The organism is Pseudomonas sp. P105, assembly GCF_032614175.1.
GTDB classification, from domain to species: Bacteria; Pseudomonadota; Gammaproteobacteria; order Pseudomonadales; family Pseudomonadaceae; genus Aquipseudomonas; species Aquipseudomonas rhizophila.
Genome location: NZ_CP126693.1, coordinates 942,543 through 1,000,213 on the forward strand (window position 1 = coordinate 942,543; position 57,671 = coordinate 1,000,213).

47 protein-coding genes, 2 tRNA genes, 3 rRNA genes and 2 pseudogenes (2 of these 54 cut by a window edge) are annotated in these 57,671 nt (G+C 57.8%); 35 read left to right on the forward strand and 19 right to left on the reverse strand.

Going from position 1 to position 57,671, the window contains the following annotated elements; genetic code table 11:
* Together QOM08_RS04090 and sfsA are read left to right on the forward strand one after the other, a co-directional pair.
* Positions 1–1,163: the 3' portion of a pyridoxal phosphate-dependent aminotransferase gene (locus QOM08_RS04090; protein WP_139051179.1), read on the forward strand. It extends 10 nt beyond the left edge of the window; only the last 1,163 of its 1,173 coding nucleotides appear in the window; the start codon falls outside the window, past its left edge; its stop codon occupies positions 1,161–1,163.
* The gene (gene sfsA / locus QOM08_RS04095; RefSeq protein ID WP_316912593.1) at positions 1,163–1,903 is read left to right on the forward strand and encodes a DNA/RNA nuclease SfsA; all 741 of its coding nucleotides are present in this window, start codon (positions 1,163–1,165) and stop codon (positions 1,901–1,903) included. Before QOM08_RS04090 ends, sfsA begins: the two co-directional genes overlap by 1 nt.
* On the opposite strand, the gene QOM08_RS04100 is transcribed toward sfsA, so the two are convergent.
* Positions 1,853–2,176: a Rieske (2Fe-2S) protein gene (locus QOM08_RS04100; RefSeq protein ID WP_107322944.1), complete on the reverse strand. Its 324-nt coding sequence runs from the start codon at positions 2,174–2,176 to the stop codon at positions 1,853–1,855. The genes sfsA and QOM08_RS04100 overlap by 51 nt on opposite strands.
* Positions 2,177–2,355: 179 nt before the next feature.
* Here QOM08_RS04100 and QOM08_RS04105 point away from each other — a divergent pair, with 179 nt between their 5' ends.
* From QOM08_RS04105 to QOM08_RS04120, 4 genes are read left to right on the forward strand one after another with little or no spacing between them, the layout of a single operon-like run.
* Positions 2,356–3,234 (forward strand): hemin ABC transporter substrate-binding protein, encoded by an 879-nt coding sequence (locus tag QOM08_RS04105; RefSeq protein WP_316912594.1) that lies wholly within the window; start codon positions 2,356–2,358, stop codon positions 3,232–3,234.
* Between the two features lie 50 nt (positions 3,235–3,284).
* Entirely contained in the window at positions 3,285–4,268 is a 984-nt protein-coding gene (locus tag QOM08_RS04110; protein ID WP_171061425.1) for a FecCD family ABC transporter permease, read from the forward strand.
* Positions 4,268–5,035 carry a heme ABC transporter ATP-binding protein gene (locus tag QOM08_RS04115; protein ID WP_139051177.1) on the forward strand — a complete coding sequence of 256 codons (768 nt, stop codon included), beginning with the start codon at positions 4,268–4,270 and terminating at the stop codon, positions 5,033–5,035. Before QOM08_RS04110 ends, QOM08_RS04115 begins: the two co-directional genes overlap by 1 nt.
* Positions 5,036–5,056: 21 nt before the next feature.
* Positions 5,057–5,944: a ChaN family lipoprotein gene (locus QOM08_RS04120; RefSeq protein WP_316912595.1), complete on the forward strand. Its 888-nt coding sequence runs from the start codon at positions 5,057–5,059 to the stop codon at positions 5,942–5,944.
* Between the two features lie 182 nt (positions 5,945–6,126).
* Here the strand turns inward: QOM08_RS04120 and QOM08_RS04125 are convergent, their stop codons facing one another.
* From QOM08_RS04125 to QOM08_RS04135, 3 genes are all read right to left on the reverse strand, one after another.
* Positions 6,127–6,399, reverse strand: coding sequence for a TfoX/Sxy family protein (locus QOM08_RS04125; RefSeq protein WP_047229837.1), 273 nt, complete (start codon positions 6,397–6,399; stop codon positions 6,127–6,129).
* A gap of 209 nt (positions 6,400–6,608) precedes the next feature.
* Entirely contained in the window at positions 6,609–6,950 is a 342-nt protein-coding gene (locus QOM08_RS04130) for a pentapeptide repeat-containing protein (RefSeq protein WP_139051175.1), read from the reverse strand.
* Between the two features lie 91 nt (positions 6,951–7,041).
* Entirely contained in the window at positions 7,042–8,598 is a 1,557-nt protein-coding gene (locus QOM08_RS04135; RefSeq protein ID WP_139051174.1) for an AAA family ATPase, read from the reverse strand.
* A gap of 127 nt (positions 8,599–8,725) precedes the next feature.
* On the opposite strand from QOM08_RS04135, the gene mrcB reads away from it, so the two are divergent.
* Genes mrcB through QOM08_RS04150 form a run of 3 tightly spaced genes read left to right on the forward strand, consistent with a single transcriptional unit; the run spans position 8,726 to position 12,109 of the window.
* Positions 8,726–11,044 carry a penicillin-binding protein 1B gene (gene mrcB, locus QOM08_RS04140; protein WP_047229834.1) on the forward strand — a complete coding sequence of 773 codons (2,319 nt, stop codon included), beginning with the start codon at positions 8,726–8,728 and terminating at the stop codon, positions 11,042–11,044.
* A gap of 16 nt (positions 11,045–11,060) precedes the next feature.
* Positions 11,061–11,780 (forward strand): tetratricopeptide repeat protein, encoded by a 720-nt coding sequence (locus QOM08_RS04145; protein WP_047229833.1) that lies wholly within the window; start codon positions 11,061–11,063, stop codon positions 11,778–11,780.
* Positions 11,780–12,109, forward strand: coding sequence for a YqcC family protein (locus QOM08_RS04150; protein ID WP_047229832.1), 330 nt, complete (start codon positions 11,780–11,782; stop codon positions 12,107–12,109). Before QOM08_RS04145 ends, QOM08_RS04150 begins: the two co-directional genes overlap by 1 nt.
* A 7-nt stretch (positions 12,110–12,116) precedes the next feature.
* Here QOM08_RS04150 and QOM08_RS04155 read toward each other — a convergent pair whose 3' ends face one another.
* Positions 12,117–12,539, reverse strand: coding sequence for a DUF4124 domain-containing protein (locus QOM08_RS04155; RefSeq protein ID WP_047229831.1), 423 nt, complete (start codon positions 12,537–12,539; stop codon positions 12,117–12,119).
* A gap of 400 nt (positions 12,540–12,939) precedes the next feature.
* Here QOM08_RS04155 and QOM08_RS04160 point away from each other — a divergent pair, with 400 nt between their 5' ends.
* From QOM08_RS04160 to QOM08_RS04225, 14 genes are all read left to right on the forward strand, one after another.
* A complete protein-coding gene (locus QOM08_RS04160; RefSeq protein WP_047229879.1) occupies positions 12,940–14,664 on the forward strand; it encodes an acetolactate synthase 3 large subunit in 1,725 nt (574 codons plus the stop codon).
* A gap of 2 nt (positions 14,665–14,666) precedes the next feature.
* Positions 14,667–15,158 carry an acetolactate synthase small subunit gene (gene ilvN / locus QOM08_RS04165; protein ID WP_003205610.1) on the forward strand — a complete coding sequence of 164 codons (492 nt, stop codon included), beginning with the start codon at positions 14,667–14,669 and terminating at the stop codon, positions 15,156–15,158.
* 45 nt (positions 15,159–15,203) lie between these two features.
* On the forward strand, positions 15,204–16,220 hold the full coding sequence (ilvC, locus tag QOM08_RS04170; RefSeq protein ID WP_003228216.1) for a ketol-acid reductoisomerase: 1,017 nt from the start codon (positions 15,204–15,206) through the stop codon (positions 16,218–16,220).
* A gap of 143 nt (positions 16,221–16,363) precedes the next feature.
* Positions 16,364–17,221, forward strand: coding sequence for a CDP-diacylglycerol--serine O-phosphatidyltransferase (gene pssA / locus QOM08_RS04175; RefSeq protein WP_076386334.1), 858 nt, complete (start codon positions 16,364–16,366; stop codon positions 17,219–17,221).
* Between the two features lie 63 nt (positions 17,222–17,284).
* On the forward strand, positions 17,285–18,298 hold the full coding sequence (gene msrP / locus QOM08_RS04180) for a protein-methionine-sulfoxide reductase catalytic subunit MsrP (protein ID WP_316912596.1): 1,014 nt from the start codon (positions 17,285–17,287) through the stop codon (positions 18,296–18,298).
* Positions 18,298–18,918, forward strand: coding sequence for a protein-methionine-sulfoxide reductase heme-binding subunit MsrQ (msrQ, locus tag QOM08_RS04185; protein WP_047229828.1), 621 nt, complete (start codon positions 18,298–18,300; stop codon positions 18,916–18,918). The genes msrP and msrQ overlap by 1 nt, the downstream gene beginning before the upstream one ends.
* 541 nt (positions 18,919–19,459) lie before the next feature.
* Positions 19,460–20,996 (forward strand): 16S ribosomal RNA (locus QOM08_RS04190).
* Between the two features lie 123 nt (positions 20,997–21,119).
* Positions 21,120–21,196 (forward strand) — tRNA-Ile (locus QOM08_RS04195).
* A 27-nt stretch (positions 21,197–21,223) separates the two neighbouring features.
* A tRNA-Ala gene (locus QOM08_RS04200) sits at positions 21,224–21,299 on the forward strand.
* Positions 21,300–21,538: 239 nt separating this feature from the next.
* A 23S ribosomal RNA gene (locus QOM08_RS04205) occupies positions 21,539–24,430 on the forward strand.
* A gap of 150 nt (positions 24,431–24,580) precedes the next feature.
* Positions 24,581–24,696, forward strand: a 5S ribosomal RNA gene (rrf, locus tag QOM08_RS04210).
* The 16S, 23S and 5S rRNA genes sit together here with 2 tRNA genes alongside, the layout of an rRNA operon.
* Before the next feature lie 149 nt (positions 24,697–24,845).
* Positions 24,846–25,505 (forward strand): paraquat-inducible protein A, encoded by a 660-nt coding sequence (locus QOM08_RS04215; protein ID WP_047229370.1) that lies wholly within the window; start codon positions 24,846–24,848, stop codon positions 25,503–25,505.
* A complete protein-coding gene (locus QOM08_RS04220; protein ID WP_047229371.1) occupies positions 25,492–26,115 on the forward strand; it encodes a paraquat-inducible protein A in 624 nt (207 codons plus the stop codon). The genes QOM08_RS04215 and QOM08_RS04220 overlap by 14 nt, the downstream gene beginning before the upstream one ends.
* Entirely contained in the window at positions 26,108–28,411 is a 2,304-nt protein-coding gene (locus tag QOM08_RS04225; protein ID WP_139051170.1) for a PqiB family protein, read from the forward strand. Before QOM08_RS04220 ends, QOM08_RS04225 begins: the two co-directional genes overlap by 8 nt.
* Positions 28,412–28,586: 175 nt before the next feature.
* On the opposite strand, the gene mksF is transcribed toward QOM08_RS04225, so the two are convergent.
* From mksF to mksB, 3 genes are read right to left on the reverse strand one after another with little or no spacing between them, the layout of a single operon-like run.
* Positions 28,587–31,427: an Mks condensin complex protein MksF gene (gene mksF, locus QOM08_RS04230; protein ID WP_047229372.1), complete on the reverse strand. Its 2,841-nt coding sequence runs from the start codon at positions 31,425–31,427 to the stop codon at positions 28,587–28,589.
* Positions 31,424–32,125: an Mks condensin complex protein MksE gene (gene mksE, locus QOM08_RS04235; protein ID WP_047229373.1), complete on the reverse strand. Its 702-nt coding sequence runs from the start codon at positions 32,123–32,125 to the stop codon at positions 31,424–31,426. The genes mksF and mksE overlap by 4 nt, the downstream gene beginning before the upstream one ends.
* Positions 32,115–33,395: an Mks condensin complex protein MksB gene (mksB, locus tag QOM08_RS04240; RefSeq protein WP_047229374.1), complete on the reverse strand. Its 1,281-nt coding sequence runs from the start codon at positions 33,393–33,395 to the stop codon at positions 32,115–32,117. Before mksB ends, mksE begins: the two co-directional genes overlap by 11 nt.
* A 180-nt stretch (positions 33,396–33,575) precedes the next feature.
* Between mksB and QOM08_RS04245 the strand changes: the two genes are divergently transcribed.
* Positions 33,576–34,361 (forward strand): energy transducer TonB, encoded by a 786-nt coding sequence (locus tag QOM08_RS04245; protein ID WP_274091312.1) that lies wholly within the window; start codon positions 33,576–33,578, stop codon positions 34,359–34,361.
* Entirely contained in the window at positions 34,354–34,806 is a 453-nt protein-coding gene (gene rimI, locus QOM08_RS04250; RefSeq protein WP_047229376.1) for a ribosomal protein S18-alanine N-acetyltransferase, read from the forward strand. The genes QOM08_RS04245 and rimI overlap by 8 nt, the downstream gene beginning before the upstream one ends.
* Before the next feature lie 280 nt (positions 34,807–35,086).
* Here the strand turns inward: rimI and QOM08_RS04255 are convergent, their stop codons facing one another.
* Positions 35,087–35,491 (reverse strand): serine kinase/phosphatase, encoded by a 405-nt coding sequence (locus QOM08_RS04255; RefSeq protein ID WP_076386330.1) that lies wholly within the window; start codon positions 35,489–35,491, stop codon positions 35,087–35,089.
* A gap of 132 nt (positions 35,492–35,623) precedes the next feature.
* Between QOM08_RS04255 and can the strand changes: the two genes are divergently transcribed.
* Positions 35,624–36,268: a carbonate dehydratase gene (gene can, locus QOM08_RS04260; RefSeq protein ID WP_047229378.1), complete on the forward strand. Its 645-nt coding sequence runs from the start codon at positions 35,624–35,626 to the stop codon at positions 36,266–36,268.
* A gap of 10 nt (positions 36,269–36,278) precedes the next feature.
* On the opposite strand, the gene QOM08_RS04265 is transcribed toward can, so the two are convergent.
* The 3 genes from QOM08_RS04265 to QOM08_RS04275 form a co-directional block, all read right to left on the reverse strand.
* The gene (locus tag QOM08_RS04265) at positions 36,279–36,806 is read right to left on the reverse strand and encodes a lysine methyltransferase (protein WP_160893574.1); all 528 of its coding nucleotides are present in this window, start codon (positions 36,804–36,806) and stop codon (positions 36,279–36,281) included.
* Between the two features lie 174 nt (positions 36,807–36,980).
* A complete protein-coding gene (locus QOM08_RS04270; protein WP_047229380.1) occupies positions 36,981–38,138 on the reverse strand; it encodes a hypothetical protein in 1,158 nt (385 codons plus the stop codon).
* Positions 38,139–38,249: 111 nt separating this feature from the next.
* Complete coding sequence (locus QOM08_RS04275; protein ID WP_076386741.1) at positions 38,250–39,668, reverse strand: short-chain fatty acid transporter; 1,419 nt, start codon at positions 39,666–39,668, stop codon at positions 38,250–38,252.
* Between the two features lie 310 nt (positions 39,669–39,978).
* Between QOM08_RS04275 and QOM08_RS29010 the strand changes: the two are divergent.
* The 4 genes and pseudogenes from QOM08_RS29010 to QOM08_RS04290 all read left to right on the forward strand — a co-directional run.
* Positions 39,979–40,665: pseudogene (locus tag QOM08_RS29010) on the forward strand (PAS domain-containing protein); the annotation flags it as partial.
* 108 nt (positions 40,666–40,773) lie between these two features.
* Positions 40,774–41,205 (forward strand): annotated as a pseudogene (locus tag QOM08_RS29015) (methyl-accepting chemotaxis protein); the annotation flags it as partial.
* A 91-nt stretch (positions 41,206–41,296) separates the two neighbouring features.
* Positions 41,297–41,851: a DUF2975 domain-containing protein gene (locus tag QOM08_RS04285; RefSeq protein WP_107322932.1), complete on the forward strand. Its 555-nt coding sequence runs from the start codon at positions 41,297–41,299 to the stop codon at positions 41,849–41,851.
* Between the two features lie 7 nt (positions 41,852–41,858).
* Positions 41,859–42,083: a helix-turn-helix domain-containing protein gene (locus QOM08_RS04290; protein ID WP_047229383.1), complete on the forward strand. Its 225-nt coding sequence runs from the start codon at positions 41,859–41,861 to the stop codon at positions 42,081–42,083.
* Between the two features lie 73 nt (positions 42,084–42,156).
* Here the strand turns inward: QOM08_RS04290 and ggt are convergent, their stop codons facing one another.
* Together ggt and QOM08_RS04300 are read right to left on the reverse strand one after the other, a co-directional pair.
* The gene (ggt, locus tag QOM08_RS04295; protein WP_316912598.1) at positions 42,157–43,998 is read right to left on the reverse strand and encodes a gamma-glutamyltransferase; all 1,842 of its coding nucleotides are present in this window, start codon (positions 43,996–43,998) and stop codon (positions 42,157–42,159) included.
* A 352-nt stretch (positions 43,999–44,350) separates the two neighbouring features.
* On the reverse strand, positions 44,351–45,238 hold the full coding sequence (locus QOM08_RS04300) for a lysozyme inhibitor LprI family protein (protein ID WP_316912599.1): 888 nt from the start codon (positions 45,236–45,238) through the stop codon (positions 44,351–44,353).
* Between the two features lie 983 nt (positions 45,239–46,221).
* Here QOM08_RS04300 and QOM08_RS04305 point away from each other — a divergent pair.
* The 5 genes from QOM08_RS04305 to QOM08_RS04325 all read left to right on the forward strand — a co-directional run bounded on the left by QOM08_RS04305 (position 46,222) and on the right by QOM08_RS04325 (position 52,928).
* The gene (locus QOM08_RS04305; RefSeq protein ID WP_316912600.1) at positions 46,222–47,562 is read left to right on the forward strand and encodes a GTPase-associated system all-helical protein GASH; all 1,341 of its coding nucleotides are present in this window, start codon (positions 46,222–46,224) and stop codon (positions 47,560–47,562) included.
* A 145-nt stretch (positions 47,563–47,707) separates the two neighbouring features.
* Positions 47,708–48,526, forward strand: coding sequence for a TRAFAC clade GTPase domain-containing protein (locus QOM08_RS04310; protein ID WP_316913214.1), 819 nt, complete (start codon positions 47,708–47,710; stop codon positions 48,524–48,526).
* Positions 48,523–49,353 (forward strand): hypothetical protein, encoded by an 831-nt coding sequence (locus tag QOM08_RS04315; RefSeq protein WP_316912601.1) that lies wholly within the window; start codon positions 48,523–48,525, stop codon positions 49,351–49,353. The genes QOM08_RS04310 and QOM08_RS04315 overlap by 4 nt, the downstream gene beginning before the upstream one ends.
* Positions 49,354–49,377: 24 nt before the next feature.
* Entirely contained in the window at positions 49,378–51,837 is a 2,460-nt protein-coding gene (locus QOM08_RS04320; RefSeq protein ID WP_316912602.1) for an effector-associated domain EAD1-containing protein, read from the forward strand.
* A 29-nt stretch (positions 51,838–51,866) separates the two neighbouring features.
* Positions 51,867–52,928, forward strand: coding sequence for a caspase family protein (locus QOM08_RS04325; protein WP_316912603.1), 1,062 nt, complete (start codon positions 51,867–51,869; stop codon positions 52,926–52,928).
* Between the two features lie 142 nt (positions 52,929–53,070).
* On the opposite strand, the gene QOM08_RS04330 is transcribed toward QOM08_RS04325, so the two are convergent.
* From QOM08_RS04330 to QOM08_RS04350, 5 genes are all read right to left on the reverse strand, one after another.
* Entirely contained in the window at positions 53,071–53,259 is a 189-nt protein-coding gene (locus QOM08_RS04330) for a hypothetical protein (protein WP_316912604.1), read from the reverse strand.
* A 66-nt stretch (positions 53,260–53,325) separates the two neighbouring features.
* Positions 53,326–54,306 carry a chromosome segregation protein SMC gene (locus QOM08_RS04335; protein ID WP_316912605.1) on the reverse strand — a complete coding sequence of 327 codons (981 nt, stop codon included), beginning with the start codon at positions 54,304–54,306 and terminating at the stop codon, positions 53,326–53,328.
* Positions 54,307–54,398: 92 nt separating this feature from the next.
* Positions 54,399–57,293, reverse strand: a complete 2,895-nt coding sequence (locus QOM08_RS04340; protein WP_316912606.1) for a DUF927 domain-containing protein — start codon at positions 57,291–57,293, stop codon at positions 54,399–54,401.
* Entirely contained in the window at positions 57,290–57,559 is a 270-nt protein-coding gene (locus QOM08_RS04345; RefSeq protein ID WP_042956433.1) for a DUF3077 domain-containing protein, read from the reverse strand. The genes QOM08_RS04340 and QOM08_RS04345 overlap by 4 nt, the downstream gene beginning before the upstream one ends.
* Positions 57,556–57,671 carry the 3' end of a hypothetical protein gene (locus tag QOM08_RS04350; RefSeq protein ID WP_046063904.1) on the reverse strand. It continues 175 nt past the right edge of the window, so 116 of the gene's 291 nt are visible here — the last part of the coding sequence; the start codon falls outside the window, past its right edge — the gene reads right to left on this strand; it ends in the stop codon at positions 57,556–57,558. Before QOM08_RS04350 ends, QOM08_RS04345 begins: the two co-directional genes overlap by 4 nt.

The window sequence follows — 57,671 nt, forward strand, 5'->3', positions numbered from 1 at the left end:
CCTACAGTGCGCGTAGCCGCGCCATCGAACCTTTCCATGTGATGGCGCTCCTGGCCCGTGCCAATGAGCTGCAGGCCGCCGGGCACGATGTCATCCACCTGGAGATCGGCGAGCCGGACTTCACCACGGCTGAGCCGATCATCCAGGCCGGCCAGGCCGCGCTGGCGGCGGGAAAGACCCGTTACACGGCGGCCCGTGGCATCCCCGAGCTGCGCGAAGCCATCGCCGGTTTCTACGGGCAGCGCTACGGTGTGGACATAGACCCACGGCGCATCCTGGTCACGCCGGGCGGATCCGGCGCGTTGCTGCTGACCAGCGCGTTGCTGGTGGACCCGGGCAAGCACTGGCTGTTGGCGGACCCCGGTTACCCCTGCAATCGCCACTTTCTGCGGCTGGTGGAAGGTACGGCTCAATTGGTGCCGGTAGGCCCGGACGTGCGCTACCAGCTGACCCCGGACCTGGTGAACCGCTATTGGGACTCGAACAGCGTGGGTGCGCTGGTCGCGTCGCCGGCCAACCCGACCGGGACGATTCTCAGCCGGGACGAACTGGCCGGCCTGTCCAAGGCAATCAAGGGCCACAACGGTCACTTGGTGGTGGATGAGATCTATCACGGCCTGACTTATGGCACCGATGCCGCGAGCGTGCTGGAAGTCGACGACGAAGCTTTCGTCCTTAATAGCTTTTCCAAGTATTTCGGCATGACCGGCTGGCGGCTGGGCTGGCTGGTGGCCCCTTCGGCGGCTGTTGGTGAGCTGGAGAAGCTGGCGCAGAACCTTTACATCAGTGCGCCGAGCATGGCCCAGTACGCGGCGTTGGCCTGTTTCGAACCGGCGACAATCGAGATATTCGAGCAGCGCCGGGCCGAGTTCGCGCTGCGGCGCGACTTTCTGCTACCGGCCTTGCGTGATCTGGGGTTCGGCATCGCAGTGGAGCCGGAAGGGGCGTTTTACCTGTATGCCGACATTAGTGCATTCGGCGGCGATGCTTTTGCGTTCTGCCAGCACTTTCTGGAGACCGAGCATGTGGCGTTCACGCCGGGGCTGGATTTCGGTCGCCATCAGGCTGGGCACCATGTGCGTTTCGCCTACACCCAGAGCTTGCCGCGGCTCCAGGAAGCGGTGGAGCGAATCGAGCGTGGACTGCGGAGTTGGCAAGGCTGATGCTTTTTTCACCTGCGCTGGAAGAAGGCCGGCTGATTCGACGTTATAAGCGTTTTCTTGCCGATATCGAGACCGTTCATGGCGAACTGCTGACGATTCATTGCCCCAACACCGGTTCGATGCTCAATTGCATGGCCGAAGGTGCGCGAGTCTGGTTCAGTCGTTCCAGCGATCCCAAGCGCAAATTGCCCGGCACCTGGGAAATAGGCGAGACCCCCCAGGGGCGGTTGGCCTGCATCAACACCGCGCGAGCCAACCCGCTAATCGAAGAGGCCCTGCGTGCCGAGGTCATCAGCGAGCTGAACGGTTTTACCGGGCTCAAGCGTGAAGTGGCTTACGGTCAGGAAAACAGTCGTATCGATTTTCGACTGGACTATGACGAGGGCTCTGCCTGGGTCGAAGTCAAAAGTGTCACGTTGGGTTTTGACGGCACGACCGTGGCGGCGTTTCCCGATGCGGTGACCCAGCGGGGAGCCAGGCATCTGCGCGAACTCGCTCACCTGGCCCGGGACGGCGTGCGGGCGGTGCAGTTGTATTGTGTCAACCTGAGCGGGATCGACGCCGTGCGCCCGGCACAGGAAATCGACCCGCTGTACGCGGCGGCGTTGCGCGACGCTGTGGCCGCGGGCGTGGAAGTGCTGGCCTACGGGGTGACGCTGACGCCCGAGCAAATGTGGGTGGACCGCTCGTTACCGGTGTTGCTCGACCCAGATGCCTTGTTCGTCCTCCCGGCTCTCTAACGCAGCCAGGGACTGCCCGGCGCAGGGGCCGGCGACGCATTCACCGCTTTCAATCAGAAACAGTGCGCCGTGGGTGGCGCACTGGATCAGGCTGGCGCTGGGGTCGAGAAACTCATTGGGCCGCCATTCCAGCGGTACGCCGCGGTGCGGGCAGCGGTTGAGATAGACATACACCTGGCCGGCGCGACGCACCGCCAGCAACTTGCGCCCATCGAGGTCGAAACCGCGACTGCTGTTGTCAGGCAATTCGGCGCCGGTACAAAGAAACTTCATGTGGGTCTCTATGGTTATCAGTGAGCGAGTTTATGTGGGAGCGAGCCTCCCAAAGGTTCATGCTTGACGTCCAAATGAAAACAATTATCAAATGGCGCCTCCTTCGCAGGGGGCTGAGGATACTTTGCCTGAGGGGGTCATGCCCGGCCCTGTGAACATTTCTTCGAGGAATCTGCCCGATGCGCCTGAATATCCGTGTTGTCACGCTCTGTGTCGTCATGTTGGCCAGCCAGGGCTTGGTGGCGGCTGAACTGCCGCAGCGCTGGGTCAGTGCCGGCGGGGCGGTGTCCGAATGGGTCAGCGCGCTGGGCGGTGAGTCGAAACTGGTGGGCGTGGACACCACCAGCCAGCATCCCGAAGCCTTGCGGGATTTACCCAGCATCGGTTATCAGCGACAACTCTCGGCCGAGGGGGTATTGAGCCTGCGTCCGCAGATCCTCGTAGGCACCGAAGAAATGGGGCCGCCACCGGTGCTGTCGCAGATCCGCAGCGCCGGGGTACAGGTTGAACTGTTCTCGGCCACGCCCGACCTGTCGACCCTTCAGGGCAATCTGCGGCACCTGGGTCAACTGCTGGGCGCCGAGGCCAAAGCCGCGCAGTTGTTCGACAGTTATCAACAGCAGCTCAGCCAACAGAAAGCTCGAGTGAGTAAAATCCAGCTTGAGCAACAGGCCCCCGGCGTGTTGCTGTTGGTCGCAAGCTCCGGCGGCAAGCCGATGGTCGCAGGCCTGGGCACCTCCGCCGATTGGCTGGTGCGGCAGGCCGGCGGTCACAACTTGGCGACACACCATGGTTACAAGGCATTTTCGGTGGAGAGCCTGGCCAGCCTGAATCCCGAAGTACTGGTGTTCGCCGATCGCGCGTTGAGTGGCGAAGAAGCGCGTGCGGCGTTGTTCAGGGAAAATCCGATTCTTTCCTCCACCCGTGCCGCCAGGGCCGGGCGCGTTATCGAGCTTGACCCGACACTGTTGGTCGGCGGGCTAGGCCCGCGGTTGCCGCAAAGTCTGGTGAAGCTGACGGCCGGTTTTTACCCGACCGAACCGGCCAAGGCACCATGACCCCTCTGGTCAAACCGCGCACCTTGTTCATTGGCCTGGCCCTGTTGTGTCTGCTGGCGATCTGGCTGTCCCTGGCCCTGGGGCCGGTGAGTTTGCCGCTGTTCGATACCTTGCGCGCGGCGTTGCGCTTGATGGGCTTGCCAGTGGCCGCCGAAGGTCTGGAGCAGGCCGAACTGATCCTCGGCCAGATCCGTCTGCCACGCACCCTGCTGGGGCTGGCGGTGGGCGGGGTATTGGCATTATCCGGGGTGGCGATGCAGGGGCTGTTCCGCAACCCGTTGGCCGACCCGGGGCTGGTCGGGGTGTCCAGCGGTGCGGCACTGGGCGCGGCGTTCGCCATTGTTGGCGGCTCGGCGCTGGGCGGCTTGCCCGAAGCGTTCGGCCCCTATGTGTTGTCGTTGTGTGCGTTCCTCGGCGGGCTTGGGGTTACGGCATTGGTTTATCGCCTCGGCCGGCGCAACGGCCAGACCCATGTCGCGACCATGCTCCTGGCCGGTATCGCCCTGACCGCGCTGTCCGGCTCGGCGGTGGGCTTGTTCACTTACCTGGCGGACGACGCGACCCTGCGCACCTTGACGTTCTGGAACCTGGGGAGCCTGAATGGTGCCAGCTATGCGCGGTTGTGGCCGCTGTTGCTGGTCAGCGTTGGCGTAGCACTCTGGCTGCCACGACGGGCCCGGGCACTCAATGCTCTGTTGCTGGGTGAATCCGAAGCCGCCCATTTGGGCGTTGATGTCGAAGGGCTCAAGCGTGAACTGGTGTTTTGCACGGCCCTGGGGGTTGGCGCGGCAGTGGCGGCGGCGGGCATGATCGGCTTTGTCGGGCTGGTAGTGCCGCATCTGGTACGGTTGATGGCCGGCCCCGATCATCGCGTTCTGTTGCCGGCTTCGGTGCTGGCAGGGGCGAGCCTGCTGCTGTTCGCCGATCTGGTGGCGCGTCTGGCGCTGGCTCCGGCGGAACTGCCGATCGGCATCGTCACGGCATTCATCGGGGCGCCGTTCTTCCTCTATTTATTGCTGCGAGGACGCGCCTGATGTTACGAGCGCAGAACCTGCACATCCAGCGGGGTCGCAAGACCGTGTTGGCTGATGTCAATCTTGATCTGCATCCCGGTCAGGTGCTGGGCGTGCTCGGGCCCAACGGTGCAGGTAAAAGTACTTTGCTGGCGGGGCTGTGCGGTCAATTGCCTCCTGCGCAGGGACAGGTCTGGCTCGATGATCGGCCTTTGTCCCAGTGGGACGGCGCCGAGCGTGCCCGCCGCCTGGCGGTATTGCCGCAGTCATCGACCCTGGATTTTGCCTTCCGCGTCGAGGAAGTAGTCGGCATGGGGCGCCTGCCTCATCAGTGTGGTCGAGTGCGTGATGAGCAAATCGTTGCCTTGGCGTTGCACGCTGCAGACGCGGCGCATCTGCACGGTCGCAGTTACTTGGCGCTGTCGGGCGGCGAGCGTCAGCGGGTGCACCTGGCGCGGGTCTTGGCACAGTTGTGGCCAGGGGAAGCGGGGCAGACCCTGCTGCTCGACGAACCGACCTCGATGCTCGATCCACTGCACCAGCACACCATCCTGCAAGCGGTGCGTGAGTTTGCCGATCGCGGCGCGGCCGTATTGGTGATCCTGCATGACCTGAACCTGGCAGCGCGTTATTGTGATCGCCTGTTGTTGCTCGCGTCCGGCCGGCCGGTGGCCCTGGACACGCCGCAACAAGTGCTGCGCCCGGAACCGCTCAAAGCAGTGTTTGGCCTGGAAGTGCTGGTGCAACCCCATCCGGAGCGCGGACATCCATTGATCATCGCCCGCTGAGGGTTGCCTGAGGATGTAGACGTGCGCCTGATCCTGATTCTGGCATTGAGTGTGCTGACGGCCTGTCAGAGCACTGCGCCGCCCCCGGTCGACGGGCAGATCCTTGATTTGCACAGTGGCCGGGCCATCACGCCTCAAGCGTTGATCGAGCGTCTGGCACGGGCGCCGCGAGTGGTGGTCGGCGAGCAGCACGACAATCCGGATCACCACGCGCTGCAGCTATGGCTGCTTCAGGCCCTGGCCGCGCAACGGGCCCAGGGCAGCCTCCTGCTGGAAATGCTGACACCCCACCAGCAGCCTCGTGTTGATGCGGTCCGCCAGTTACCTGCCTTGCCAATTGATCTTCCCGGTGCCCTGGATTGGTCGCCGGGATGGGACTGGAGCCTGTATGGTCCGGTCGTGGAGTTTGCCCTGACGCAACGCTATCGGTTGTTGGCCGCCAATCTGGACGCCGCCGAGATCCAGCGCGTCTACCGGCAGGCGCCGGACTTGCGAGGCGCCCGTGCGAATGCGGCAAGTGTGAAGGATCAGTTGCTGGAGCAGATTCGCCAATCCCATTGCGGCCTGCTGCCCGAATCTCAGATGCCGGCGATGCTGGCTGTCCAGCAACAACGTGACCGACGCATGGCCGAACGTCTGCTGGCTGCGCCATTACCTGCGTTATTGTTCGCCGGTGCCTGGCATGGACGGAAAGACGTTGGGGTGCCGCTGCATGTGCTGGACTTGGGGGCCAGTGAGGCGCCGACCGTCCTGATGCTGGCCGAGGAGGGCAGCGAGATGACATCGGTCATGGCAGATTACGTGTGGTACACCAAGGCCACTCCCCCTCAGGATTACTGCGCGCAGATGCGTGAACACAGCGCATTTCCTCCAGACAAAAAAAGACCCGACAAAAGTCGGGTCAAATAACCGTGATTAGCCTGATGAGGAGATATCTGAGAGTCCGAACCAAGGGCTTTTCAAATATCGACCAGTCTCGCGACCGGATGCGCTAATCATAGCGATTCTCATTACCATGTCAAACGTTGTTTTTTGGATTGGCCCAAATAACTTTCAAGCGCAGGCCGTGTGGCGACAAACAAGGAGAATGGTCAGGCTTTGTGACGCGTCGAAACGGCGTCCAATTGTTTGTTCAAGGCTTCCTTGCGTTCGGCGGGGATGTCATTCCAGTGCACATCCATCAATGCGCCCTCAATGGCATAGAGCAACACCTTCGAAGCCCGGAACCCGCGAGTGCGTACTGCGCGATAGGCATCAACCGCTCCGAGGCGGCGCAGATCCGAGGCGCTGTGGATGCCCACGGCATGCAGCCACTGGGCTGATGTCTTGCCCAGGTTCTTCAGGTGTTGCAGTTCATCATTCATCGAACCTCCTTGCGACGGCCGACTGGTGCAGTGGGCAAGCTTCTCAGGAGTGTAGCGGTCAGTAGGAAAAACGTGATTCTTTGGTGGGATTTGAAGCAAAAGCTTCTAATGCATTACGCACGATAGGTGGGGGCGCGCGGCAAGATGCAGCGTCCAGCGCAGGCAGGGGCGCTGGAGATCAATTGGGTTGACGGCAGATTCGGCCCGATTCAGCGGGTGCGGTAGCGCAGCCGGGTGCCAAAGTTCATCGACATCAGAATTTCGTCGGCAGACAGTTCTGCCGGGAAATAGGCGCCCGATATTTGCGCATGGGCCAGGCTGGCACCTTCCAGGGACGACTTGCGAAAATCGATGCCGCGCAAATCCGCGGAGCGGAAGTAAGCGTCGGTGAAATCCACGTCGTCGGCATTGAGCTCTCGCAGATCCAGACCGCGAAAATCGCCGCCACGCATATCAACCGGGCCGTGTGGCCGTTCGTTGTTGAAACCGGCAATGTCGTCTTCGCGCAGCAAAGCATAAAGCGGGGTACTGAGAAGCTTGGGTAGGCTCATTTCATATCACCTGTTGGTTTTATGACGCCAGTATAGTGCCACTGTTTGACGGCCGTGAAGGGTGGGCAGACTCCACGGCCGAAATAGTTTTTTACAGGCCTGGCAAGCGTTGACGAATCTGCGCGACCACGATGTCGAGCGTGCCGCTTTCATTGGTCTGGACCCGTTTGCTGCACAGGATTTCCGCAGGGGTGAGTGCTTCGCGGCTGGCCTGTTGGGCGGCGATAACGGCCAGATTTGCGTCGGACGGATCTGTCTGATCGGCCTGACGCTGCGCCAGCCTGCTTTCGATAACCGCTTGTGGCGCATTGCAATCGAGGATTAGGAACGGAGCGCCCTTGGCCTCGGCAACTTTCGCCGCCGCATCGCGCTGATCGTGTTTGAGGTACGTGGCGTCGATCACTGCTGGGAACCCGGCATGCAGGATGACACCAGCGATTTCATGCAAGCGGGCATAAGTGGCGTCGCTGGCGCCGCTGCTATAGATGCCGGCTTGTGGATCATTGGGCACTTGCTGCTCACCAAACAGACGCTTGCGCTCAACGTCCGAGCGCAAGCGAATGGCGCCCAGGGCTTCCACCAGGCGCATCGCGACATGGCTTTTGCCAACGGCCGAAACGCCGTGGGTGATGGCCAGAAAGCGCGAGGGAATGGTGCTGTAGCTTTCGGCCAGGTTCGCGTAGTTGCGGTATTGGCGCAGGGTTGTGGCGCGCTGCACCGGGTCGGCTTCGGCCGGCATGCTGAACAGCGCGACCTTGGCGCGGACCAGGGCGCGGTAGGCTTTGTAGAAGTTCAGCAGCTCCAGGCCTTGATAGTCGCCGGTCAGCTCCAGGTATTGGCTGACGAAACGTCGCGCCAGCGACTTGAGGCCGCGGTCTTCCAGGTCCATCGCCAGGAATGCAGTGTCGGCATAGACATCGGTGAAGCGGAACGGCTCGTTGAACTCAATGCAGTCGAAAATCACTACCTTGCCATCGATCACCGTGGCATTGCCCAAGTGGATGTCACCGTGGCATTCGCGGATGAAACCTTCAGTCTTGCGTTGAGTGAACAGCGGTTTGAGGCGTTCGAAGCTGCTTTCGGCCCAGGCTTGCAGGGCTTCGAGTTGCACCAGGTCAGCCTTGTCACTGAGGAACGGACGAATCTGTTCGAAGTTCTGCCGCACCGGTGCCATAACGCTGTCGGGGGTGCCGGCGGCGTTTTCGGCAGGCACGGTGGGCGTGGAGAGATGGAAACGGGCGATCTGCGCGGCCATTTCGTCAACGTGCGCGGTGGTCAGTTCGCCGTTGGCCTGGAGCGTGCTGAGCAGTTGGCTCTGGGGGAACTGACGCATCTTCAGGGCGTATTCGATGGCCGGACCTTCGCCACCCAGTTGTGGCGCTTGCGGGGTGCCGGTAATCGGCATGACTTCCAGGTACAGATCCTGGGTCAGGCGCTGGTTCAAGCGCAGTTCTTCCCCGCAGAAATGCTTGCGTGCCTCGAGGCTGGTGAAATCAAGGAAGCCGAAATTGACCGGTTTTTTGAATTTGTAGGCATACGGCCCGGTGAGCAATACCCAGGAAATGTGGGTCTCGATGACCTGGAACCCTTCGACGGGATGCGGATAGAGGGCCGGGTTTTGCAGGGCAGCGATCAGGGACTGGCTCACGGGCGATCCTTCAGAGACTGGGAAAATTCAAGGCCGTCATTATGGCGGCAAGCCGCGTTAACGCAAACAGGAGGGGGCCGTTGTGTGGTCATGTTGAACCGCGGCAAAGTGCGTATAATCCGCCGCCATGACTCGTACCCGATCCCCCCGTACCCCCAAGAAACCACCCGCCAGTCGCTTGCGGCCCTGGCTGGGCTGGGCCCTTAAACTCAGCCTGGTGGGCCTCGTCGTGCTCGCTGGCTTTGCGGTCTACCTCGATGCCGTGGTCCAGGAGAAGTTCTCCGGCAAGCGCTGGACCATCCCGGCCAAGGTCTACGCCAGGCCCCTGGAGCTGTTCGTCGGACAAAAGCTGAGTCGGGACGATTTCCTGACCGAGCTCGATGCTCTCGGCTATCGCCGTGAAAGCGTTGCCAATGGCCCGGGTGCCGCGTCCGTCAATGGCAATACCGTCGACCTCAATACCCGCGGTTTCCAATTTTATGAAGGCATGGAGCAGGCGCAGGCGGTGCGAGTGCGCTTCTCCGGCGACTACGTCGCTGCGCTGACCGGTGCCAACAATGCGAAGCTGTCAGTGGTGCGCCTTGAACCGCTGCTGATCGGTGGCCTCTACCCCAAGAACCTTGAAGACCGGATCCTGATCAAGATCGACCAGGTGCCGCCGTTCCTGCTCGATACGCTGATCGCTGTCGAGGACCGCGATTTCTACCATCACTTCGGCGTCTCGCCCAAGTCGATTGCCCGGGCCATCTGGGTCAACACCTCCTCGGGCCGTATGCGCCAGGGCGGCAGTACCCTGACCCAGCAATTGGTCAAGAACTTCTATTTGACCAACGAGCGCAGCCTCAGCCGCAAGCTTACCGAAGCCATGATGGCGCTGTTGCTGGAGCTGCACTACGACAAGCGGGAGATTCTCGAGGCGTATCTCAACGAAGTCTTCGTCGGCCAGGACGGCCAGCGAGCGGTTCACGGTTTCGGCCTGGCCAGCCAGTTCTTCTTCAGCCAGCCGCTGTCCGAGCTCAAGCTGCATCAGGTGGCATTGCTGGTGGGGATGGTGAAAGGGCCGTCCTCCTATAACCCGCGGCGTAATCCGGAGCGCGCCCTCGAGCGGCGCAATCTGGTACTCGACTTGCTGCAACAGCAAGGCGTGGCGACGGCTGAGCAAGTCGAAGCGGCGAAGAAGATGCCTTTGGGCGTGACCAAGCGCGGCAGTCTGGCCGACAGCTCGTTTCCTGGTTTCATGGACCTGGTCAAGCGTCAACTGCGTGAAGACTACCGCGATGAAGACTTGACCGAAGAAGGCCTGCGGATCTTCACCAGTTTCGACCCGATCCTGCAGATGAAGGCCGAAGCATCGGTCAATGACACCTTCAAGCGACTGGCCGGGCGCAAGGGCTCTGATGAAGTGGAAGCCGCGATGGTGGTGACCAACCCGGAAACCGGCGAAGTCCAGGCCATGATCGGCAGTCGGCAGGCCAGTTTTGCCGGTTTCAACCGGGCGCTCGATGCGGTCCGCCCGATCGGCTCCCTGATCAAGCCGGCGGTCTACCTCACCGCCCTGGAAAAGCCGAGCCAGTACACCCTGACCAGTTGGCTGTCCGACGAGGCGTTCTCTGTCAAGGGCGCGGACGGCCAGGTGTGGAAGCCGCAGAATTATGATCGCCGCTCCCACGGTACGGTGTTCCTGTACCAGGGGCTTGCGCATTCCTACAACCTGTCGACGGCTCGCCTCGGGCTTGAAATCGGCGTGCCGAATGTCCTCAAGACCTTGGCCCGCCTGGGTGTCAGTCGCGAATTCCCGGCATTCCCATCGATGCTGCTGGGAGCCGGTGGCCTCACGCCGATTGAAGTGGCAGCCATGTACCAGACACTGGCCAACGGTGGCTTCAACACGCCGATGCGCGGCATTCGCAGCGTGCTTACCGCCGACGGCGAGCCGCTCAAACGCTATCCGTTCCAGATCCAGCAGCGTTTTGATCCCGCGTCCATTTATCTGATCCAGAGCGCCATGCAACGGGTCATGCGTGAAGGCACCGGCAGTTCGGTTTATAACGTACTACCGCGTAACCTGACCCTGGCGGGCAAGACCGGTACCAGCAACGACTCGCGCGACAGCTGGTTTGCCGGTTTCAGCCAGGACCTGCTGGCAGTGGTCTGGCTCGGCCGTGACGACAATGGCAAGACCCCGTTCACTGGCGCCACCGGGGCATTGCAGGTCTGGACCAGTTTCATGCGCAAGGCCGATCCGTTGCCGCTGGACATGCCGCAACCAGACAATATCGTTCAGGCCTGGGTGGATTCGCGCACTGGCCAAGGCTCCGACGCCAGTTGCCCGGGCGCGGTGCAGATGCCGTATATTCGCGGCAGCGAACCACCACCCGGTGCAGCCTGTGGCATTCCAAACCCCGCCGAATCGGTCATGGATTGGGTCAAGGACTGGATGAATTAAGCAAAGAGGGTTTCAAGTGAACAAGTGGTTGATTCCAGCGGTTACGGCCGTGGCATTGCTCAGCGGTTGCTCTACCGTACAACGCGGTTCGATTCCGGTTGTCGATTCCGGCACTGCCGTTTCCAATAGCGAGCGGGTCTCGGCCAATGGCGGTTTCCGTCAAACGACGGTGCAGCGGCCGGTGCAGGGACAGGTCCAGGCGATTCCCCAGGGCGATACCGGTGTCGTCGTGATGGTGCCCGGTGGCGGCGCCACGACGTCGGCACCGATCAGCAGCACACCGATCACGCCAGGGCCGATCACGCCGGGCCCTATCGATACTTCACCAATCGACCAGGGCAGCTTCAACATGCCTTCTGCACCGAGCAGCATTCCCTCGACCAGTTCGGGAGGCCTGTCCGCTGATGAACAATTGGACGGTCCAGTACTGGCATTGCTCACCACAGCCCAACAGCAACAGGCCGGTGGTGACCTCAATGGTGCGTCCTCCAGCCTTGAGCGAGCCCAGCGTGTTGCGCCGCGTGAACCCCAGGTTCTCTATCGCCTGGCCCAGGTGCGCATGGCCCAGGGCGATGCGCCGCAAGCCGAGCAACTGGCCCGCCGTGGCCTGACATTCGCCAACGGTCGTCCGGCGCTTCAGGCCAGCCTGTGGGAATTGATCGCTCAGGCCCGTGAGAAACAAGGCGACTCCGCCGGCGCGGCATTGGCCCGTCAGAAGGCCAAGGTTTCGCTCTGATGGATACGCGTTTTCCCAAGATCGCCGATCAGTTGCTGCTGATTGAGCGCGAGTTGCGGGTCCAAGGCTGGTGGAGCAGCGTTTCGCCATCGGCCGAGGCGTTGGCCAGTGTCGAACCGTTCGCGGTCGACACGCTGGACTTCGAGCAATGGCTGCAATGGATTTTCCTGCCGCGCATGAAAGCCATCCTGGAAAATGACCTGCCGCTGCCCAACGCCTCGGGCATCCTGGAGATGGCTCAAATGGTCTATGCCCAGCGGCCGGGGCAAGGCGTCGAGTTGCAGCGACTGTTGGCGCAGTTCGACCAATTGATCAGCGACGTTAACTGACCGCCATTTATTGGCAGTGCTCCTCGATCTGCTTGCGGGTTTCGTCGATGCGCTGGCGCCGCTCCTCTTCTGTGAGGCGGCGCATTTCCCCTTCCACATCCTCGCGTACCCTCGGGTTGTTCTGCAGTTGCGCCAGATTGGTCCGAGTCTGTTCGCAGAAGGCCTTGAGCTGGGCTTGCTGCTCGGCAATCTGTTGCTTGACCTGTTGGTCAATCGCCTTCTGGTCGCCAATGACCCCGGCAGGCGGGGGGGCTGCTGGCTTGGCGGCGGAAGGGGAGGACTTGATCACCGTTGTGGCCTGTCCTCCAGGCGGTGGCTGGGAGCCAAAGTGGGTAACCCCTTGGGCGTCCACCCATTTATAGACCTGACCGGCCATGCACATCGGGCTCAGGCCAACCAGCAGGCTGGCCGTCAAGAAGAACATTCGCATGCTGTTTCCTTGTCATGGGTTGCGCAATTGAAGCTAACACAGTTGCTGTTTAAAGGTTTTTTCTTGCGTTCTCATGCGCTTACTTCGAATAAAGCACATTGACGGCTTGACTTGCAGAGGGCGAAACAGAAGAATCCAAAGTCCGCTGTAGAGGGACTGCCAGAAGCAGGCCCACTCGGCAGATCATGAGGCGCACATCCGCGCCGACCTGTTACACCCGCAACGCGTTACCTCGCGCTGGGTGGGAAAGGCCCGCAACACTTGGGACGATCCCAATACTTGCTCAGTCAGTGCTGACGTAGTCGGCGACCACCGTCGCTCATGCTCTGCCGAGAAGTAAACCTATTAAGACCCGTCCCTTTTTGTGGGCCGGTATTCTGGCGTTTTAGAGGTGAACAACGTGGAGCTTTTATCTGGCGGTGAGATGCTCGTCCGCTTTTTGCGTGACGAAGGCGTCAAATATATCTACGGGTACCCCGGTGGTGCTCTTCTTCATGTCTATGATGCCCTGTTCAAAGAACCGGAAGTGACCCACATCCTGGTTCGTCATGAGCAAGCGGCGACCCACATGGCTGACGGATATGCCCGTGCCACCGGTAAAGCCGGCGTGGTCCTGGTGACTTCCGGCCCTGGCGCCACGAACGCCATCACCGGTATCGCCACGGCGTACATGGACTCTATCCCGATGGTGATCATCTCCGGTCAGGTGCCCAGCACCATGGTCGGCACCGACGCGTTCCAGGAAACCGACATGATCGGTATTTCCCGGCCGATCGTGAAGCACAGCTTCATGATCAAGCACGCTTCGGAGATCCCGGAGGTCATGAAGAAGGCTTTCTACCTGGCTGAATCCGGTCGTCCGGGCCCGGTTGTGGTCGATGTCCCGAAAGACATGACCAACCCGGCCGAGAAGTTCGAATACATTTTCCCCAAGAAAGCCAAGCTGCGTTCCTACAGCCCGGCTGTGCGCGGTCACTCCGGGCAAATCCGCAAAGCAGCCGAAATGCTGCTGGCGGCCAAGCGTCCGGTGCTGTACTCGGGTGGCGGCGTTATCCTCGGTGGTGGCTCCGCGCCGCTGACCGAATTGGCGAAAATGCTCAACCTGCCGGTCACCAATACGCTGATGGGGTTGGGCGCCTACCCGGGCACTGACCGTCAGTTCATCGGCATGCTCGGCATGCACGGCAGCTATACCGCCAACCTGGCGATGCACCATGCCGATGTGATTCTGGCGGTCGGCGCGCGTTTCGACGACCGTGTCATCAACGGCCCGGCGAAATTCTGCCCGAACGCCAAGATCATCCATATCGACATCGACCCGGCGTCGATCTCCAAGACCATCAAGGCAGACGTGCCGATTGTCGGTCCTGTGGAGAGCGTGCTGAGCGAAATGGTCGCCATCCTCAAGGAGATCGGCGAGGCTCCGAACAAGGAGTCCGTGGCCAGCTGGTGGAAGCAGGTTGATGAGTGGCGCGGTGATCGTGGCCTGTTCCCTTACGACAAGGGCGACGGCAGCGTGATCAAGCCGCAGACCGTAATCGAAACCCTGTGCGAAGTGACCAAGGGCGATGCCTTTGTGACCTCCGACGTGGGCCAGCACCAGATGTTCGCCGCGCAGTACTATAAGTTCAACAAGCCCAACCGCTGGATCAACTCCGGTGGCCTGGGCACCATGGGCTTCGGTTTCCCGGCGGCCATGGGCGTCAAGTTGAGCTTTCCGGATAGCGACGTCGCCTGTGTCACGGGCGAGGGCAGTATCCAGATGAACATCCAGGAGCTGTCGACCTGCCTGCAGTACGGTTTGCCGGTGAAAATCGTCAACCTGAACAACGGCGTACTGGGCATGGTTCGCCAGTGGCAGGACATGAGCTACGGCAGCCGTCACTCGCACTCCTACATGGAGTCGTTGCCGGACTTCGTCAAGCTGGTCGAAGCCTATGGTCACGTGGGCATCCGCATCACTGACCTGAAGGACTTGAAGTCCGGGCTCGAAGAAGCTTTCGCCATGAAGGATCGCCTGGTGTTCCTCGATATCAAGGTCGATACCAGCGAGCACGTCTACCCGATGCAGATCAAAGACGGCTCCATGCGCGATATGTGGCTGAGCAAGACGGAGCGTACCTAATCATGCGACATATTATTTCCCTGCTTCTGGAAAACGAACCGGGTGCTCTGTCTCGCGTAGTGGGCCTGTTTTCGCAGCGCAACTACAACATCGAAAGCCTGACCGTGGCGCCAACCGAAGACCCGACCCTGTCGCGTCTGACGCTGACCACTGTGGGGCACGATGAAATCATCGAGCAGATCACCAAGAACCTGAACAAGCTGATCGAGGTGGTCAAGCTGGTGGACCTGTCGGAAAGCGCGCACATCGAGCGCGAGCTGATGCTGGTCAAGGTCAAGGCCACCGGTGCCCAGCGCGCCGAGATCAAACGCACTACCGATATTTATCGTGGGCAGATCGTCGATGTCAGCGCCAGCGTCTATACCGTTCAGTTGACCGGTACCAGCGACAAGCTCGACAGCTTCATTCAATCGATCGGCACTGCCTCGATTCTGGAAACCGTACGCAGTGGCGTCACCGGGATTGCCCGTGGCGACAAAGTACTGAGCATCTAAACCAAATTAGCGAATGGCCTGAATGGCCGGAAATAGGGGTAATTCATGAAAGTTTTCTACGATAAAGACTGCGACCTGTCGATCATCCAGGGCAAGAAAGTCGCCATCATCGGTTACGGTTCCCAAGGCCACGCCCAGGCGTGCAACCTCAAGGACTCCGGTGTTGACGTGACCGTCGGCCTGCGTAAAGGCTCGGCCACCGTTGCCAAGGCCGAGGCCCATGGCCTGAAAGTCACCGACGTGGCTTCTGCCGTTGCCGCCGCCGACCTGGTCATGATCCTGACCCCGGACGAGTTCCAGTCTTCGCTGTACAAGAACGAAATCGAACCGAACATCAAGAAAGGCGCCACCCTGGCCTTCTCCCACGGTTTCGCGATTCACTACAACCAGGTAGTGCCACGCGCCGACCTCGACGTGATCATGATCGCGCCGAAGGCCCCGGGCCACACCGTTCGTTCCGAATTCGTGAAGGGCGGCGGTATCCCTGACCTGATCGCGATCTATCAGGACGCTTCCGGCAACGCCAAGAACGTCGCTCTGTCCTATGCTGCCGGTGTTGGCGGCGGCCGTACCGGCATCATCGAAACCACCTTCAAGGACGAAACCGAAACCGACCTGTTCGGCGAACAAGCCGTTCTGTGCGGCGGTACTGTCGAGCTGGTCAAGGCCGGTTTCGAAACCCTGGTTGAAGCTGGCTACGCGCCGGAAATGGCCTACTTCGAATGCCTGCACGAACTGAAGCTGATCGTTGACCTCATGTACGAAGGCGGTATCGCCAACATGAACTACTCGATCTCCAACAACGCTGAATACGGCGAGTACGTGACGGGTCCGGAAGTGATCAACGCCGAATCCCGCCAGGCCATGCGTAACGCCCTGAAACGTATTCAGGACGGCGAATACGCCAAGATGTTCATCAGCGAAGGCGCTACCGGCTATCCTTCGATGACCGCCAAGCGTCGCAACAACGCCGCTCACGGTATCGAAATCATTGGCGAGCAGTTGCGCTCGATGATGCCGTGGATCGGTGCCAACAAGATCGTCGACAAAGCCAAGAACTAAGTCGCGAGCTTGATCGGAAAACGCGGCCCTGGCCGCGTTTTTTCGTTTGGGCGGTGGCTTCTGGTATAAAGCTGCATCGTTTGCGGCCGAACCCTCGTCCCAGACACCTGTCGAATTTTTCACACCGTTGCAAGGTACTGTCCATGAGCGAACGCCCCGACGAGCCCAACCAGGCTCCTGACGCCGAAAGCCTGCTGCCCATCGATGAGCACGTCGAAGAAGGACATGACGCTGAAGGCCGTAAGGTCCGGCACCGTGGCATCTATCTGCTGCCGAATCTGTTCACCACCGCGAACCTGTTCGCCGGTTTCTATTCCATCATCAGCTCCATGAGCGCCCAAGCGGCCTTGAGCGCCGGCGATAGCGCCGGTGCGAGTCGTTACTTTGCCTTCGCTGCCATCGCGATCTTTGTCGCCATGGTGCTCGATGGCCTGGACGGGCGTGTGGCCCGCATGACCAATACCCAGAGCGCGTTCGGTGCCGAGTACGATTCGCTGTCGGACATGGTCGCTTTCGGCGTGGCCCCGGCCTTGCTGGCGTTCGGTTGGGCGCTGGGGGACATGGGCAAGGTCGGCTGGATGGTCGCCTTCATCTATGTTGCCGGTGCCGCGTTGCGTCTGGCACGTTTCAACACCCAGGTCGGTACGGCTGACAAGCGCTACTTCATCGGCTTGGCGAGTCCTGCCGCTGCGGGTGTCGTAGCCGGTGTTGTTTGGGCTTTCAGCGACTACGGTATCCAGGGATCGAAGATGTCGTTCCTTGTGGCGCTGCTGGTAGCGGCGGCCGGTATGCTGATGGTCAGCAACATCAAGTACAACAGCTTCAAGGAGCTGGATCTCAAAGGGCGGGTGCCGTTCGTTGCGATTCTGGCGGTGGTGCTGGTGTTCGCGGTGGTCTTCAGTGATCCGCCACGTATCTTGTTGCTGGTATTCCTCGCCTATGCCGCTTCCGGCCCGGTTCAATACCTGTTGCGCCTGCGCCGACACAAAAAAGCCGAGTGATGTAATTTCCCTCATACTCCGCAGTCTATTGGTGCATCTGCCCTCCAATGCTGCGGAGTTGTCATGCTGATCAAGATCCCCAAGTCGTCCGACTGCCTTGAGTCGGACGTCACGCCAGAATCCCTCTATCTATCCCGTCGCCAAATGCTTGGGGCCGCCATGGCGGGGCTTGCCGTCAGCGGTCTTCCGCGTTGGGCCAGTGCTGCCGATGTTGCGCGTTATGCGGATGTCGAGCCCGGCAAGGCGCCGTCCTGGTTCGCCGAGAAGCTGCCGTCCACCCAATGGGGCGCGGTTACGGTCAAGGATGAGTCCATCACCCCTTTTAAAGACGCCACCCATTACAACAATTTCTATGAGTTCGGAACCGGCAAAGGTGATCCGGCGGCCAATGCCGGATCCTTGAAAACCGAGCCCTGGAGCGTGGTGGTCGATGGGGAAGTGGGCAAGCCGGGGCGCTATGCGTTGGAAGACTTCATGAAACCTTACCAGTTGGAGGAGCGAATCTATCGCCTGCGGTGCGTGGAGGCCTGGTCCATGGTTATCCCATGGATTGGCTTTCCCATTTCGGCGTTGCTCAAGCAGGTCGAGCCGACCTCCAAGGCCAAGTACATTCGTTTCGAAACCCTGCAGGATCCCAAGACTATGCCAGGGCAGCGCTCAGGGTTTGCTTTGATCGACTGGCCTTATGTCGAGGGCTTGCGACTGGATGAAGCGATGAATCCGCTGGCAATCATGGCGGTTGGGATGTATGGGCGAGAGTTGCCGAATCAGAACGGTGCACCGTTGCGCTTGGTGGCGCCGTGGAAGTACGGGTTCAAAAGTGTGAAGTCCATTGTGCGCATCAGTCTGGTCAGCCAGCAGCCCAAGACCACCTGGCAGAGCATTGCGTCCGACGAGTACGGCTTTTACGCCAACGTTAATCCGACGGTCGATCACCCGCGTTGGACCCAGGCACGGGAGCGCCGTCTGCCGAGCGGGCTGTTCAGTCCTAACGTGCGCGATACGTTGATGTTCAACGGCTATCAGGATGAAGTCGCTTCTTTATATGCAGGGATGGACTTGAGGAAGGACTACTGATGCGTTTTCCAGTCTGGCGAATCGGCGTCTTTGTCGCGGCGGCGGTTTGGCCGTTGCTCTGGCTCTACGAAGCGTTGATGAATAAGTTGGGGCCTGACCCAGGCAAGGTGCTGGTGGATCGGCTCGGGTTGGGCACGCTTATTTTGTTGTTGATCACCTTGAGCATGACGCCGTTGCAGAAACTGACGGGGTGGGCAGGGTGGATCGCGGTCAGGCGTCAGCTGGGATTGTGGTGCTTTGCTTATGTGGTGCTGCATTTGAGTGGGTATACGGCGTTCATCCTGGGGTTCGATTGGTCGCAACTGGGCGTCGAGCTGAGCAAGCGACCTTATATTATCGTCGGAGCGCTCGGGTTTCTGGGGCTCTTGGCGCTGGCGATTACTTCCAATCGCTACAGTCAGCGGCGACTGGGCGCGCGCTGGAAAAAACTGCATCGCCTGGTTTATCCGATCTTGGGCCTTGGATTGCTGCATATGTTGTGGATTGTGCGGGCGGATCTTAAGGAGTGGTCGATTTACGCCTTTATAGGTGCTGTGCTTTTGATGCTTCGAATTCCTGTGGTTACGCGCCGGATACCGCGTTTAATTGGACGCAAAGCACCTTCTGCAACAAAAGCGTAATTAACGCTTGACGGCAAATCCTGGAAGTCTATAATTCGCCCCACTTCCGGCGCAGTCGAAACGAAAAACTCCTTGAGTTTCAATGAGTTAAACGATTTTAGGCAGCGCAGGGCTTCAGGTCATCGAAGCTTGGGAAGCAGTTGGTGGGGCGGTTTTCCTGGCTCCGTTAACGATTCGATCTTCTCGATCGAAAGCGTCAAAAAGAGGTGTTGACAGCAGCGAGTAACGCTGTAGAATTCGCCTCCCGCTAACGAGAGATCGGAAGCGCAAGTGGTTGAAGTTGCAGAGGAAACTTTGAAAACTTCTTAAAATAACCGCTTGACAGATACACGGGGCGCTGTAGAATGCGCGCCTCGGTTGAGACGAAAGGCTCAACCCACCGCTCTTTAACAACTGAATCAAGCAATTCGTGTGGGTGCTTGTGGAGTCAGACTGCTAGTCAACAGATTATCAGCATCACAAGTTACTCCGCGAGAAATCAAAGATGTAACCAACGATTGCTGAGCCAAGTTTAGGGTTTTCTCAAAACCCAAAGATGTTTGAACTGAAGAGTTTGATCATGGCTCAGATTGAACGCTGGCGGCAGGCCTAACACATGCAAGTCGAGCGGTAGAGAGGTGCTTGCACCTCTTGAGAGCGGCGGACGGGTGAGTAAAGCCTAGGAATCTGCCTGGTAGTGGGGGATAACGCTCGGAAACGGACGCTAATACCGCATACGTCCTACGGGAGAAAGCAGGGGACCTTCGGGCCTTGCGCTATCAGATGAGCCTAGGTCGGATTAGCTAGTTGGTGAGGTAATGGCTCACCAAGGCGACGATCCGTAACTGGTCTGAGAGGATGATCAGTCACACTGGAACTGAGACACGGTCCAGACTCCTACGGGAGGCAGCAGTGGGGAATATTGGACAATGGGCGAAAGCCTGATCCAGCCATGCCGCGTGTGTGAAGAAGGTCTTCGGATTGTAAAGCACTTTAAGTTGGGAGGAAGGGCATTAACCTAATACGTTAGTGTTTTGACGTTACCGACAGAATAAGCACCGGCTAACTCTGTGCCAGCAGCCGCGGTAATACAGAGGGTGCAAGCGTTAATCGGAATTACTGGGCGTAAAGCGCGCGTAGGTGGTTCGTTAAGTTGGATGTGAAATCCCCGGGCTCAACCTGGGAACTGCATTCAAAACTGTCGAGCTAGAGTATGGTAGAGGGTGGTGGAATTTCCTGTGTAGCGGTGAAATGCGTAGATATAGGAAGGAACACCAGTGGCGAAGGCGACCACCTGGACTGATACTGACACTGAGGTGCGAAAGCGTGGGGAGCAAACAGGATTAGATACCCTGGTAGTCCACGCCGTAAACGATGTCAACTAGCCGTTGGGAGCCTTGAGCTCTTAGTGGCGCAGCTAACGCATTAAGTTGACCGCCTGGGGAGTACGGCCGCAAGGTTAAAACTCAAATGAATTGACGGGGGCCCGCACAAGCGGTGGAGCATGTGGTTTAATTCGAAGCAACGCGAAGAACCTTACCAGGCCTTGACATCCAATGAACTTTCCAGAGATGGATTGGTGCCTTCGGGAACATTGAGACAGGTGCTGCATGGCTGTCGTCAGCTCGTGTCGTGAGATGTTGGGTTAAGTCCCGTAACGAGCGCAACCCTTGTCCTTAGTTACCAGCACGTCATGGTGGGCACTCTAAGGAGACTGCCGGTGACAAACCGGAGGAAGGTGGGGATGACGTCAAGTCATCATGGCCCTTACGGCCTGGGCTACACACGTGCTACAATGGTCGGTACAGAGGGTTGCCAAGCCGCGAGGTGGAGCTAATCCCACAAAACCGATCGTAGTCCGGATCGCAGTCTGCAACTCGACTGCGTGAAGTCGGAATCGCTAGTAATCGCGAATCAGAATGTCGCGGTGAATACGTTCCCGGGCCTTGTACACACCGCCCGTCACACCATGGGAGTGGGTTGCACCAGAAGTAGCTAGTCTAACCTTCGGGGGGACGGTTACCACGGTGTGATTCATGACTGGGGTGAAGTCGTAACAAGGTAGCCGTAGGGGAACCTGCGGCTGGATCACCTCCTTAATCGACGACCGCAGCTGCTCCATGAGCTCCCACACGAATTGCTTGATTCATTGAAGAAGACGATAGAAGCAGCTTTAAGCTCCAAGCTGATAGCTCAACGCTAACAGTTACGCGCTCGAAATTGGGTCTGTAGCTCAGTTGGTTAGAGCGCACCCCTGATAAGGGTGAGGTCGGCAGTTCGAATCTGCCCAGACCCACCAATTTCATGGTGTTCCCTGTAGAAATACGGGGCCATAGCTCAGCTGGGAGAGCGCCTGCCTTGCACGCAGGAGGTCAGCGGTTCGATCCCGCTTGGCTCCACCATAAACTGCTTCTGAAAGCTTAGAAATGAGCATTCCATTGATGTGATGGTGAATGTTGATTTCTAGTCTTTTGATTAGATCGTTCTTTAAAAATTTGGGTATGTGATAGAAAGATAGACTGAACGTTACTTTCACTGGTAACGGATCAGGCTAAGGTAAAATTTGTGAGTTGCTCTTAGAGCATGCGAATTTTCGGCGAATGTCGTCTTCACAGTATAACCAGATTGCTTGGGGTTATATGGTCAAGTGAAGAAGCGCATACGGTGGATGCCTTGGCAGTCAGAGGCGATGAAAGACGTGGTAGCCTGCGAAAAGCTTCGGGGAGTCGGCAAACAGACTTTGATCCGGAGATGTCTGAATGGGGGAACCCAGCCATCATAAGATGGTTATCTTGTACTGAATACATAGGTGCAAGAGGCGAACCAGGGGAACTGAAACATCTAAGTACCCTGAGGAAAAGAAATCAACCGAGATTCCCTTAGTAGTGGCGAGCGAACGGGGACTAGCCCTTAAGTGGCTTTGAGATTAGCGGAACGCTCTGGAAAGTGCGGCCATAGTGGGTGATAGCCCTGTACGCGAAAATCTCTTAGTCATGAAATCGAGTAGGACGGAGCACGAGAAACTTTGTCTGAATATGGGGGGACCATCCTCCAAGGCTAAATACTACTGACTGACCGATAGTGAACTAGTACCGTGAGGGAAAGGCGAAAAGAACCCCGGAGAGGGGAGTGAAATAGATCCTGAAACCGTATGCGTACAAGCAGTGGGAGCCCACTTTGTTGGGTGACTGCGTACCTTTTGTATAATGGGTCAGCGACTTATTTTCAGTGGCGAGCTTAACCGAATAGGGGAGGCGTAGCGAAAGCGAGTCTTAATAGGGCGTCTAGTCGCTGGGAATAGACCCGAAACCGGGCGATCTATCCATGGGCAGGTTGAAGGTTAGGTAACACTGACTGGAGGACCGAACCGACTACCGTTGAAAAGTTAGCGGATGACCTGTGGATCGGAGTGAAAGGCTAATCAAGCTCGGAGATAGCTGGTTCTCCTCGAAAGCTATTTAGGTAGCGCCTCATGTATCACTGTAGGGGGTAGAGCACTGTTTCGGCTAGGGGGTCATCCCGACTTACCAAACCGATGCAAACTCCGAATACCTACAAGTGCCGAGCATGGGAGACACACGGCGGGTGCTAACGTCCGTCGTGAAAAGGGAAACAACCCAGACCGTCAGCTAAGGTCCCAAAGTTATGGTTAAGTGGGAAACGATGTGGGAAGGCTTAGACAGCTAGGAGGTTGGCTTAGAAGCAGCCACCCTTTAAAGAAAGCGTAATAGCTCACTAGTCGAGTCGGCCTGCGCGGAAGATGTAACGGGGCTCAAACCATACACCGAAGCTACGGGTATCACTTAGGTGATGCGGTAGAGGAGCGTTCTGTAAGCCTGTGAAGGTGAGTTGAGAAGCTTGCTGGAGGTATCAGAAGTGCGAATGCTGACATGAGTAACGACAATGGGTGTGAAAAACACCCACGCCGAAAGACCAAGGTTTCCTGCGCAACGTTAATCGACGCAGGGTTAGTCGGTCCCTAAGGCGAGGCTGAAAAGCGTAGTCGATGGAAAACAGGTTAATATTCCTGTACTTCTGGTTATTGCGATGGAGGGACGGAGAAGGCTAGGCCAGCTTGGCGTTGGTTGTCCAAGTTTAAGGTGGTAGGCTGAGATCTTAGGTAAATCCGGGATCTTAAGGCCGAGAGCTGATGACGAGTTACCCTTTGGGTGACGAAGTGGTTGATGCCATGCTTCCAAGAAAAGCTTCTAAGCTTCAGGTAACCAGGAACCGTACCCCAAACCGACACAGGTGGTTGGGTAGAGAATACCAAGGCGCTTGAGAGAACTCGGGTGAAGGAACTAGGCAAAATGGCACCGTAACTTCGGGAGAAGGTGCGCCGGTGAGGGTGAAGCACTTGCTGCGTAAGCCCACGCCGGTCGAAGATACCAGGCCGCTGCGACTGTTTATTAAAAACACAGCACTCTGCAAACACGAAAGTGGACGTATAGGGTGTGACGCCTGCCCGGTGCCGGAAGGTTAATTGATGGGGTTAGCTAACGCGAAGCTCTTGATCGAAGCCCCGGTAAACGGCGGCCGTAACTATAACGGTCCTAAGGTAGCGAAATTCCTTGTCGGGTAAGTTCCGACCTGCACGAATGGCGTAACGATGGCGGCGCTGTCTCCACCCGAGACTCAGTGAAATTGAAATCGCTGTGAAGATGCAGTGTATCCGCGGCTAGACGGAAAGACCCCGTGAACCTTTACTATAGCTTTGCACTGGACTTTGAATTTGCTTGTGTAGGATAGGTGGGAGGCTTTGAAGCGTGGACGCCAGTTCGCGTGGAGCCATCCTTGAAATACCACCCTGGCAACTTTGAGGTTCTAACTCAGGTCCGTTATCCGGATCGAGGACAGTGTATGGTGGGTAGTTTGACTGGGGCGGTCTCCTCCTAAAGAGTAACGGAGGAGTACGAAGGTGCGCTCAGACCGGTCGGAAATCGGTCGTAGAGTATAAAGGCAAAAGCGCGCTTGACTGCGAGACAGACACGTCGAGCAGGTACGAAAGTAGGTCTTAGTGATCCGGTGGTTCTGTATGGAAGGGCCATCGCTCAACGGATAAAAGGTACTCCGGGGATAACAGGCTGATACCGCCCAAGAGTTCATATCGACGGCGGTGTTTGGCACCTCGATGTCGGCTCATCACATCCTGGGGCTGAAGCCGGTCCCAAGGGTATGGCTGTTCGCCATTTAAAGTGGTACGCGAGCTGGGTTTAGAACGTCGTGAGACAGTTCGGTCCCTATCTGCCGTGGACGTTTGAGATTTGAGAGGGGCTGCTCCTAGTACGAGAGGACCGGAGTGGACGAACCTCTGGTGTTCCGGTTGTCACGCCAGTGGCATTGCCGGGTAGCTATGTTCGGAAAAGATAACCGCTGAAAGCATCTAAGCGGGAAACTTGCCTCAAGATGAGATCTCACTGGGACCTTGAGTCCCCTGAAGGGCCGTCGAAGACTACGACGTTGATAGGTGGGGTGTGTAAGCGCTGTGAGGCGTTGAGCTAACCCATACTAATTGCCCGTGAGGCTTGACCATATAACACCCAAGCAATTTGTTGACCCGATACAGGGCACCAGATTGCGGTGTGTGAAGACGCTATGAACCGAAAGTTCGCACAACACACAAACCTATCGCATACCCATTCGCTGGAACGTGACCGCAAGGCACGCGCTGGCTACCGAATTTCTTGACGACCATAGAGCATTGGAACCACCTGATCCCATCCCGAACTCAGCAGTGAAACGATGCATCGCCGATGGTAGTGTGGGGTTTCCCCATGTGAGAGTAGGTCATCGTCAAGATTAAATTCCGAAACCCCTATCTGCTGACGCAGGTAGGGGTTTTGTTTTGCCCGCAATAAAATTGCGCCGAGGCTCGGAATAAATTTGCACAGTTATTTTCAAGCCAGCGCACTAGAATAGCCTCCACCTTAGTTGAGCCAGAGCTCTTTATGCCCGATCCGTTTGACGCCCCTCGGTTGTCAGATCTGCCGTTGGATGACTTGGTGGCGTGCCATGAGTGCGACCTGTTGATGCGCAAGCCCCAGCTGGCCCATGGCGAAAAAGCCGAATGCCCTCGCTGTGGGTATGAGCTCTACGCTCACCGACACAATGTGGTCGAACGCAGCCTTGCATTGGTCATTGCCGCTCTGCTGTTGTATGTGCCGGCGAACTTTTTACCCATCATGCAGCTCAATTTGCTCGGCCAATCCTCCCAGGACACCGTTTGGAGTGGTGTGGTCGGCCTGTTCAATACCGGCATGCAAGGTGTATCGGTGGTGGTTTTTCTGTGCAGCATGGGTATTCCGCTGCTTAAACTGCTTTGCCAATTGGCCGTGCTACTGACCATTCGCTGGAATATCGGCCGTAGCTACGGCTTATTGCTCTATCGCATTTATCACCATTTACGCGACTGGGGCATGCTGGAGGTTTACCTCATGGGTGTGCTGGTGGCCATCGTCAAGTTGGCAGACATGGCGGCCATTACCGTGGGGCTTGGTCTGGCGTGTTTTATCAGTTTGTTGCTCGTCCAGGTCTGGCTGGAGGTGGTGATGTCGCCGCATCAGATCTGGCAAGCGTTATCAGGAGAGGACGCTCATGCGGGCGATTGATGCGGGTATTTTGATCTGCACAGAATGCCACGAGCTAAACCGGCAGGAAGCTGACGTCGATACACAAACCTGTACCCGCTGCGGCGCCCTGGTTCATCCTCGTCGCCCGAACAGCTTGATGCGGACCTGGGCGTTATTGGTCACTGCCGCGATTCTCTACATTCCGGCCAACATGCTACCGATCATGACCATCAACTCGTTGGGGCAAGGGGCACCGAGCACCATCATGGCCGGGGTCATCGAGCTGGTTCAGCACGGGATGATTCCGATTGCCGCCGTGGTGTTCATCGCCAGTATCGTCGTTCCGACTTTCAAGTTGGTAGGCATCGCCTTGCTGCTGTTTTCCGTGCAACGGCACCAGCCCATGTCTGCGCGGCAACGCATCCTTATGTACCGTTTTATCGAGTTCATTGGGCGCTGGTCGATGCTGGATATTTTTGTGATCGCCATATTGGTGGCGGTAGTGAATTTCGGTCGACTCGCCAGTGTCGAAGCCGGTCTTGGTGCAATTGCTTTTGCCAGCGTAGTGATTTTGACAATGATTGCCGCAGTAACCTTCGATCCCCGACTGATTTGGGATAACACGGAGTCGGATGACGACCATGACTGATTTGCCTACCGCTAAAACCCGACCGGCTTCGAACTGGTCCGCGATTTGGGTCTTGCCGCTGATTGCCTTGATTATCGGCGGCTGGCTCGGCTGGCGGGCCTATAACGAAACCGGCATCGAGATCAACGTGCGCTTTGAAAGCGGCGAGGGTATTCAGGTCAACAAGACTGAAGTCGTCTACAAGGGTATGCCGGTCGGCAAAGTGAAGTCCCTCAAGCTTGATGACGAAGGCAGCTCGAAAGGCGTGGTCGCGACCATTGAGATGAACAAGGACGTCGAGCAATACCTCAAGACCGGGACACGCTTCTGGTTGGTCAAGCCGAGCGTGACCCTGGCCGGCATCACCGGCCTGGAAACCCTGGTTTCCGGTAACTACGTGGCTATCAGCCCGGGGGAAGGGGAGCCGATCCGTAAATTCAAGGCCCTGGCCGAAGAGCCGCCGCTCTCGGACGCCAAGCCTGGTTTGCACCTGACCCTCAAGGCCGAGCGCCTGGGCTCGCTGAACCGTGGCAGTCCGGTGTTCTATAAACAGATTCAGGTCGGACAGGTGAAAAGCTACCTGCTATCGGAGGATCAGAGCACGGTCGAAATCAAAATCTATATCGAACCGACTTATGCCGGCCTGGTGCGTAAACATACGCGTTTCTGGAATGCCAGCGGCATCAGCATCGATGCCAATCTGTCGGGCGTTAAAGTGCGCAGCGAATCCCTGGCGAGCATCGTGGCCGGTGGTATCGCGTTCGCCACGCCGGAGAGTCGCAAAGACAGTCCGCCCACAGACCCGAGCCTGCCGTTTCGTCTTTATGAAGACTTCGACGCTGCCGCTGCCGGCATCCGCGTGAAGGTCAAGCTCAGCGACTTCGAAGGGTTACAGTCCGGTCGTACTCCGGTGATGTACAAAGGCATTCAGGTCGGCAGCCTGAAGAACCTCAAGGTCGATCCGGATCTGTCCAGCGCTACCGCTGAATTGACCCTAGACCCACTGGCCGAAGATTACCTGGTGACCGGCACCCAGTTCTGGGTGGTCAAGCCGTCGATCTCGCTGGCGGGGATTACGGGCCTTGAGGCATTGGTCAAAGGTAACTACATCGCCATACGTCCCGGCGACAAGGGAGGCGCGCCGCAGCGCGAATTTGAAGCCAGGCCGAAGGCGCCACCGCTGGACTTGCGTTCGCCCGGGCTGCACCTGGTCCTGCTCACTGAAAACCTGGGTTCGCTGGAGGTCGGCAGTCCGATTCTCTACAAACAGGTCAAGGTTGGATCGGTGCAGAGCTACCAGTTCTCCCGCAAGAAAAAGCAGTTGATCATTGGTGTGCACATCGAGAAGGAATACGAAGGTCTGGTCAACGGATCGACCCGGTTCTGGAATGCCAGTGGGATTACGCTCACGGGTGGTTTGACGGGGGGGATCCAGGTCAAGAGCGAATCCCTGCAAAGCCTGATGGCCGGCGGCATTTCTTTCGATACGCCGGAACCCAATGTGCCGTTGAAAAGGCGCATCCCACGGTTCCGTCTGCATGCAGACCGCGAAGCCGCGCAACAGAAAGGCACAATAGTGACGATCAAGGTCGATCGCGCCGACGGTTTGCGCAGCGGCACGCCGATTCGTTTCAAAGGGCTGGATGTGGGCAAGATCGAGGACGTGGACCTCAGCGCCGACATGCAATCGATCCTGCTCACCGCACGTATCACCGAAGTGCCGGAGCGTATTGCTCGGGTCGGCTCCCAGTTCTGGGTGGTCAAGCCCGAACTGGGGCTGATGAAGACCTCGAACCTGGAGACGCTGGTGACCGGGCAGTACATCGAAGTACAGCCACCGGTGAAAAACCTGGGGCCGCAGAAAAACTTCGTGGCCCTCGCCAGCCCACCGCAAAACGCTGTCCCTGAAGCCGGTCTGAGCCTGGTGTTGAGCGCCGCTCGCCGTGGTTCGTTGAAGACCGGCGTGCCGGTGACGTATCGCGAGATTACCGTGGGCAAGGTTACTGGCTATGAATTGGGCCAGACGGCGGACCGTGTGCTGGTTCATATCCTGATCGAGCCCAAGTACGCGCCATTGGTGCGCAGCGGCACGCGATTCTGGAATACCAGTGGCTTCGGCATGGACTTCGGGTTGTTCAAAGGCGCGACAGTGCGGACTGAGTCGCTGGAGACGCTGATCCAGGGCGGCATCGCTTTTGCCACCCCGGATGGCGAGCGGATGGGCAACCCGGCGCGACCGGAGCAGACCTTCCCCTTGTTCGATCAGTTTGAAGAGGAGTGGCTGACCTGGGCGCCGAAGATCAAGCTGGGTAAGTGATCAGGGCAATCAGTCTGTTCTGACGCCATCGCGAGCAGGCTCGCTCCCACGAAGTGTCATCTGATTGCGACGCTAAACCTGTGGGAGCGAGCCTGCTCGCGACAATCCTAAAAAGCCCAATAAAAAAGGCCGCGATCCATTGGATCGCGGCCTTTTTTGTGTCCGGCTATTTACCTCAAACCGGATCCAGCTCCGGCTCGTCGGCCTGCACGTTCACCGTGGCTTTCACCGCATCGTGACGGCGGATGTACTTCCAGTCCGCCTCGTCGATGTAGATGCCGTTGGGGCCGCTGCCGCCTTCCAGGTCGATGGCGACGCTGGCGCAGACTTGCGGTTTCACACTGGCCAGGATCGGCACAAAACCCAGCTGCAAGCTGGTTTCCAGCAGCGCGGCCTGGTTTTTCTCGTCGATGTCTGCCGCTTCGTCAAGGTAGTACGGCAGACGCACGCGACCGGCCTGTTCGCGGTCCATCAGGTGCAGCAACAAATACATGTTGGTCAGCGCCTTGATGGTCATCGTGGTGCCGTTGGACGCCGCGCCATCGATATCGGTGTGGATCACGGGCTGGCCGTTGACCTTGGTGATCTCGAAGGCCAGTTCGAACAGGTCCTTGAGGCCGAGCTGGTTGTGGTTGGCCGCCACCAGGCGGGCCAGGTATTCCTTGGCCTCTTCGTTCTTGTTGTCCTGCTCGGCGCTCTGGCTGAGGTCGAACACCGACAGGGTCTCGCCTTCCTCGTACTGGCCGGCGCTGTGGATGATCTGGTCGATGTGCTTGAGCGCTTCCTTGTTCGGCGCCAGGACGATCCGGAAGCTCTGCAGGTTGGACACCTGACGCTTGTTGATCTCGCGGTTGAACAACGCCAGTTGATGCTCGAGGCTGTCGTAGTCGCTACGGATGTTGCGCAGGGTCCGGGCAATGTCAGTCACCGCCGCACGCCGTGCCTTGCCCAGGGTCAGGGCTTCGTCGGTACGGTGGGCATAGGCGTTGATCAACAGTTGCAGGCGGCGCTCCATGTCGTCTTCGCTGTCGAACTTGGCCACGCCCTTGAGGCGGACCTGGGCGTACAGTGCTTCGATCTGGCCATCGACCCGCAACAGACCCTGCCAGCTGTCCTGGTAATCATTGAGCAGTGGCAGCAGGTTGTCCATGGAGTCGTCGACCGGGTCCATGAACGGTGTGCCGAACGGCAGGTCCGCTGGCAACAATTGACGACGGCGCAGGGCGTCGTCGAGGGTACGTTGCTTGGCTTCCATGTCGGCGATCTGCCGGCCCACCAGTTGCAACTTGGCGGACAACTGCTGGACACGTTCGGTGAAGGCATCGCTGGAGCGCTTGAGTTCGTCCTGGGCGGCTTCCATCTGCGCCAGTTGCTCAAGCTTTTCGCCTTCCTCGGCACTCAGGGTCTGGGTGCGGCGGAAGTCTTCCAGGGCTTTCTGCGCATCCAGAACCTGCTGGTACAGCGCCTCGGTCTGGGTCTTGCTCGCGGCGCGGTCGGCGGCCACAGCTTGCTGGGTCTTGAGCTGCTTGAGTTCTTTTTCCAGGCGTTCTTTCTGGTCCCGCAGTGCGGCGCGATCGGCCAGGGCTTGCAGGGCCGGCGGTTCGATGTGGGACAGGTCGATGGACAGGCCCGGTACTTCGAAACGCTCACCTTTGAAGCCGTCGAGGATCAGCTCCATGGATTTGACCCACTCGCCGTTCTCGTCCAGCGCGATACCGTGCTCGCCCAGCGGCAGGCTGAACAGCGCACTGTTGAACAGGCGCATCAGGCGTTCAACGTCCTGTTGCGAGAATTCTTCCCGCAGGCGGGCGTAGCTGTTGTTGTCGGCATGATCGAGTTGCTGCTTGACCGACTTCAGGCGTTTTTCCAGATCCCGCAGGCGCTCATCCAGGTCTTCGGCGCTGAACTGCCGGGACTGGGCCAGGGCACCGGCCAGTTCGTCGTGGGCATCCTTGGCCGCGAGTAGTTGTTGCTCGAGGACCTTGACGTCATCCACCAGGGCAAAGCGGTTCTTGAGCACCGACAGTTCGCCAATCCAGCGCTGGATACCGCTGATTTCCCGTTCCAAGCGCATCAACTCCTGAGTGCCGCCGCGCTGGTCGTTCTGCAGCGAATCCTGCTCGTTGCGGTAGTGTTCGGCCTGGATGGTCAGCTCTTCCTTGCGCGCACTGGCGTAGTCCGACCAAGTGCCGAGCAGCGAGTCGAGCAACGGTGACAGACGATGCAGTTTGCCGCGCAGTACATCGCGCTGCTTCACGCCATTGGCCAGGGCCTCCACCAGCGGACCGGCAGCCACCAGGGAGTTGTAGTCCTGTTCCATGCGTCGTACATCACGGAAGGCTTCTTCACACGCGGCGATGTAATCCACGCTACCGGAACGCAGGCTGTGCTCGAACGCGTCGAGGAACAGTTGCTTGAGCTTGGCCGCAGTAATTTCGCGCATGTGCAACAGGTTGATGAACAGCGCGCGGAAGGTCTTGAGGCTTTGCTCGCTGGTGGAGCGCAGCGGGATCAGCGTCAGGTCCAGCGGAATCGAGGTATGACCGCCCACCAGCAGGCGTCGCAGTTCATCAGGCTTGAGTTCGTAGGCTTTGAGGCCTTCGCGCTCCAGGTTGGTGAACAGCTCTTTCTGACGCAGGCAGGTGTCGTCTTTCTGATAATGGGCCAGGTCCAGCTTGCCGGCGTAGGCAAAGAACTGGTGGCCGAAACCGCCGCCGGGGCCGCGACCGACCACACCGATCACGTGCGGGCCGTGGGGCAGGGCGACTTCCACCAGGATGTAGCTGGTGTCCGAGGCAAAGTAGAAACGCCGGGATTGCTCCAGGCTGTACTTGCCGAAACTCATGTCCGACATGCGCGCCAGGATCGGGAACTGCAAGGCGTTGATCGACGCGGATTTACCGAGGTTGTTTGCGCCGTACACCGACAGCGGTTCTTCCAGCGGGAACAGGCCCAGGCTGTAGCCGGCGGTGTTCAAAAGGGCAAAGCGGCGGATGCCGTAGCGTTCCTTGCTCATGCGTCGGTCTCCTGTTCTTCGGCAATGGCACGGGCCAGTGCGTCTTCTTCGCTTTCACCTTCGAATTCGCTCAGATCCAGCGGATCATCGGTTTGCAGCAACTTTTCGTCGCTGTCTTCGTCGATCAGTACCGGTGCAGGCAACGGCAGCACGCTGTGCAGGCTGGCGGCCAGGTCGCGGTCCTGCTGGACCGACAGGCAGACGTCGAGGAAACGGTGCATCGGTGGCAGGAAGCGGTAGACACCGTTCTCTTCGCCGGCAAAACCCAGTTGGGTCATGCGGCGCATGATTTTTTCTTCCAGCTCTTCCTGGGTCTGCACTTCGGCCTGAAGGAACAGGTCGCGGTACTTTTCCAGAAGCGAGGGCAGCTCATCGCGGCCCAGGCTACCACCGTCGAGCACGGCAATCGGGTCGCGGCCCTGGTCGGCCAGGTGCTCGACGAGGATGAAGGTGAACAGCGCCAGGCGTTGGGCGGTCTTGTTCACCGCAGCGGCGGCGAGGTCCGGCACGAAGTAGTAGAAACCACGGGTGTCGCACACCAGTTCGAAACCCAGGGCCTTGAACAGCGTGCGGTACTGGTCCTGGAAGTTCGACAGTTGCGCGTACAGCTCCGGGTCGCGGCGGCTGACGTGGTAACCCTTGAACAGCTCGCGAAAAATCGGCGCCAGTTGGGACAGTTCGGATAGATCAAGATGCATGGGGGATGCTCGCAGAATCCTCGGCGGCGGTGTCGCGGGCCGAGAGCAGGGCGAAGGAGCGCAGGCTGACCTGATGCTCGTGAGTGTGGTAGTCGCGGCGTTCCAGACGCTCGCGCTTGAAACGTTTTTCCCGCGACAGACGCGAGAACCAGTACAGCAATTCGTCGGTGGCGCCGTCCGGCTCCTGCTCCAGCAACCAGGTCATCAGGTCCGGCATTGGCAGCGCGTCTTCGCAACGCTCGACCATCTCGCGTACGGTGCGTGGCGCGCGAGGAGCCTCGCCGCCCTTGTGGGTCTTGTGGGACTTGGGGAAGCGCGCCGGTTTCGGTTCGAAACGGGCCAGGGCGTACACGTAGGCTTCGACCTGACTGGCGCTGCCCAGGAAGGTGCTTTGCGGACGGGTGAACAGCGGCATGGCGGCTTGGGGCACGGCATCGAGGCCTTTGCGCCGAATGGCGGCCAGGGCCAGGGCGGCGCCACGGGTCACCGCATTGTGACGACGAGCCTCTTCGCGTAGCGGCAGGAGCAATTCGCGGGCATGGCGCAGGGTCAACTGGGCGCTGGTCTGCATCTCGAGGATGCGCGCGTGGGTGCGCAGCAGCATGTCGTCGTCCACCAGATGGCCGAGGCGCTGCTGTTCGGTGAGCATGCGCAACAACACATTCTCGACCTTGCGCACGCCTTGCTCGAACGCGCCGTCGGCGTTCACCAACTGGATCATCGGTTCGACGTATTCATCCCAGGTCGCCAGTACTTCGGCGTAGCGCTGGCGCAACGGAATCTGCCGGTCGCTGGTCTTGGCCCGTTCGGCCACCGCTACCAGGGCCTGTTCGTCGTTGGCGAGTTTCTTGAGTACGTCGCGCACGCGCATGTCCAGCAGACGCAACTGGCGGGCCAGATCGTTGCCGTCGCGAATGTCGAACGCGTCCTGGATATAACCGGCCAGGCGCTCGAGGTGGCGCAGGTAGGCTTCGATTTCCAGGCACAGGCCGAGGCGGTGTTCGCGGCGCAGGTAGGCGAGGAAGTCATGGATCTGGGCGTTGAGCTCGAAACGGTTCGGGCTTTTCGCCACCGGTACGAGGATGTCCAGGCGGATCCACACGTCCAGCAGGTTGGTGATGTCCTGGGGCGTGCTGTCCAGTTGTTGGGCGGCCAATTGTGAACGCAATTCGTTGAGGCTCAGGGTGCCCTGGTCGAAGTGCTCGCACAAAGGTTCCAGCAATGCCCAGTGTTCAGCGAGGGCGCGCAAGACGCGCTTGGGTTCGATCATCGCAATGGCCGTCGGGTTGGCAATTAAAAGGGGCGATTGTACTGCATCAGGCCGGTTGCGATTCACCCCTGAGACGGACTGTCGGTTGAATCGCTCAACTATTGATTCAACAGGGAAGCGATCTCTCTCGAAGGGCGGTAGAATCCCTTCCACTTTCAGTTATCCACAAGTGGCCGACCCTTGCTTATCGAGTCCCGCCGCCGCGCCTATCTGACCGCCATGCAGGTGGTCAACTGGCTGCCGCGTACCGAATTGCCGTTTGCCGCCCCGTCGCGGCCCGAGCTGCTGGAAACGCCCGAGCCGCTGGATATCGAGCCGGTCGTGAGCGCGCCCGTGGCCAAGACGGTGGCCGAGCCGGTGGCGCCTGTGGTCGAACGGCCGAAGATCGAGGTTCCGCGCCCGAGCCTGGCTTCGACCCGCACCAACGCCAAACCGGTAGAGGCCGCCGATGAGACCCCGGCCCCGGTCAAGACCCCTTACGTCGCACCGCCGCGTTTCGCGCTGCAACTGCTACGGGCAGGACGTTGCCTGCTACTGGTGGAACTGCCCACGGGCGAACCGTTTCAAAGCCGCGATCCGGCGTATCTGCTACTCAAGGACATGCTGCGCGCCGCCGGTCTGCCGGACAGCCCACAGATCATTGGCGAGCCAGTGCGCTGGCCGTTGCTGTCACGCGGGACCATGGACCAGGGACCAGAAGCGGCGCGGGATTTTGTCCAGGGTTTTGTCTCGGCGCGGCTTGAGGATGAGCCCTGCGTGTGCCTTTGGCTGATCGGCCTGCCGGCGGTGAAATTTGCTGGTGAGGTGGATGCTCAAGCGTTCAATCGCGAACTGCAGGTCGAAGGCCTGGGCTCGGCCTGGGCGTTGCCCGGCCTGGAATTGTTAATGGAGACGCCACAGCGCAAGGCTGATGTCTGGCAAGCCATGCGCCGGCTGATGGCGCGTTGGAAAGAATCGAATGAGTGACGCTGTATCGTTCCGCCCGATGACCGAGGCGGACCTCGACGCTGTGCTGAAAATCGAATATGCGGCCTACAGCCACCCCTGGACCCGAGGGATCTTTCTCGACGGGCTGGGCAAGTACCAGATCTGGCTGATGTTCGAAGGCCAGCAGCAAGTGGGCCACGGCGTGGTGCAGATCATCCTGGATGAAGCGCACTTGCTCAACATCACCGTCAAACCGGAAAACCAGGGGCGCGGCTTGGGTTTACGGCTGCTGGAGCATCTTATGTCCATTGCCTACAAGGCCGAGGCTCGGGAGTGCTTCCTGGAAGTGCGTGACAGCAACCGCACAGCGTTCCGGCTGTATGAGCGCTATGGCTTCAATGAAGTCGGCCGTCGCCGCGATTACTACCCTGCGGTGGGCGGACGCGAAGATGCGGTGGTCATGGCGTGTACCTTGGTGGACTGAACTTGCCACATCGAGGTTAACCGCAACGCCGTCATCGCGAGCAAGCTCGCTCCCACAGAGAGCTTGGCGATGTGCATCAAATTTGCGCTCGAACACAAAACCCTGTGGGAGCGAGCTTGCTCGCGATGACGGCGGCACATTCAACCCCAGTGCAAACTGATCCACCGCTATCGCGAGCAGGCTCGCTCCCACATTGGATCTGCATCGCTCAAGACATTGGGTTATGACGCAGAACCTGTGGGAGCGAGCCTGCTCGCGATGGCGTCAGCTCTATCGACACTTACCGCTTGCCATCCAACGGATCGATATCGGCCATTTCCGCTTCGTCGAGCCCGTCACCCCCGCCAATGTCATTTTCATCCACTACGCTCAGGTCCCAGTCCGCCCGTTTGTCGTCACCGGCTTCATGGGCGTCCCGGGCACCGTCTTCGCGGATCAGTGTTTCCGGGCTCATGTCGTCGTCGGTGGGTTCGTGATCATCCGTTGAAGCCCCTGTCAGCCCGGCTTCACGCACGCGTTCACGCGGCATCAACTGTTCGCGTTCATTTTCCGGCAGTTCGTCGCCGATTTTCGCACTGGGCTCTTGTTCGTCGAATTCCAGTTCATGCATCGAGCCCATGCGGTCTTCGTTATCGTCGATGGGTTCCGGCTGGACCGCGTCGAAAGGACGTCGTGAATCATTCATGGCAATTCCTCATACTGTGGGGCTTACTGGGTGGACCCACAGCCGTGGCGAGAATTCCAACGGCATTCTGGACGTGACCTCGACGGGCGGTCGTCTGTCAAAGTTGCGCACTATTCTCGAGGGCTAGATAGCATGAACGAATTACAAGATCTGATTGATAACAACGCGCGCTGGGCCGATGCGATCAAGCAGGAAGATCCTGATTTCTTTTCCAAGCTGGCCCGTCAGCAAACCCCTGAGTATCTGTGGATCGGCTGTTCCGATGCGCGGGTGCCGGCCAACGAGATCGTCGGCATGCTGCCCGGCGATCTGTTTGTGCACCGTAACGTGGCCAACGTGGTGCTGCACACCGACCTCAACTGCCTGTCGGTGATCCAGTACGCGGTGGACGTGCTCAAGGTCAAACATATCCTGGTCACCGGGCATTACGGCTGTGGCGGCGTGCGTGCCTCGATGCAGGATCGTCAACTGGGTCTGATCGACGGCTGGCTGCGTTCGATTCGCGACCTGTACTACGAGCATCGCGAAACGTTGGCCCAATTGCCGACCGAAGAAGAGCGCGTGGATCGCTTGTGCGAGCTCAATGTGATCCAGCAGGTGGCCAATGTCGGCCACACCAGCATTGTGCAGAACGCTTGGCATCGCGGGCAGAAACTGTCGATTCACGGCTGCATCTACGGGATCAAGGACGGCCGCTGGAAAAGCCTGGACACGACGATCAGCGGTTTCGAGCAGTTGCCGCCGCAGTATCGGCTACGTCCGGTCGGCGCGCCCTGATTCGGCTCATTCAGTCGCGATGACAGCGGCGACGCCAGTGCCGTAGAAATTTCATCCCTCGCTCGTTGGGCGGTTCGTCATAGCCTGTGATCCAGCCATGACAGTTGGACGAACCGCACCGGCAGGCGAACTGTCGATACAATTTCTGCTCGGTACTGGCGTAATCCATCGTCAGGCAGTCACCTTCCTCGATGATGGTCAACGCCCATAACCACAGTTCGCTCATGTCCAGGAAAACGTTCGGGCTGCAGGAGTGCTGCAGCAATCCGGCGAAGCGCGGGTCATACATGTGGATGTCCGGCAGGATCTGCAGTGTATGCAGGCGTCGTCGGCTGACGATCAGTCCCGATACCCTGCACATCCTTTCCAACGGCGCAAACCGCTTGCGGGCGACGATGCCATTGCCGCGGCCGTTAGTCGTCTGGCGCACTTCGAAATCGCGCCTGGATGGATAACCCATGCGCGTGCTGAGTTGTTTCTCGGGGTAGATGCCGTCCCCGTTCGGTGAGGATGCGCTGTCTGCAAGGAAGGTGGTCATGACGGTCCCTGTCGCGTAGGACGCTCGGCCTTCTGGCGCTGGCGATCCTGCCAGCGATCATTGAAACCTGCCTAGCTTCGCGCAACCTTGAAACGACATCTACTGTCGACTCTGACAGGAGCCAAAGGCGCTTTCCCGCGTGAGCCCAGGCTTACGCAGGAAAGTCCTTGGGGTTTACACCGCGTCAGGCAGCGCTGGCATGGGGACTTTCAATTGTGGAAGTTGTGATTTGATTGCCGGCTCCGCGCATTTTTTCGCCGCTTCGTCCGCAGACAGCTTGCGGATCGAGGTATAGAACAGCTCACAGGTTTCTTCCTTTTGCGTGACCTGCCAGGTCTGTGTGCATTGATTCAATTGCGCACTCGGATCGGTGCCCGGTTTGCTGCCCATGCCGGCTTGCCAGCATGCAGCGCTGAGGTCCTGCCCCATGACTTTCAAACCTGCCGCATCCGCCTTGGCCTGATCACCGTTGTAGCTGTCAGGGTCGGCGGCATACCAGATGTAGCTCGGGTGGTTGGAGCCCAGGACCGGAACCTTGACACCCGCAGTCGGCGTAATGGTCGCCAGACCCAGCACGTCCACGGTCTGGCCGTACTGTGTCTTGATCCAGTTCCGCACGGGAGCACCGAAGGCCACCATCGGCAGGGCGTCGCCGCTGGCGTTCTGGCTGACTTGCTTGACCATGGTGGTCTGGTAGTCATTGAAATAGTCGTAGACCCCGCCCAGCGCCTGGCCGGCATTGGATGGCGCCGCAATCGGTGCGATGTCGACAATGGTCTGGAAGGCCGGGGTCTGTTCGGCGGCGATGCCGTTGGCGGTCAGCAGCGTGGCCCAGCGATCGGTGGTGGCCGATTCCAGGTAGTCCTGCGCCTGGGTCAGGGAGTAATCCGGCGGGAAGTGCAGCAACTCAATGCTCTTGCGGTTCTCCAGGGCCATGCCCAGCGGCAGGAACAGGTACCAGTCGTAGGCCCATTTGTTATCGCTGTTGAGTTTGGTGGCGCCCTTGTATGCCAGGTCACCGGCATCCAGCAGCGCAGTCAACGGTTTGCCGTAGTCTTGCGGCACGCCGCTAATACTGGCGTAGACCTTATCGTTGTCGCTTTTGACGCTGACCTTGGCCGCGCTGTAGCCGTCACGCTGCACGCTTTGGGTCAGGTAATGCTCAACGGTCTGCTCCAGCGTCCAGTTGCGAAAACAAATGACGTTGCAGTTGTTGGGGTAGGCGAAGAGACGGGTGACGCGTTCGGTACTGCCCAACTGAACATCGATGTCGGCATGGGCGGCGGCACTGAAGGCCAGGGTAGCAAGAGAAAGTACGGCGAGTTTGGACATGCTCAGATCCTTTTCAGCGTGTGGACCCCTCGAACAGGGTGTAGCCATACTGAAACAGACCGGAGCGAAGAAAAAGTGGGCCGACGAAAATATCGGCCCTTTTTTATGGCTTTATGGCATCACGGGCGGCAGATAAGACAATGTCGTCCCCAGCGCCCACAGCAGCACCAGCACCAATGGCGTGTGAACCAGTAATTGCACGAAGGAGAAACCGATCAGGTCCCGGGCCTTGAGCCCCAACACTCCCAGCAGCGGCAGCATGTAGAACGGATTGATCAGGTTTGGCAGCGCTTCGGCGGCGTTATAGATCTGCACCGCCCACCCCAGGTGATAGTTCAGATCATTGGCCACCTGCATGACATAGGGGGCTTCGATGATCCATTTGCCGCCTCCCGAAGGAATGAAAAAGCCCAGCACCGCCGAGTAGGCGCCCATCAACACGGCGTAGGTATCGTGGGATGCGATCTGTACGAAAAAGGTGGATATGTGATGGGCGAGCGTCTGGGCGTCGCTACCCTTGACCGTGGTCAGCAGCGCGGCAATCGAGCCGTACAGCGGAAACTGGATCAGCACGCCGGTGGTGGTCGGCACCGCGCGCGCCACGGCATCGAGAAAGCTGCGCGGCCGCCAGTGCAGCAACGCGCCAAGCATCAGGAACAGGAAGTTATAGGTGTTGAGCCCGGAGATGGCGCTTATCGCAGGTTTGGTCGAGAACTCGTGGAACAGCCAGCCGGCGGCCAGTAGCGCCAGGGCAATGGTCAGCAGCGGGCTATGTTCCAGCCATTCTCCCGGGCGGGTGCGAGGCTGCAATGCCGGCATGCTGAAGCTGGGATCAATCCCGCAGGCGGCGGCGTCACGGGCACTGTTCGGGCCGGGAGCGGTGGCATAGGCCACGATCAGCGAGATCACGATCAACGCCAGCAACATCACTCCCGATTGCCAGAGAAAAATGGTCTGGGTGAACGGAATGACCCCGGTGATCGACAGGATCGACGGTGGCAGGCTGGCCGGGTTGGCCTGCAATTGCGCCGCCGAGGAAGACAAACCCAGTGCCCAAACCGCGCCCAGGCCCAAGTAAGCGGCGGCGCCCGCGGCGCGGTAGTCCATTTTCAGATCGGTGCGACGGGCCAGGGCACGTACCAATAAACCGCCAAATACCAGGGAAAGCCCCCAGTTGAGCAGCGACGCGACCATGGAGATCAATGCGACCCAGGCCACCGCGGAGCGACCGTTTTTCGGGATGCGTGCCAGGCGATCGATCAGTTTGACGGCGGGCGGCGAGCTGGCGACCACGTAACCGCCGATCACCACGAAGGCCATCTGCATGGTGAACGGTATCAGGCTCCAGAAGCCATCGCCGAACGCCATGGCAGCGGCCGTGGGTTTGGCGCCGATGAACAGTGTCGCCACCGCGACTACCAATACTGCCAGGGCGGCAAATACCCAGGAGTCAGGGAACCAGCGCTCGGCAAAACTGGAACAGCGCAAGGCGAAGCGGGCGGAACGGCTGTCTTGTATGTCGGTGGTCACGGCAATTACCTCGATTTTTATGGTTATGGGTATTGGGTGCGGCAGGGTCTTGGCGTCAGGCGCCAACACTGGAGCATTCCAGTGACCATGGGAGGCTAATCGGGGTTCGCGAGCGCGCAGGATTATTTTCAGAAGCGGCCCGGGGCGCTCTTTAGAAAAAAATCGGCGAGCCGATGGCAAGAGAACAGGCCACCTAACTCTCCTGCTCTCGGAGCATGCCATGTTCAATAAACGCTTGAAGCAGGAGCTTTCGGCTCTTCGCCAGGAACTGTCCAGCCTTGTGCAGGTGAAGGAGAGTTTGGACCGCGAGATGCTGGCCCTCACTCTGGATGCCGAAGGGCGGGTGCAGACGGTCAATCAGAATTTTCTCGACGAAATGCACTACAAGTCCCAGGACCTCATCGGCCGGTCTGTCGAAGAGCTGGTGCCGGCTTACCTGAAATCCAATGAGTTCCAGTTGCGTTTCAAGACGGCGCTGACTAGAGGCGAGCATTTCTCCGGCGCCGTACGGCTGCTCCGGGGCAACGGTAAGGAAGCCTGGTTGCGTTCGATTCTCCAACCGGTTCGGGCGGCTGATGGCCGAATCCGCTATTTCTCGATGTATTCCAGCGACCTGACCCGTACCATCGAGGCGTCGCGTGAACATGAAAACCTCATTGGTGCGCTGGTGCGTTCAACGGCGGTGATCGAGTTCGACCTGGGCGGTCACGTACTGTCAGCCAATGATCGCTTCCTCAATGCCATGGGATACAGCCTGGCGCAGATCAAGGGCAAGCATCACCGCATGTTTTGCGAACCGGAGGAGTACAACAGCGCCACCTACCAGCAGTTCTGGCAGCGTCTCAATAGCGGCGAGTTCGTGGCCGGTCGCTTCAAACGCTTGGACAGCAACGGCCGTGAAGTCTGGCTGGAAGCCTCTTACAACCCGGTGCTTGATGCCAACGAGCGACTGTACAAAGTGGTCAAGTTCGCCACGAACATCACTGATCAGGTCAACCAGGAAAAAGCTGTCTCCGAGGCGGCCGGCATTGCCTACAGCACCTCGTTGCAAACCGACAACAGCGCCCAGCGCGGCACCACCGTGGTGACCCAGGCCGTGGGCGTGATGCGTGACCTGGCCCGGCACATGCAAACCGCCGGCGAAGGCATCGAGGCCCTGAATGAGCAATCCCTGGTGATCGGCACCATCGTCAAGACCATCAGCGGCATTGCCGAACAGACCAACCTGCTGGCGCTCAACGCGGCCATCGAAGCCGCCCGGGCGGGTGAGCAGGGCCGGGGCTTTGCGGTGGTGGCCGATGAAGTGCGGCAACTGGCGTCGCGTACCAGTCAGGCCACTGATGAGATCGTCGGCGTGGTTCGCCAGAACCAGGACATGGCCCGCAACGCCGTGGCACTGATGACCGACGGCCAGCATCAGGCCGAACAGGGTCTGGCCCTGGCAGCGGAGGCGGGGACGGTGATCGTCGAGATTCAGGATGGCGCGAAGAAGGTGGTCGATGCCGTGAGCCAGTTTGCCAATCAGTTGTCGACTTGAGTTTGATGTTATCGTTTTTTACATATTAATTATTGTTCTGCGATAATTTCATCGCTATGGTTTGCGCTTCCTTTGTTCTGTGGAGCCTTCCATGTCCTCGAATCGTCTCGCCCTGTACAGCCAGCGCATGGCTGTCATCACACTTGTCTTCATTATCACGATGATGGTCCTCAACGCCGGGGTCTGGCTGTTTCCTGACGTTGCTTCAGAATACGGTCTGGGCTTTGCCCTGACCGAGCGACAGCTGTCGAGCTTGTCAGCAGAGGCTATGCGCTTGACTGGCTGGCAATGCCTTGGCGCAATGCTGTTGTCGAGCATACCGCTGCTGGCCCTGGCGTTCGGGCTGGGCCATTTGCGGCAGTTGTTCCAGCGATATGCCCAAGGCGAGTATTTTTCCAGCGAAGCAGCCGTTTGCCTGGGGAAGGTAGGTCGCGCTGTGGCGCTGTGGGTGCTGCTGGATTTCCTGTGTGAGCCGTTTCTCAGCCTGCTGGTGACGATCAACGCACCGGTCGGTCAGCGTCTGCTTACCCTCAGCGTTACCGCCCCGTCGTTTGTCGCGTTGTTTCTTGCAGCCTGCATTGCAATCATTGCCCGGATATTGTCCCGGGCCAGTGAAGTCGATTCTGAAAACCGAACTTTCGTTTGAGATCCCTATGCCTATCGTTATTCAACTTGATGTGATGCTGGCGACGCGCAAGGTTAAATCCAAGGACCTTGCCGCCGCGATAGGCATTACGGAAGCCAACCTTTCCTTGTTGAAACAAGGAAAGGTCAAGGGTATTCGCCTGGCTACCCTCGAAGCCATTTGCAGCCATCTGCAATGTCAGCCCGCCGATCTGCTGATTTACCAACCGCAGAGCGATCCTCCGAAGGCTTGACCTCCAGGGGGAGAGAACCTGCCTGCGATGGCCAGTGACGCGACTTTCCAGACCGGTCGGATGGCCGCGACGCTCAATCCCCCAGCGCCTGCCCCTCACGCCGCGGGTCCGCCCCACCGGCCAGTGAGGTTCTGCCCTGGGCATCACGGACTCGGACGATTGCCTGGGTCCCGCTGGTCATGTCGATTTCACTCACGGCATGGCCTTTGTTTTTCAACGCCTGGATCAGCGTCGGGCTGAACTGACCTTGTTCCAGTTCGGTGGGGCCGTTGCGGCTGCCGAAGTTGGGAAGATTGATGGCGGCTTGCGCGTCCAGGTCCCAGTCCAGCAGGCCGATCACTGACTTGGCGACGTATTCGATGATTTGGGAGCCTCCCGGTGAGCCAACAGCGGCCAGCAGTTCACCGCTCTGGCGATCGAAGATCAGGGTCGGCGCCATGGACGAGCGGGGGCGTTTGCCGGGTTCGACGCGGTTGGCGACCTTTTGCCCATTTTCTTCGGGGATGAACGAGAAGTCGGTCATCTGGTTGTTGAGCATGAAACCCCGGACCATCAGGTGTGAGCCGAACGCTGACTCCACCGTGGTGGTCATCGACACGGCGCCACCCTGGTCATCCACTGCCACCACTTGCGAGGTAGAGATGCGCAGGGGCGAACGGTCCGGGGCGTATGCCACCTGGACGCCCGGTGGTGTGCCGGGTTTGGCGATGCCCATGCTGCGTGGACCGATCAGGCTCGCGCGGCTGGCCAGATAACCGGGATCGACCAGGCCTTTGACCGGTACGGGGACGAAGGCCGAGTCAGCGACATACAGGGCGCGGTCAGCGTAGGTCAGGCGCTCGGCTTCGGCGATCAGGTGCACTGCTTCGGGCGTCGGCTCAATGCCGGCGGGTTTATCGGTCTTGACGGGTTTCATGGGCGCGAGGGCCGTGCGGCGGTCGCGCTGTTCCAATGCCTGCAAGGTCCCGAGGATCTGCGCCACGGCGATCCCGCCCGAAGACGGGGGCGCCATGCCACAGACTTGCCAGCGCTTGTAGTCAGTACAAAGCGGCGCACGCTCCCGGGCGGCGTAGCCCTGGAGGTCATTCAATGACAGGCTGCCGGGGTTGGCATGCTTCTGCACCTTGGCGACGATTTCTTCGGCAATCGGCCCTTTGTACAAGGCGTCGGGACCTTCGCGGGCGATGCGCTTGAGCACGTCGGCCAAAGCGGGATTTTTCAGCAGCGTGCCGACCGCCTTCGGGCTGCCGTCGGCGTTCAGGAAATAGGCGGCCATGTCCGGCGACCCCGGCAAGGATGCGTCGGACGCAATCATCGAGTGCAACCTGGGCGAGATCGCAAAACCCTGTTCGGCCAATGCGATGGCCGGCTCGAACAGCGTGGCCCATTCAAGTCGGCCATGTTTGCGATGGGCCAGTTCCAGTGCCCGCAACACGCCCGGAGTGCCCACGGAACGGCCGCCTATCTGCGCGGCGGTAAACGGCATGGGTTTGCCATCTGCTTGCAGGAAAAGTCTCTCGGTGGCGCCGGCCGGTGCCGTTTCGCGACCGTCGTAAGTACGTACTGCCTTGCCGTCCCACAACACGATGAATGCACCGCCACCGATCCCGGAGGACTGCGGCTCCACGAGGGTCAGCACCGCCTGCATGGCAATCGCCGCGTCGATGGCCGAGCCGCCGCGCCGCAACATCTGCCGCCCGGCTTCGGCCGCCAGCGGGTTGGCCGCTGCGGCCATGTGCTTGTCGGCGTGGCGGGTCTGCAAGTCGGTGCGATAGCCGGAGGCGATCTCCGGTGCGACAGGCAATACTGGGGTTGTGGAGGAGGGCGGGGCCTTACAGGCAACGAGTGCCAGGGCTACAGCCAGCAGCGAAACGGCTGACAGGCGATGAAGATTTGGTTTCAGATCTGCAAGCATGTGTCGCTCCATCCGTGGGCCAGGGGATAGGGATCGACTGTAGCGATGCGAGGCGTCGGGCGCAAATCAGCGCGGACTTGAGGGACGGCTTTTATCGAGGCATAAAAAAACGGCTTATCTTTCGATAAGCCGTTTTTAGTACTTGGTGGTACACAGTCATTTGAACTGGTGGAATAAAATATTGTTTTTAAAGGGTTTAATTTTACATTGTTTGTGCGGGCATACACCTAGGCATACACGCCACCTGTTTCTGACTGCTGTTTTCTTCGTATAGCCGCTTGGTAAGCGCTCTCAGATGGCTAGCTGCATGTACTCATCACGCCCGGGTTCCCTTCTTGTGGCTTTAGGGTTCTCAGTCGTTGCTCTCAGACGGGCTATCGCTAAGTCGTCTATACCCACGTACTTCATGAATCCTCATCTCGACGGTGGCTTTTGCAGCGTCGGCGTAGATCAATGGCCATATTGTCCCTCCTTCGGCGCGTTCTCCTGCAACGAAGTCCGCCCAGGCTTCACAATACTGATGCCAGTGGTCTTGAGACTTTTTGAAGGCCACAATTTCCCCTTCGTCTAAGCGCGCCATCAGTTTATTGGCGACTACGTCCAGCTCGCTTTTCGTTGCCTCCAAGGCCTCACCGGCTGCGATGTTCATGTCGGTTTGGGTTAGTGGCGATCCTGGGTAAAGCGTTTCTGAGATGAATTCATCAGAGGCTTTCAAGAATGTCACGCAGCTTTCAAAGCAACGGGCTACTTCCTCAACCTTAATCTCATACGCAGACGGTATTTCATGGCAGATGATGTGCCTAAGCTCGAACGTTCTCGATACGTCCGCAAATACACCATCTGGATTGTCGAGTATTGGGGCTACCGGCTGACCCATGACCTCGTGTGCCCAGCGATCAGTGACGGTCTCAAGGCCTTTCAAAAAATCGGTGTCTAGTATGTTGGTTAGCGCTGCATTGATATGTTCGAAACGACTTAGCTGAACTCCATGCGCCACAAGCTCACCCACAGTGATGGTCTTCCCGTGGATGGCTCTGAGTAGTGAGAAGTCCAATTTAGTAGCGGAAGCTGGCTTTTCTGCGTTACTAAGATATGGGTCGCCAGAATCAATAAGATCCTTGATAGCCATCCGGAAATAGCCCTCAACACATGCAATCAGCGCTACCGGAAAATACCGGACAAGCTCGCCCTCCTGATCCCTGTGATTTTCAAAAGCTTGCTCGAGATCCAATAACCGCATGGATAGCTCCATCATCGCCGAGCCAAATTGTCTTCGCTGACGTATCTCTCCAATTTCCCTAATGATGTCTCTCGTTCTGCTCATGTTGATTCCATTCTGTGAGGTAGGTGCCTGAAGCGCTTCTCATTGTAGACGAAGGGGGGCAATGAAACTCGCCGGGGACCCTGAGACTTTTACGATGGTACGGGGTCGGAAACCCGCGGGATCTTGGTAGCGACAGAGATTGCAGCTTACTGAAATTTCAACGTTGAAATTGAAAGGATCCTGACGAAAAAAGGGGATCGTTACCGCAACGTTAAAGGTGAGCCATTGTGTTGTTGATAGCGAACGGTTGAACCCGGTCAACCTTGGGGATGGTGTCAACCACGTCACCCTGTCAACCGACGTAGAAAACTCAGTCGCTAACAAGATGCTGCGGGTTCTTTGCCCCGTACCCATCCGAATTGCCCAGGGTCCCCGGCAAACGTTTGGAGCTGCCCCTGAAGTTCGCTGGTGGCATTTATGCTTCCGGGGAGCGGGGATACGCATCCAGCTGAAAGCAGTGTTACGCATGTTACTAGTGTAACGGTTGTCGATAACTACTTGTATTTATTGAATATTATCTGCGTAACACTGCCGTTGAGCATCATTCTATGGAATGTTACTAAGCCATTTGGTGTAACGCTTCAGAGGCCTAAAAGTAGGCCAATAAGATAAAAGGTGCTCTCCTCGTACTCCCGCCTGCGTCTGTAGGGAATGCTGCCCACTTCTGTGGATGCAGTAGTTAAAGCGGTGGGGCTGGACTCTGTCGCGGAAGGTATCGCCTGTAAAGGGGGAGCCCGGCCAGCTTTCGTGTCCCGGTGGTACCCGCATCCACTAGCCCCGCCGATGCCCAGCGACTATGTTAAAGACGATGTCTAACAAAGCTGATATAAACTCAACCAAATATCAATGTGCTACCAATGCCAGGGAGCACGTCAGCCAAAGGGATATGGGGATTGCAGATGAATGAAGACGTCCTTGTCCGATTTTTAAGCGTTGGCTTAATTGATGTTGGTGGAGATGACACTAAGCTTGAAAAGCTCCAAGCTACGGCGGTCGATCTAGCAGCTTTGTTGAAGAAGACTCCTTCAAAAGCTGCTGCTTATGCGTTGATTGCTTTTGATCCACAGGCTCCTGTTGACGATCCGGTGGTCCTAGAGACACTTGAGGCTCTTAGGAAGCGCTGGGCGACATACGTTAATACCTTCTCTGGGACACCAATAGCTGTTGTCAGAGCGATTCTGCTTGATGCCCTCACAAGGGCCGCGAGCGAGGACGAGCGAATAGGTGTTGCGTTCGTTAACTCTGCACGTAACGCTCTACCGTTCATGCAGACAGGGGATGAACAGCAGGTCTGGATTGATGTAGTGGTCGCTATTGAGAAGCGTGTAGATGTCCGAGCAGAGGCCGAATGGGCCACGCCGTCATCGATCACGGTTCAAGCCATGTCGTTAGATTTTCCTGAACTTCCGGCACCCAAAATTACTACAGCCCGTGTTAATCGCGAGAATTTTAAAAAGGCAATGAGAGCAACAGCGGGTCCCCATTATCACGATCCGCAGCAAGGAAACGTCGCAACGGGTGGCAACCCCCATTGGCTGCATCAATCGCCACAGAATTGGGTTACGGAGTTTGGTGATCGTTCGTCGAGTGCTGTGGCGGATATGATCGATGCCGTGGCCAGTAAAACGGCCGTAGAGCAGGCGGACCTGTCCGCTCCTTTCCATGCCCTAGTAGCTAGTGTTACAGAGTACGTCGGTTCAGCATTGACCGCGATGAGTACGGCGACGACAGGACTCCAACGTCGTACCAACCTACTTTGGTGGAAGGAGGCCCTATTCTCACCAAGTGCGCGTGTCAGCTACCGTGCTTTAACTCCGGCAGCCGCAGCAGCCCAAATGGCATTCGACCTTCATCAGCAGGTTCCAACATTTTCTCCTGCTAGTGTTTCAGCATTTTTGTTCGAAGCAGTACTTCTGCTTCCCTCAGTAGACCAAGATAGAAGATTTTCAATCTATGATCTGGTCAGTGAAGCGCAATCTGACGGCAGCTTGGCCACGCTTCGTAGCGCAGGATCTGATTTGATAGCTCCGCCGATTGGTCGAGGACCAGTAATGGCTTTAATTGCCCATCCCGGTTTTTTGAATGCCCAAGCAGAATCTGAATTTCAGCGTCTGACTGGTATACCAGGTGATGCTCAAGTCACATTACCTGAGTGGGCGACTTGGATTTTCCGAGAGATGCAGGCTGCCCGTGCTGCGACCGATGGGGTTAAGACTCCACGACGGCAGCGGAAGGCTTAAACACATGGACGAATGCAAACGAGGAACATGTTTTGTGCCCGATACGGGCTGCGATCTTGGTCACACGGACCTTTTGCAGTGCCCTGTGTGGAGGGGCTTGGCCGCAACGAAAGTTACGGAGTCTGAACAGACGGACGAAGTTCTCATGCCTTGGTCGGGCAGTGCGCTCGGATTAGCGGATCTCGGCTTCATCTCCGGTCGTGCTCGCCCTTTTGTTATTGGAATTGCCGGTTCGCAAAATGCTGGTAAGACTACATTATTGGGTGCTTGGTATCTGCTGTTAGGGCGTGGTATCCAAATCGTCAATCGTCAATTTGCGGGATCTTACTCAATCTCCGGGTGGGAGGCAGTTTCGGGCTCGCTTCGATGGAAACCTGGACAGCCGCCAACATTTCCGCCACACACTGCCAGCCGTGGCGGTCGTGCACCTGGCCTACTTCATATGTCTTTCTGGGATGATCATGCCAAGCGGTCTTTGGACTACCTCTTTGCCGACGCACCGGGAGAGTGGTTTCAAAAGTGGGCAATCAACCGTGACTCCGTAGAGGGTGAGGGTGCGCGTTGGATTGCGGATCGCGCGGACGTCTTTCTCATAGTTGCGGATCGGGAGGCGTTGTCTGGGGAGAATATGGGGGCTGCACGTAACGCGTTGCGATTGCTTGCACGTCGATTGGCTGATGAGCGGAGAGGTCGTCCTATAGCGCTTGTTTGGACTAAGTCGGACGTCGTAATTTCTTCGGAGATGGAACTAGCAGTCCGAAAGGTAGTAATGGATACCATGCCCCAGGCCGTAGAGTTCTCCGTTAGTGTTGTATCCGATGGCGACGAAGGCGAAGGCAACGGGGTTGGACTTAATGCTCTCCTAAATTGGGTACTAGAGGTGCAACGCGGCCGAATTAATCTTCCTTCACCAGTCGGTAGTTGCAACGACTCACTCTTTATGTACGGCACGAGGCCGTCATGAATAAAAAAGGGAATTCTATTCTCCTAATTGGTGAAAGCGGTGTTGGAAAAACGCACTACGGTGCGCAACTACTGCAGCGACTGATGAAAGGTGATGGCTTGCTTCGAATGAATGGAGCGGCAACTAACCTTGAGCCGTTTGAGGCGGCACTTGAAAACCTTAATGAAGGCAGGGCAGCCGATCACACAGCGACATCGACCTATGTCGATAGCGTTTGGCCCGTATCGGGGCGTGATGGCCGTATGGCTGAACTCGTCTGGCCGGATTATGGCGGTGAGCAAATAAAGTCGATGATTTCTGCTCGTAGGGTGCCAACGTCTTGGCAAGAGCGGGTGCAAACTGCGGAAGCATGGCTATTGCTGATAAGACCACAGCAAATGCGCGTGAGCGATGATATATTTTCGCGTTCGCTTGTCGATCTACGCGGAAAGTCTGTTGAAAATTTCGAAATCGAAATCTCTGATCAGGCGAGAATGATTGAGTTACTGCAGATGTTTATGTTTGTCGGATCCACATCAGAGCGACCTCTCGAGCGACCACGGCTTGGCGTACTTATTACTTGTTGGGACGAGCTCGGATTTGAAGGTACTCCAGCTGACGCATTGAACAAACGACTACCGATGCTTGGGGCTTTTATTCGTTCGAACTGGAGTCAACCACTAATCCTAGGTTTGTCGGCGTTAGAGCGACCTCTTAATGCTCATGATCGCGATAAAGAATACGCAAGCCGTGGGCCTGAAGAGTTTGGGTACGTGATCCGAGCAGACGGTTCGCGGTCGTCGGATCTTACAGCGCCCGTTAGTCTACTTCTCGACTGTTTCGGATAAAATAGTGTGATATTAGAGCAAGCAGTGTACGGTGAGGTTAGACGAGGTCACGGATTAAGGGCTGCGAGCGGAGACAATAAGCTAGCCTCTGAGCTTACCTCTCGCTTAGATCTTCCGGACACTGCGCCACCCGGTGCGGACTGGTCACCGTATGTATCTGGGTTTCCTTATCGCGATCGTTATGTAATTGCGCGGACCTTTCGCGACCCGAATGCAACACGAACGGGAATGGTATTATCACACGTGTTGATCGCCTCACTAGACGAAATAATCAACATTTCAGATCTTCAAGAAGTCTTCGATCAACTGATTACTCAGCCTGTAGCCCCTGCCCATCTACTGGCGTTCAGTATCGACTTTCATGATAAGCCCGTGCCGTCAGTGCCAGAACTAGCCGCGACGGCTTCTGCACTAGTTACGCGAGCAGCGGGTCCGGTGGTTCGCGTTGGTCACGAGGGTTTTGAGCAGCTCATCGCATCTCTTTGGGCACGCCTTTGGCCGACCATGCGACGTGAGTTCAGTTTTCGAATTAGTTTCGGCCCCGGTGATCTGATTGAGTCCTTGGTTCCAGTACTAGTTTGTACTCCATCAAGTCTTGCTGCCCGTTGGCAGGGGCACCGTCTCATTCACAATTACACTAATGCCTCGTCATCGCTCGCGTCGAGATTCCTGATTGGAGATGTTGAAGGGGAGCAGCTGCGCCTATTCGCTGATTCGATTGGTACTGAATTCTCCAATTTTGGCGATCTAACCCTTCTAGAACAAGCTTATCGCTTTGCAATTCTAGTGCCTGCTCCAATAGGTAACTCTGTTGCTGCCATTCGTCTAGTTGAGCGTTTATCCCCTGATCCACAGCGTGGCAAAGCGGGAAAAGAAAAAATTCTCGAATCCTTCATTTTTCTGCTCAAAAGTGCAACTGCTAGCGATATCCTCTCTCTGAGAAACCTCCAACTGAATGGCTTTGCTCAAGCTGAAAAGTTGTGGAGGGCTCTGAATGAATGGGTGGCAAAGAATTTATTCCCAAAAACTCAAGATTTAGAGTTTCTGACTGCGGTAACGGACGCCCTCCGAATCGGTAAGGCTTGCGAGGACTGGTGCCACGCAATACTTGGTGGACTACGCAGCGCTACGCGTGAAGGTGGGGAATTTTTGCCATCTGCGTTATGGCGTTGGGCGGAGGCGGATCCAACGATTACCGAGCCTTTGTGGGAATGTATCGAAGTAGATAAGTTGTTTGAAAGCTCTCTGGTGCGAGTCGCTCCTCTCGCGTTAAAACATGGACAGGTGCGGCCTATACTCTCGTACGCAGCGCACAATGGATTGTATCGATTACACGGAGCTGCCGCAGTCGCTGCCGAAAGCCTTCTCGATGCATTGCGTCTTCAGGTAAGTATCGAGCCAGCATCCGAGAATGAAGGTATTCAAGTCATATTACAACGTGCGACTTCCTCAGAAGTTCTTAGTTGCGCTATAGATATCGGAGATGTCCGGCTCATCTCGTTTGCTACGAATGCTGTATCGGAGGAACCAGAACTACTAACCCATATTGACGTATCCAATAAAGTCGTAAGGGAGATTTGGTCATCTGCCCTAGTTCAGAACCTAAGTGTTTGGGAAGGTCCTGCGAATCCCCGTGCAGCCTTCGATCAGATACTGAGTGAATATCTTGATGGCTTTGAGACCTCTTCACTATTGATTGATAGGTTGGCGAATACACCACTCGGTGACCTGAGCGCTTTCCCTCGACGTGCGGAGCTTTGGGCAAAATTATCAGGAAACACGCGCAGCGTTCTGCTTCGCGCCACTGCCTCCGGATGGATTGAGAGTGCGGACAAGGGTTACCAATCTGCTGTCGAGCTACCGCTTTGTGATTCTATTCGAGCCGATCACAAATTTGATGTTCTGCTTGATCGTCTTGCCTTTGGCCAAATTGCGCGAGCTGCAATGCTAGTAGGATTGCTGCCGAGCTTTGAAGAAGTATCGTTCCGCCGTTGGTTAAGAAAGGCGACGCTCCAAACGCTGTTGTTAAATACCCAAGATGCTGAAGCGATAGGGCGTCTAGTAGATAAAAGGCATTGGAAAAATGCTGCGGATGACCTTATGCAGTTGCTACGATCAGGACGGACTGATATGCGGCCGGCATTACGTGCTTGTTTATCATTAATTGGATTTTTTGACAGGTGGATGTACGGCCTGTCGGACTTGACGGCTATAGAAAAGTGGGATTTGTTAATCAAGCTTGCTGCGGACCTTTACCCCTTGGGACCCGATGAGGATGGTCTCTGGGAACGTGCAGGGGGTCACAATTCCGATCTTGGGTATAGCGGTAGTGGACGTTCACGTTGGCGGGATGCGATTGGCCGAGTTCGCCTCGGAAGAACTCCCCGCATTGATAATCTTTTACGAGAGATGCTACAGGATTATAAAGATAATGCGGACCTGAATTTTCTCGCCGCTGATAAGCTGTTTGGTGGTCATAGATGAAAACGGTAGAAACTATAGGGATTTAAGATATGGCATTCGATAAAGGACGGGCATTAGTCATCGGTATCGCAAATTATCAGGAGGTTAGTGGGCTTCCGGATGCAGTGCTAAATGATGCGCGCGACGTCGCCTCATTGCTCAAGTCAAATGACTACTGCGGCTTTCCAGCAAGTAACGTTCAGTTGCTGGAGGATGGCCAGGCGACTCTTTCCGGAATAAAAACTGCGCTTTCTGATCTTGCATCATCTGTTCAGCCAGATGACAGTGTTGTGATTTTTTTCTCCGGGCATGGTGCAAGAATTGGTCAAGGCTCGAATACAACAAGTGCGCTAATTCCGTTCGACACCAAACTAAACGATCCACAACGCACCACTTTTCTGGAGGCGGACTTTTCGGCTGCGCTAGTAGAGATCAAAGCGAAGCGATTGGTAGTGCTTATCGATGCTTGTCACGCCGGAGGAGCGGCGGTGTTGAAGGGAACTTCGGACGTAAATGTGCTACCAGGATTCGATGAAAAATCATTGCAGAATTTAGCAGCAGGAGTCGGGCGCGTTATAATAGCATCATCGCGATCGAGTGAAACTTCGCTTGTTCTCAGTGGTGCTAGGAATAGTGTTTTTACAAGTCGGTTACTTGAGGCGCTACAAGGCAAAGCTCGCACTGCAGGTGACGGTCTGATACGAGTGTTCGATGTTTTTAACTACATTGCAGAGCATGTTGCGGGCACCGTTCCTGGGCGTCAGCACCCAATTTTCAAAGCTTCTGATGTTGAGGAGAATTTCCCAGTTGCGCTTGAGTGTGGCGGATCAAAATCGATAGCGTTGAATACAAGCCAAACCACGCCTTGGCGGGACCTTGAGCAGATCATGGTTGACTTGTATCCTGCAGGGCCCACCGATCAAGAGATTTGGGCACGGGCGGGTGGTGATATTTCACGTCTTAAGCTTAATGGAACAGGAAGGGCGAATTGGTTCACTGCACTGCGTACTCTGAAGCTTGGAGGGGGAGGGGTGAATATTAATTTGCGTAGTTTAATCGAAGCATCAATGGATGATTATCCATTTCATCCCGAGCTTGCAGCGTTGAAGTAAAAGCTTCTTGTGATAGTTGGTTTTTAACTAAAATTATTCTAAGTTAATTGTATAAAAAGCCGACTATTTCGGCTTTTTATCCCGGGGGCAGTCGTTTAATGGTTTGTATCTGTTGCGTCGTTTTGTCGACTCAAACTCAATATTATGGCCGCCTTTTTAACTTGCTTTCTATGTAGCTCATTTCATCCTTGATCAGTTTGATGGTGAGTGCCTGGACCATTGTGGTCTTTCCGGGTTTAATATCAACGATTTTCAGCAAGGCGCCCAAATGTTCTTTACGCGCCTTCAGGGTGTCGCACCAGCTCGCGCTGCTTCCAATTTGTGTGATCATGATCTTAGTCCTGACGAGGGTTCTAAACAGCCTACATGCGTAGGCCGTTTCAGGTGGCTCGGTGTATTACGAAGAGAGTACGTCTTGTACGGTGTGCTTGTAGGAGCGCTCTACCAAATCATTACTGTTCCAGTGACCGAATTTTTCACCCTCAAACGGAAGCACCAGCTTTCTAAGAACGACTTGATCGCGATCGATCAGCCGATAGGAAGCCCAAAGCTTGCCTCCCATATCCAAAAGTTCCTCAGCTTTTGTGTTCCATTGTTCCTCTAGCACCGTATGCGCTAGGAGCAGGGCGTGTCTTTCAATGGCTTTATGTTCTTTTTGAGCTTCGACTATATATTTATCAACGGTGACGAGCTCCTGCTCCAATGCGCTCATGATCAAGTGCTGTCGACGATTGTGCTCGATTGCAGTTGCAAGATTTTTCGCAGCCTTTTGTGCGTCTGCACTGGCATTTATTTCGCCTTCCGTGTCACCCCATGCCACGGCTTGGGCATAGGCGGTTGCTGCATCGGTTTCGGCTTCTCGGGCTGATGCCATGTCCTCGTTTGCTTGCCGCCGAATCTGTTCCAAACGGCTACTGAGACTGTTCCGCTTTTCGTTGAGTTCTTGCTCGTCGGCTTTCCAGTTAGCCATCGCTTCGGTGTAACCCGCCATCAAGGTCTCGTGATTGGCGAGATTCTCGCGTCGTGTAATTTGACTGGTAATAATGCTGGCATGGTGATTTCGCGAGTCGTAAGGGCGTTTCAGGTCGTTGTATTGTTTCTGGACTTCATATTGACGATGAGCATCCATGACCACATCGCCTTCCAATAGCGCTTCCAGCGGGGCCATCTCGGTATACAGTTGCTCGGCTTCACTCAGGTATTTGTCGCGGCTGATCTTCAGCTTTTCGATTTCGTCGAGCAGCAACTGTTTCTTTTCGCAATGGCCGGTTGCTTCGGTGCCGTCCGAAATAGGCTGGGCAAGGTCTGTAACCTCTCGGCTTTCCCGCTCATCGGTCAGTAGTTCGCATTGTTCGGTGTTAGCTTGGAAAACGGTCATCTGTCTTGTTCCTTGAAATTTGATTTTGGGTCGGTTGAGCGGCTGGCGAGGCCGGGAATGAGCCGGCGCTACCTCGATCAGTAGGGAGGCCGTCAGGCAGCCCGAGCCTCGCTCTCATCCGTTCCCGGAATCGTCTTCACGATGTAGCAGCGTTGCGGGCCTAGGCCGGGCAACCGGACCAAGCTCGATGCCTTGCCATCGCTACCAGGTTCCAATACCCCCCGGTGCAGCAGCTCCTTGTTCACGGCGTTGATGTTCATGCCCCGAAATATCTCGGATCGCCATGCCTCGGGCAGCACGTAGTAGGTGTGGGTGGTGTGCATGGTGTCGCCCATGCCGTGCTCCAGTGTTTTGCGAAAGCCCAGGCGGTCGATGGTGCGTGGCCCGTGCTCATCGATCTTCGCGGCGGCGGTTTCCCAGCGGGTGAAGCGGCTTTCCCCAAAGCGCTCGATGATCTGGCGCAAGCGGGCCAAAATCGCATCGCCTTCAAGGTTTCCGGCACCGCCACGCTCATTCAGCCACGCGCTCAGGCACACACGTGCCGCCGTGGTTGCGGTGCCGTCAGGCCAGCCAGTGATACCGAGCGCGGTGGCCAGCTCTCCGGCTGCTGCGGCCAGCCCAAAGCGTGCAGCGGCTCGGTGTGCTTGCCCACTGGCCGATGCGGGGAGGGCTTTGGCGACGAAGCCTTCCAGAGTTCGCCGGAGGATGGTGGACCATCCGTGCATTTTCCCGGGCTCGCATAGGGCCGCAAGGAACGCGGTGAGGGGCGTGCCGTAGTATTTGGCTACCCGAGCCTTGAGCGCGTCAGAGAGGGCCGCTGCGTCATCGAAGCCGCTCAATACATCAAACATGCCGAGGCCTTTACTGGCGTCCGCTGGCACGGCGAGCATGCGCACTTCCATGCCGGCTTTCAGCTCCTTGTTGGCCTCGGCCATGTGCTGCGCCAACGTCTTCTCTCCGGTCGAGAGAAACAGCAAGCGCCACTCCTGTACCTGTCGGCCCGCTTGTCCTCGATCATTGGCGCGAGCCTTGCCGGTGCCATTGCCCAGCATGTACACCGTTTCGCCGATAATGCGCGGGTCACACATGCCGATTTCATCGAGCACCAGGAGCCCGTCCGAATGCGCGGCGGCGATGGATTCCAGGGCGTTGTCTGTCGAGCGCCAGGAACGCACTACACGCGGCCCGCCATAGACGGAGGCTGCGACTTGCAGGTGCGTGGTCTTGCCGCCGGAGCTGTCACCGTAGAGGTGAAACCCGCCCGACTCGTGACCGAGCATGTTCAGCAATGGTCCAGCAAAAGCCACGCTGACGACGAACGCCAAACGATGGTTGCCAACACACAGTGCGCCGATTTGCTCTTGCCACTGTTCCAGCGTGCCGGACTCGCTGATCGGTGGAAGTTGAGCACCGGCTTCATAGAAGTGCAGATGTTCGTCATGCGAGCCGATCTGGCGTTCGGGCAATAGGAAGGCATTCCCGTGCCAGCCGAGACGGGTAACCAGTCGAGCCCGTTGCGCACTGTCAAAGCCCTGCAAGTAGCTTTGCAGGTCGTTGCGTGCGTTGCGTCCTGATCGACTGCCGGCCAGGCGTAGACCCATATCCACCAGAGGGCCGAGTACATCCTTGCCAAAGTCGCCGGTCATGGTGCGGGCCGGAATGTTCCAGCGTTTCTTCTGGCCGTCTGGGTCGTCGAACTCGACCAGCAAACCCCAGTTGTGCCCCTTGTCGTCACGGGTACGTGCGAGGATCTCCAGGGGCGAGCACACAGGCCGCGCTTCGCCATCGTCGCCGGAATAAAACACGCCTTCTGGCGTCAGGCGAAAACCACCGGGCAGCAGGTCGTTTTTTGATTTGGCTGGCCGCTTGGTTTTGGGCTGCGCCTTTGTTTCGATTTCTCCGGCCGGAGCGGGGGCGGCTGCCGAGCCAAGCAGCTCGCCAGCGCGCTCCAGCTCGGCGAGGTGGACCGATGTCCAGCCCTTGGCGAGTGCGTCGGCTGCATCATCACCATCGTCCCATTGACCACCTTTCGCAAAGGTCGGTTTGCCATTTTTCAGCGTGGGCTTGCGTTTGAAGACGTCCAGGGCGATTGCTTGCACTGAGGCGGCGCCGATTTCACGGAGCTTTTCTGCGACGGCCTCCATGCAGCTCTGACCGCTGGAGTCATTGTCCGGCCACAGCAAGACCGACCGCCCTTTGAGCGGTGTCAGGTCGGCCTTGTGCCAGGAGTTGGAACCGTTCGGCCAGCAGGTCGCCACGTAGCCCGGCATCAGTTCGGCGGCTGCGTCGGCGGCTTTCTCGCCCTCGCACAGCACGACGGGCGCATCGAGCCGTTGCGACAGTTCGTCCAGGTGCAGAAGAGGGCGCGGATCGGCCAGACCTTGCCAACGCCATTGAGTGATTTGGCCGTCGGCGCGTTGGCACCAGGTCAACGGTGCAAAGACTTTCCTTGGCTTGCCGCCTTCGTCCGGCCCCAGGTCGAACCGATACAGCGCCATGAGGGGCTGGCCTTGCGCATCGCGATAAATCCATACCTTAGAGGGCGCGCCGTGTTGTCGGTGCTTGGTCGGGCACTTGTTCATGGCCTCGACCGGGATTGGTTGGATGGCAATCCATTCCGGCGCTTTGCTTTTGTTCGGTGCAGGTTTCGATTGCGCGGCGCCTGCCGATACGTGCAGCAGGTCCGCCAGCTTGTTGCAGGCTTCGACGTCTGTGCCGCCGTCTAGGTAGCGCACCAGGTCGATCAGGTCGCCGCCTTTGTCACCGGTAGCAAAATCCGCCCAGGTGCCTTTGCTCAGGTTGACCTTGAGCGACCCGGCACGTTTGTCCGTGCGGGTCGGATTGGGGGCGGTGTATTCCTTGCCGCCATCGACCCGTTTGCCATTGGGCAGCCAGTGAGATAGCACGCGATCAATGTCCTTGAGTGCGGCACTTTTCACGTCGGCAAAGCTGGGGCGTTTTGTTGGTTTGTTTGTGCGCTGGGTCATGTATCGGCCCCCGGCATAAACATCGCGTCGTTCACGTCATCGATCAGGGCTTTTGCCATTTCGCCGAGGTAAAGCGCGCACCAGCTGTAGCGCTCGCCCTTGTCGCTCATGGCGGCATCAAGGGAGAGTTGATTGGCGTAATGCTGGAGGAGCGAAACCGTTTCGAGTGCATCCTCAATAGGAATGCCCGCGTTCACCCGAAACACGCCCTGGCCGGAGGTTTTATTGAAAAACGACGCTCGGCCTAGTGTGGTGGGAGCGCTCATACGGCACCGCCTTTCTGATCCATTGGAACAGACGTGGTGTCACCGTGCAGGGTCAGGGTTTTGATCAGTCCCAGGGTGCCCCGGACATCCCAAATAACAGCGGCCAGGACAT

Excerpts from the sequence above, each read along its gene's own strand:
- sfsA (WP_316912593.1), top strand. The coding sequence starts at position 1,163 with ATGCTTTTTTCACCTGCGCTGGAAGAAGGCCGGCTGATTCGACGTTAT.
- QOM08_RS04100 (WP_107322944.1), bottom strand. The coding sequence starts at position 2,176 with ATGAAGTTTCTTTGTACCGGCGCCGAATTGCCTGACAACAGCAGTCGC.
- QOM08_RS04105 (WP_316912594.1), top strand. The coding sequence starts at position 2,356 with ATGCGCCTGAATATCCGTGTTGTCACGCTCTGTGTCGTCATGTTGGCC.
- QOM08_RS04115 (WP_139051177.1), top strand. The coding sequence starts at position 4,268 with ATGTTACGAGCGCAGAACCTGCACATCCAGCGGGGTCGCAAGACCGTG.
- QOM08_RS04125 (WP_047229837.1), bottom strand. The coding sequence starts at position 6,399 with ATGAATGATGAACTGCAACACCTGAAGAACCTGGGCAAGACATCAGCC.
- QOM08_RS04130 (WP_139051175.1), bottom strand. The coding sequence starts at position 6,950 with ATGAGCCTACCCAAGCTTCTCAGTACCCCGCTTTATGCTTTGCTGCGC.
- mrcB (WP_047229834.1), top strand. The coding sequence starts at position 8,726 with ATGACTCGTACCCGATCCCCCCGTACCCCCAAGAAACCACCCGCCAGT.
- QOM08_RS04150 (WP_047229832.1), top strand. The coding sequence starts at position 11,780 with ATGGATACGCGTTTTCCCAAGATCGCCGATCAGTTGCTGCTGATTGAG.
- QOM08_RS04155 (WP_047229831.1), bottom strand. The coding sequence starts at position 12,539 with ATGCGAATGTTCTTCTTGACGGCCAGCCTGCTGGTTGGCCTGAGCCCG.
- ilvN (WP_003205610.1), top strand. The coding sequence starts at position 14,667 with ATGCGACATATTATTTCCCTGCTTCTGGAAAACGAACCGGGTGCTCTG.
- ilvC (WP_003228216.1), top strand. The coding sequence starts at position 15,204 with ATGAAAGTTTTCTACGATAAAGACTGCGACCTGTCGATCATCCAGGGC.
- pssA (WP_076386334.1), top strand. The coding sequence starts at position 16,364 with ATGAGCGAACGCCCCGACGAGCCCAACCAGGCTCCTGACGCCGAAAGC.
- msrP (WP_316912596.1), top strand. The coding sequence starts at position 17,285 with ATGCTGATCAAGATCCCCAAGTCGTCCGACTGCCTTGAGTCGGACGTC.
- msrQ (WP_047229828.1), top strand. The coding sequence starts at position 18,298 with ATGCGTTTTCCAGTCTGGCGAATCGGCGTCTTTGTCGCGGCGGCGGTT.
- QOM08_RS04215 (WP_047229370.1), top strand. The coding sequence starts at position 24,846 with ATGCCCGATCCGTTTGACGCCCCTCGGTTGTCAGATCTGCCGTTGGAT.
- QOM08_RS04220 (WP_047229371.1), top strand. The coding sequence starts at position 25,492 with ATGCGGGCGATTGATGCGGGTATTTTGATCTGCACAGAATGCCACGAG.
- QOM08_RS04225 (WP_139051170.1), top strand. The coding sequence starts at position 26,108 with ATGACTGATTTGCCTACCGCTAAAACCCGACCGGCTTCGAACTGGTCC.
- mksF (WP_047229372.1), bottom strand. The coding sequence starts at position 31,427 with ATGAGCAAGGAACGCTACGGCATCCGCCGCTTTGCCCTTTTGAACACC.
- mksE (WP_047229373.1), bottom strand. The coding sequence starts at position 32,125 with ATGCATCTTGATCTATCCGAACTGTCCCAACTGGCGCCGATTTTTCGC.
- mksB (WP_047229374.1), bottom strand. The coding sequence starts at position 33,395 with ATGATCGAACCCAAGCGCGTCTTGCGCGCCCTCGCTGAACACTGGGCA.
- rimI (WP_047229376.1), top strand. The coding sequence starts at position 34,354 with ATGAGTGACGCTGTATCGTTCCGCCCGATGACCGAGGCGGACCTCGAC.
- QOM08_RS04255 (WP_076386330.1), bottom strand. The coding sequence starts at position 35,491 with ATGAATGATTCACGACGTCCTTTCGACGCGGTCCAGCCGGAACCCATC.
- can (WP_047229378.1), top strand. The coding sequence starts at position 35,624 with ATGAACGAATTACAAGATCTGATTGATAACAACGCGCGCTGGGCCGAT.
- QOM08_RS04265 (WP_160893574.1), bottom strand. The coding sequence starts at position 36,806 with ATGACCACCTTCCTTGCAGACAGCGCATCCTCACCGAACGGGGACGGC.
- QOM08_RS04270 (WP_047229380.1), bottom strand. The coding sequence starts at position 38,138 with ATGTCCAAACTCGCCGTACTTTCTCTTGCTACCCTGGCCTTCAGTGCC.
- QOM08_RS04285 (WP_107322932.1), top strand. The coding sequence starts at position 41,297 with ATGTCCTCGAATCGTCTCGCCCTGTACAGCCAGCGCATGGCTGTCATC.
- QOM08_RS04290 (WP_047229383.1), top strand. The coding sequence starts at position 41,859 with ATGCCTATCGTTATTCAACTTGATGTGATGCTGGCGACGCGCAAGGTT.
- ggt (WP_316912598.1), bottom strand. The coding sequence starts at position 43,998 with ATGCTTGCAGATCTGAAACCAAATCTTCATCGCCTGTCAGCCGTTTCG.
- QOM08_RS04300 (WP_316912599.1), bottom strand. The coding sequence starts at position 45,238 with ATGCGGTTATTGGATCTCGAGCAAGCTTTTGAAAATCACAGGGATCAG.
- QOM08_RS04305 (WP_316912600.1), top strand. The coding sequence starts at position 46,222 with ATGAATGAAGACGTCCTTGTCCGATTTTTAAGCGTTGGCTTAATTGAT.
- QOM08_RS04310 (WP_316913214.1), top strand. The coding sequence starts at position 47,708 with ATGCCTTGGTCGGGCAGTGCGCTCGGATTAGCGGATCTCGGCTTCATC.
- QOM08_RS04315 (WP_316912601.1), top strand. The coding sequence starts at position 48,523 with ATGAATAAAAAAGGGAATTCTATTCTCCTAATTGGTGAAAGCGGTGTT.
- QOM08_RS04325 (WP_316912603.1), top strand. The coding sequence starts at position 51,867 with ATGGCATTCGATAAAGGACGGGCATTAGTCATCGGTATCGCAAATTAT.
- QOM08_RS04330 (WP_316912604.1), bottom strand. The coding sequence starts at position 53,259 with ATGATCACACAAATTGGAAGCAGCGCGAGCTGGTGCGACACCCTGAAG.
- QOM08_RS04335 (WP_316912605.1), bottom strand. The coding sequence starts at position 54,306 with ATGACCGTTTTCCAAGCTAACACCGAACAATGCGAACTACTGACCGAT.
- QOM08_RS04340 (WP_316912606.1), bottom strand. The coding sequence starts at position 57,293 with ATGACCCAGCGCACAAACAAACCAACAAAACGCCCCAGCTTTGCCGAC.
- QOM08_RS04345 (WP_042956433.1), bottom strand. The coding sequence starts at position 57,559 with ATGAGCGCTCCCACCACACTAGGCCGAGCGTCGTTTTTCAATAAAACC.